Raw genomic sequence first — 43,159 nt, forward strand, 5'->3', positions numbered from 1 at the left:
GAGCCGCTCGGCGAGCCCACCGGCCGGGAGCAGGCCGAGGCCGCCCAGGCCCCGCTGAGCGCCAAGCTGCGCCGCTGGACGGCCGCCGGCGGCAACATCGGCTCGGTGACCGCCTACGTCCTCGTCCCCGAGCGCGGGCAGGGCGGCCAGGAGGTCACGGAGGCGACCGGGCAGCGGCCGGCCCCCGGCACCTACGTCTACATCGAGCGCGACCACGCCCTGGCTCTCATCGGGCCCGCCCCCTCGGCGGCGGACGCCGGGCCGGACGCAGGGACTGATGCCGCGACGGACGCCGGGGCGGAGCCCCTGCCCGACGGCGTCGGCGCCCGCATCGTCCTGACCGGCAACGTGGACAAGGTTGCCCGCAAGTACTTCTCCTTCGCCCTGCGCATCGCGGTCCAGGACTGCGGCTGCTCCTTCGAGGTCATCCGCCTCGTCGCCGACGCCCTGGGGGTGCCGCTGCGCGCCCGGGCCCGCTGGGACGAGCAGCGCATCGCCCGGGCACTGGGCACTGACCCGGCCCGGGAGCCGGCCTGTATCGTCGTCGACCTGGGAGGCCGCCGTGCGCACTGACTTCGAGACGCTGCGCGAGCTCGTCGCCGGATTCTCCGCCGGATCAGGCACTCGCCCCGCCGAGCCGACCTCCGACGGTCTGGCTGCGCGTCGCCCGCGCCCGCCGCTGGACTGCCAGGTCCCGGACGCGCTCGTCCCCGGCCCCCAGGCGCCCTACCCCTACAGCCTGCGCCAGACCTTCGAGCGCCGCTCGTCGTCGACCACCTACGGCACCGAGCCGCTCGAGGCCGAGCCCCTCCTGGCGATGGTCCGCGACGCCCTGGCCGACGACGCGCGCACCTGGGGCCAGGACGCAGCGGCCTGCCCCCTGGAGCCCTTCGTGCTCCTCCTGCGCCCGCGCGGCGCCGAGCCGGGCATCTACCGGGTGCGGCTCGACGGCGTCGACCTCGTCCGCCCCCTGCCGCCGGCCGAGGAGATCGAGGGCATGACGGTGCAGAAGGAGTTCGCCCGCGCCGGCGCCATCGTCTCGGTCGCCGCCAACCTCGATGAGGCCGACGCCTGGGGCGGGGCGGCCGGTTACCGCTTCACCATGAGCCGCAGCGCCGCCCTCATCTACTCGCTGCACCTGCGCGCCGCCGCCCGGGGGCTGGTGGGGACGGTCTTCGCCGGCTTCGCCACCTCGGCAGTGCGCCACCTGCTGGACTCCGACGGCGTCAGCCGCCACCAGATGTTCGCCGTCACTATCGCCAGTCCACAGACAGAACCGCCCGATGAGGCGGCCGGCTAGCCCCGGCCCACCACCCGCGAGCGCTGGCGGCCCATCCGTTGGTCCACCGCCCGCCAGACGGACCCAGAACTGCATACCGCGCCACAGAGTTTCACAGACCACCCCGTCCGCGGGGTTGGGGTCCGGTCCCGGCAGACCGGACCCCCGGGGCTCGAAGGGGTCCCGCTCCTGCCCACAAGACATCTGAGAGAAGGAGGTGAACAGCATATGACGAACAGCGCCATCGATCTCACCCTCGCCGACAGTGACTTCGGCGTCGAGGAGCTGCCCGAGGGCAACGCCCTGGGTTGTGCCTTCAGCAGCGCCAGCGCGTCCTGTCCGGCCAGCGCCGCCTCGGCCTCGTGCCCGGCCAGCGCGGCCTCGGCCTCGTGCCCGGCCTGCGCGGCCAGCGCGTCGACGACGTCCTGCTGACGACCCCATGGTGGCGGGTAGGGGACTCCAGTCCCCTACCCGCCACTGGTGGTACCCCGGAGCCCCGTGAACCGACCTGAGGGAGCCAAGAGCCCATGATGAGCACGGTGATGAGTACGGCGAGGACAACGCCGACGATCCCTGGTGGCCGCCCGACGAGCCCGATCCCGCGCCTGCGCCGCGGGGTGAGCCTCATCGTCGGGATGGACAACCAGCCGATGCTGTTCGACTCCGACTCGGGCAAGTACCACCGGCTCGGCGCGGCCGCTGCCTTCATTGTCAACCAGTTCGACGGGGTGCGCCCCCTGCCGACCATCATCGAGGAGCTGCCCCAGGATATTGACGAGGCGGGTGCCAAGCGCATCACGGGCCTGGTCGACAACCTGCGTGACAAGGGTCTCCTGGCGGGCGGCGAGCCCGACTCCGCCGACCCCGCCGCACCCGACGCTTCGGCGGCTCCGGTGCGCACCAGGCGCAGCCGCGGACGCCACACCGCCCAGCCCCGCCGGGCCCGCCACCTCAAGGTTGAGCGGCCCCGCCGCAGTGGGGGCTGGTGGCTGCCCCGCATCATCATCGCCCGCAAGTACCACCGGGTCGTCGCCCCGATCGTCACCCTGCTTCAGCGCCTTCCGGCCCCCGCGCTCAGCTGGGTCTTCCTGGCGCTGGCCGCCTGCGGGTACGTGGCCGGGGCCATGGCGCTCAGATCCCTGGCCGGGGGGCCCCGCCCGGGGGTCCTGGTCTTCGTCACGGCGGTGGCGATCCAGCTGGTGAGCATCCTGCTGCACGAGTCCTGGCACGCCATCGTGGCCGGCTACCTGGGCACCCCCATCCGTGGACTGGGGGTGGCGCTCATGTTCTGGGCGATCCCCATCGCCTACGTCGATCGCACCGACTCCTACCGGGTGCGCTCCCGGCGCGGACTGACCATGCTGGCCCTGGCCGGTATCTTCTCCGACGGCGTCGTCTGCGGACTGGAGGCGGCCGTCGCCTGGGCCTCGACGGGAATGGTGCGCCAGGTGGCCCTGACCCTGTGCGCCTTCCAGCTCACGATGCTCGTCACCAACCTCAACCCCCTCACCCAGTCCGACGGCGTCGCCGCCATCGAGGCGGCCTCCGGATCGGTCAACTTGCGCGGGCGCTCCATGTTCGTGCTGCGCTGTGTCCTGAGGCGCCAGCCGCTGCCGCCGGCCCTGGCCGTCATGCGGCCCGCGGTGCGCTGGGGCTACTTCATCTACGGGCTGGCGTGCTCTCTTCTCGGGCTGCTGGCCTTCGTGATGAGCATTGTATGGATAGGCTACTGGCTGTACGCCCTCTTGAAAGGTTTCCTCCTATGACGCAGCCGGTTCTCTCTCGTGCCGGTGCCTCCCCCTCCCAACAGCCACAGCCGCAGCCCGTATCCGCCGTGACCCCCGGGGAGCCCATCTCATCCGCTCCGTCCTCCGCCGTACCAGCGCCGGTACCGGCACCGGAGCCGGTGCCCCCGGCCCTGGCTCAGCCCGCCGTGGCCCTGCCGACCCTCGTGCGCCTGGGCGGGCTGCCGGTGCGGGCCGTCCCCGAGACCAGCGCCGCCGTCATCGGCACCCTGGACTACCTGCGTCGGCTCGACGAGGTGCTCGACGGCGCCGCCGTCCAGCTGCTCGACCCGCTCTACGAGATCGTCCCCACCCTGGACAAGGCCGAGCGCCGCCCGGTCCTGCGCGCTAAGCGCTGCGTCTTCCAGGGGCGCGCCACCGACCTGTCCGAGGAGGTCCTGGCGGCCCTGCCCGCCGAGCTGCGCGCGCTGCTGGAGCGGTGGGACGCCCTGGTGGCCCGCAAGGAGGAGACCCGAGCCCGCCTGGCCGTCCTGGTCGACGTCGACCTGGATCGCAGCCGCGAGCTGCTGGCGGCCGGCCTCGACGAGCCCGGCTACCAGGAGGCCCTGGCCATCGCCGCCCCGGCCCTGGTCTCCACCCTGGCCGTCCGCGGCCGCCGGCTCGAGGACCCCCGCGTCCTGCGCACCCTCTACACGCTGGCCACCCGGGCCGCCCTCAAGACCAGCCCCTTCTCGGGACTGACCACCGTCAACGAGGCGGGACAGCCCTCCAGCGGGCGCAGCCACCGCATGGTGGCCACCCACCTGGCCTACCGCATCCTGAGCGCCACCGCCCAGGACCTGGCCGCCGACGGCGCCCTCTACCTCGAGCCCGCCCCAGTGCGCCGGGCCTACCGCGCCGCTCCCGGCCCGGACGCGGCCGGCGCCTACGGCCAGTACCCCTCCCGGGAGGTCGAGGCGGAGGCGCTGACCGTCGTCGGCGAGCACGAGTACGGCAACGGGATGGTCTTCCGCCAGGAGACCATCCAGCCCGCCCGCTGGCTCCAGGAGACCCACGACGCCCTCACCGGCGGCGGCATGCACGCCGTGCTCAGCGTGCGCGACGCCTGCGAGCGCGTGGGCGGCGCCGATCCGCGCCTGCGCCTGGAGCGGCTGCTGGCCTCCGGCGCCATCGTGCCGCACGTGCCCTGGTATCGCGGGGAGAACCCCTTCCCGCTGCTGGCCGCCTCGCTCTCACCGGAGCAGCAGCGCCAGTGGGGCAAGGACCTGGCCTGGCTGGCCCGGCTCGATGACGCCGTCGGCACCGCCGACGCACCCGGCCGCGCCGAGCTTCTCAACCGCACGGTGCGCCTGGCTGAGCGCGTCTTCCCCGACGGTGAGCTCGGTGAGCGGCCCAGCGGCTTCCTTTACGAGGACCGCGAGTCGACCCGCAGCTGGGTCGACCCTCTCGAGGACGCCCCCTTCGAGCAGGACGTTAAGACCCTGGGTGAGCTCGCCGACCCCTGGGTGGCCCGCTCCCACATCTACGACCTCATGGTGGCCCGCTTCGTCTCCCTGTTCGGAAGCGGAGGGGTGTGCAAGGACCCGCTGGCCTTCTTCATGACCATCGCCCACGCCCCTGATGGCGACCAGGAGATGCTGCGCACCGCCGGGCTCGACTACGCCGCCGGCCCCGATGAGGAGCGCGCCGCCCTGTCCGGCGGGCTCTCCGGCTCGCCCAGGCACCTGGGCGCCTTCCTCCAGCCGGTGGCCCCCAGCGCCCGGACCTACGCCGCCGGCGGGGGCCTGACTGTCGTCAACGCCTTTACCAACGCCAACGGCTCCCTCCAGGCCCGCTTCCACCGGCTCCTGGGCTCCGGCTTCCGGGAGCGCCTGGCTACGCGGATCCGCACCTCCTGGGGCACCGAGCGGGTCCTGGAGATCCAGGCCAGCACCGAGTGCAACACCGGTCAGGCCGTCTCCTGCGGGCTCCTGCCGCCGCTGGGGCTGCCCGGTGAGCCGGGGGCGCCGGACGCGGTCCCCCTCAGCTCCCTGCGGCTCGTCCACGACCCGGCCACGAGCACCCTGTTCCTGGCCGACGACGCCGGGCCCGTGGGACTGGCCTACCTGGGCCTGACCCCCCAGTACCTCCTGGGCGGCTACCTGTCCTGGCTGGTGCTGCTGAGCGACCCCTGGTCCCGGCTGCCCCCGTTCGCGGACCACTGGACCAGCCGCCGTCGGGACCTGAATGGGCCCCTGCCCGACGAGGTGATGTACTCCGAGCGGGCCGTGGCCGGCCGTCTGGTGACGCGCCGCGAGTCCTGGACCTTCCCGGCCCAGCAGATCGCCCCGCTCATGGACCGCGACCTGACCACGACCCTGCTGCACATGGACGACCTGCGCAAGCAGTGGGGCATACCCACGGAGGTCTTCGTCCACCAGCACATGCCCTCCCAGGGCGCCACCTTCGACCAGCACAAGCCCCGCTACGTGGACCTCACCTCGCCGGTGTCGCTGCTGGCGCTGCGCGGCTGGATCGACCCCGGTGCCGCGCACATCAGCTTCGTCGAGGCGCTGCCGGCCCGCGGCCAGGCCCTGGGGCTCACCCAGGACGGCGAGTCGACGGTGGTCGAGTACCTGGTGGGACTCCAGTGGCCCAAGAACCTGGGAGGCATGGCGTGAGCACGCACGACGACGTCCAGTCCAACCGGCGTGAGCAGCGCAACCAGCCCAGTCGGCTCATCCGCTCCCGCAGGCTGCGCTGGCTCGGCGGGCGCTCGCGGGCCGGCGAGCAGGCGGAGCGCACCGGGCAGGCCGGGCAGGCGAGCCAGGTGGGCCAGATGGGCCAGGTGGACCAGCCCAGTCAGGCCGGCCAGGCCGGGACGGTCGGCCTGGGGGGCGCGAAGCCGCAGGCGGGCGGCTCGATCCCGGGGATCCAGCCCCTGGAGATGGCGGCCGCCGACTTCGGCAACCTGCGCGCCCAGCACAGCGCAATGCGTCAGCGGGGCGCGGCGATGGCCGGTCAGCGTGAGGGCGTTGGCTGGCTGTATGCGCGGATCTACTGCGCCGGCGGGGATGACACCGACGCCCTGCTGCCCGAGGTCGCCCAGTGGCTGGATCGGGCCCGCGGCCAGTGGGACATCCGCTCGGCGCACTTCCTGCGCTTCGTCGACCTGCGCGGCCACCACATCCGGCTGCGGCTCAAGGCCGTCGAGGGCGTCCTGGACGAGGCCTACGCGAGCATGCGCGAGCTGGGTGCCGTGGCCCAGCGCACCGAGGCGCGCACGGTCGAGCGCCTCGTCTCCGACCCGATGACCGGGGGGATCGGTGCGAGCCGGCCCGGCATCACCTTCGGCGTCTACGGCCCCGAGTACGACAAGTACGGGGGAGTGGCCGGCGTGGAGGAGGCTGAGCGCCACTTTTATGTCTCCAGCCGATGGTGCCTGGACCACCAGGTTTGGCAGATTCCGCGGCCGGTGCCGCGGGCGGCCCTGGCGGCGCGGTTCCTGGCGCTGGCGGCCCGCAGTGCGCCGCTGCCTGAGGCCGAGCTGCTCTCCGCCCACCTGCGGATGTGGGGCTCGCGGCTCCCCGCGCACCTGCGTGACGGCAGTGCCCTGGGGCCGATTGTTCAGCAGCTGCTGGAGGTCATCGAGTTCCAGTTCGATGAGATCCCGTCCTGGAGTCAGGCAGCGGCGGCCGTGGGTGAGCTGGCCGACGACGCCGGGCGCGCCATCGGCGTCATGGGGGCCGGCACCGGCGGGCGCCGGGCCCTGGACCTGCTGCACATCGACGTCAACCGGCTCGGCCTCAACCCGGCCGAGGAGTGCATCGCCGGGCTGTGCGCCCGACAGCTCCTGACCGGGGGCGCCGTGCCCCCGGCCCAGCCCTCAGCCGCCGTCGGGTAGCCGGGCGCCGCCTGGCCCCGGAGCCCCGAGGCGCGCCGAAGTGTCCATGAGAAGGGCCCTGATTGTCGATGAAGGACTGGGAGTGTCCACGGTGCTGACATCAACAACGCGCTGACCTCCCAGCCTGAGAAGAAACCGCAAGATTCCAACGATCTATTTCAGGCGCTTCGAGGGCTGGCGCGCTGATGTCAGCGCTGTGGACACGTGGCTGTGCGGGGAGTGGGTCCGTCAGGTTCTTGGCGGCGCATCCAGGTTCTCTCACCTTGGGGCAACCCCACCGGTCCCTGCCTGGCCCCTTCGGGTGCTCGCGTAGGGGACCCAGAAGTCATGGTTCGACGATGATCTGAGCCGGGTCTTCTTCAGAGCGGTCCACTGCACGAGGGTGGGGGTGTACTGGTTGGGGGTTGTGCGTACTGCACGAACCCCCGGACCCTGTGGAGTACACCCAACCCTCTGCCAGTGGATCCCGACCCTCGTGCAGTTCGGGTGGTGTCAGGTCTGATAGTCGGGCTGAGGCTCTGATCGAGCCTGCCCCTCGCCCCGGTGAGGGTTGGGAGCCGGGCGTGGGCCGGTCGGCGCTTACCGGTCGGCGGTTTCTGATCTGATCGTCCTGCGCGCCCTCAGTCGTCCAGGTGGGAGACGAGCTCGGCGGCCAGACCCGTGTAGGTGGCGGGCGTCAGGGCCAGCAGCCGCGCCTCGACGTCGTCGGGCATGCCGAGCCCGGAGATGAACTCGCGCATGCCCTCGGGCGTGACCTTCTTGCCGCGGGTGAGCTCCTTGAGGCGCTCGTAGGGGTCGGCCATGCCGGTTGCCCCGGCGACGGCGGCCGCCCGCATCGCCTGCTGGACGGGCTCGCCGAGCACCTCCCAGGTCGCCTCGAGGTCCTCCTCCAGGCGGGTGCGGTCGACGTCGAGCCCGGCCAGGCCCCGCCGGATGTTGTCCACGGCCAGCAGCGAGTGCCCCAGGGCCACGCCCACGTTGCGCTGCGTGGTGGAGTCGGTGAGGTCCCGCTGGAGGCGGGAGGTGACGAGAGTGGCGGCCAGCGTGTCCAGCAGCGAGCAGGAGATCTCCAGGTTGGCCTCGCCGTTCTCGAAGCGGATCGGGTTGACCTTGTGCGGCATGGTCGACGAGCCGGTGGAGCCCTGCGCGCTCAGCCGCTGGTGGAAGTAGCCCAGCGAGATGTAGGTCCACACGTCGGTGGCCAGGTTGTGGGCGATCCGGTTGAAGCGGGCGACGTCGGAGTAGAGCTCGGCCTGCCAGTCGTGGGACTCGATCTGCGTGGTCAGCGGGTTCCAGGTCAGGCCCAGGTGCTCGACGAATCCGCGCCCCACGGCCTGCCAGTCGGCGCCGGGCACGGAGACGACGTGCGCGCCGAAGGTGCCGGTGGCGCCGTTGATCTTGCCCAGGTACTCGGTGGCCTCGACGCGGCGCACCTGGCGGCGCAGCCGGTGGGCCAGGACCGCCATCTCCTTGCCGAGCGTCGTGGGGGTGGCCGGCTGGCCGTGCGTGCGCGCCAGCATGGCGGCGTCGGCGTGCTCGTGGGCCATGGCGGCCAGATCCTCGACCAGCCCGCGGGCGGCCGGCAGCCACACCTGCTCGACGGCGCCCCGGATCGTCAGGGCGTAGGAGAGGTTGTTGATGTCCTCGCTGGTGCAGAAGATGTGGACGATCTCGCCGACCGTGGGCAGCACGGTGGGGCCGCCGTCGGCGCCGACGACGCCGGGGGCCTGGGCGGCCGCGGCCAGGCGCCGCTTGAGGAGATACTCGACGGCCTTGACGTCGTGGCGGGTCTCGGCCTCGATGGCGCCGAGCTCGGCGATCTCCTCGGCCCCGAAGTCCTTGACGACGCCGCGCAGGTAGCTCTTCTCCGTCTCGCTCAGGCGGGGGGCGCCGGGCAGGACGCCGCCGTCGGTGAGGTGGATGAGCCACTCGACCTCGACCTGCAGGCGGGCCCGGTTGAGCGCGGCCTCGGAGAGGTGGTTGACCAGCGGGGCGGCGACGGCGCGGTAGCGGCCGTCCAGGGGGCCCAGGGCGATGGCGGGGGAGACTGCGGAGAGATCGACCATGCCGCTCATTGTGGCAGGTTGGCACCGATCTCTGCGAGTGGGGCCTCCTGGGTCGAGATGAGGGCGGGCTGGGCCTCGGGGCGGCGTCGGCGGTAGGCGGTCACGACGACGAACAGCAGGATGCCGGCCGACGGCAGGTTGATGGCGGCGGCGGGCTCATGGCTGTAGAGGCCGTGGCCGAGCAGGGCGGCCGCCAGCCCTAGGCCGATGACGGCCAGCGCGAGGATCGAGGGGCCCGGGATCCGCTGGGACGGCTCGGCGCGCTGAACGTGCTGGGCCTGGAAGAGGATGAGACTGACCGTCAGCAGGCTCAGAGGCGTCAGGAGGGAGGTTTCCCAGCCGAACAGGCCGCCGCCGACCGTCAGGGCTAGGACGGTCGTGGCAAGCGTGAAGACGACTGGTGGGAGGAGTCGCATGGTAGATGACCTTCTAGGGCGGACAAGGTGGGGAATGGTATGACCGGGCAAAATCCTGCCGGATTCTTGTGGCATTTTCAACAAGTGGTCCGTCGTCGTTGACGGGGAGCACTCCCCGGTCGCCTCCAGCCTATACGGCCCGCCGGTCCCGGATCTGTGAAGTAGGTTCCGACCAGGGAGAATGTGATGCCTCTGTGATGCCTTGGGTGCTGTGCGGGTCAGTGGATAATGCGGTTATGACGACGGACCGGGTCCAGCACGGAGCGGCAGTCAGAGTTCTGGTGGAGCAGGACCTGGTCAGTGAGCAGATGCTGGCTCTTATGCGCGAGGCCGCGGGACTGCCCGACGCCGAGCTGCGCAGGATCATTGCTGAGGAGCTAGTGCTCATGGAGGTCGTGGGTACGGGCCCGCGGGGCGTGCCCACGTCGGTAGCTGCCTACGTGTCTCGACCCGATGGCGTCGTGTTGGAGTACATTGCCGTGGCTCCGGGGCTACGTGGCGACGGAATCGGGCGGGCGCTCGTTGATGCCCTTGCCAGTGTGTCGGGGCAGGTTGTCGCCGAGACCGACGACGATGCCGTCGGCTTCTACCGGGCGCTCGACTTCGACATCGACCCTGCGCCGTCGGACCCGCGCTGGCCGGGGCGCCGCCGCTACCGATGCGTGCGGCGGTCCTGATTCCGAACGGCACATGTCGAGGACTGCCTTTCGCGCCGAGGACGTACTTCTCCTCCAAATGTCGTGTCTCCGCCCCCAGTCATCTGGGGGACAGCGCAGTCCTCGGCGCGAAAGTACGTTCTCGATCGACGTCGTCGACGGTCCCGGGCGGCTGGTTGTGCCATATGCTGACCTCATGGGTCGCTTCCGCACTGATGACGCACCGGCACTTATTCGTGCTGCGCGTCTGGATGCAGGGCTCTCACGGGTTCAGTTGGCCCAGCGTGCTGGCTTGAACGAGTCGGTCTTGACGCAGGTGGAGTCTGGGGCGCGTGCGGTGTCCGATGAGCTGCTCGAGGTGGTGCTGCGTGCAGCCGGTTACCGACCGTCACTCCCGCTTGCCATGCAGGCCGACAAGATTCTCGCCTGCGCCGAATCTCATGGCCTCAGCAACCTCCGCGTTTTCGGGTCGTCAGTCCGCGGGGAGGATGACTTCGACTCTGACATCGACCTTCTGGTCACGCCGTCGACCAGTACCGACCTGTTCGACCTGGCCCTGTTCGTCGATGACGTTGAGAGACTCACTGGGTTCCCGACCGACGTCGTTTCCGACTCCCCCCTACCTGTTCAGCTGACTGATGCCGCACGAGAGGCGGTGCCGCTGTGAACGAGGAGCGTCAACGGGCTCGCTTTACTCCGCGTACCAGGCAGGATGGGGCAAGGCGCCATGATCGTGAGAATCTGGACGCCGAGCTTGCGCTGATTCGTGACCGGATCGACGTCGTCATCGCGCACGGACGAGAAGAGTTTTACGACGGTGCTCAAGCCTATGACGTTGCCTGCATGGTGATCATCCGACTTGCCGCTCTGCTGGAGCGACCTGAGTTCATGCCTTACCTGGTGGCGATCTCCGAGGACGAACGCCGGGCCATTCGAACCACACGCAACATTGCGGCACACGCAGGCTATCGCTCGATGGATGACAGTCTTTTCTGGATGGCAATCACTCGGCGTGTTCCCGAGATCTTGGACCGAATCCATGCCGGTGGGTGACGGGCCCTATCGGGCCGAGGTCGTGTGCGTGGTGACCTCGCGGGTCCGCCGGTCCCTCAGACTGCGCGCCAGGACGTAGCCCAGTAGGCCCAGCGCGGGCAGGGCGAGGAGCACGTCGACGTCGGACCGGTACAGGCCGCGCGCGACCATGAGCCCGGAGAGGATGACTCCGACGGCCCCCAGCAGCCGAACGCCCGACGGCGGCAGGCTGCGCTCGCCCGGACCCGAGTTCTGGGCCTGCAGCAGGATGAGGCCGAGCAGGAGCATGCACAGCGATGAGGTGAGGCTGTTGAGCTGCCACCCGAGCAGCAGGCTCCCGATCGAGTTGACCAGGACGGTCAGGGCAAGGACAACAATGGCGGGCTTGATGAGTCGCATGTCGAGCACCTCGGCGAACGGGTTGCGGTCGCGAACGTCCCCAGTCTAAGCCGGTGCCCTGGTCGGAGCCTGACCGGTGGTGAGGGGGGAGTCGACGCCGGCCGGGCTCAGACCTCAGTCCTCGGGGTGGTGCCCATGGCGCGGCCGCGGATCCAGTAGGCCTGGTGCTGGATGCTGCGCCGGCTGATACCGGAGGCGATCAGGTGGCGCCGCACCGCCTTAGTAGCGCTGCTCTCCAAGGCGATGAAGACCCAGTCCAGAGCCAGGTCCCCGGTGTCCGCCCACAGGGTGCGGTCGACGGCGGCCAGCAGCTTCTCCTCGGAGACCTCGGGATTGACGCGGATGAGCCGATGGTCGCGCGCGGCCAGGGGCAGGAAGCCGGTCTCGGGCGCCAGCATGACGACGGTGGCCAGGCTGCTCGGCGGGGCGGCGGCGACGGCGTCGGCGAGTGCTGGCGCGGAGGCCTGGTCGCCTACCAGCAGCATCTTGTCGCCGGGGGAGGGCAGACGGTAGCTGGTGCCGCCCATGACCTGGACGGACACGGTGGCTCCCGGCTTGACCCGCTTCGACCAGCGCGACGCCGGACCGCTGGGCTCATGGTGCAGGACCAGGATGATGGCGGTGGCCTGCTCGCGGTTGACGCGGGTGATGGTGTAGGCGCGCTGGTGCTGGCGGCCGCCCTGCGGGATCCACATCCGCACCCAGGCGGTGGGCGGCAGCATGGCGGCGCCGGTGCCCAGCAGGCTCGGACAGTGAACAGTCAGCTCCGTGTAGGGCGCCAGCTCCCGCACCCCGGTCACCGTGAGCTTGTGCTCCGGCGCCCGTAGAGCCTTGAGCACTGTGCCTTGGAATCCCCTCCCACCACGTGCCATCTGCGTGTCCGCCTCCCGGTCGTCTGATCTCGCGCTAAGGCGAACCATAACCGGAATGGTTGAAGGCTTGCTTAGGACCTCCTGCTGAGAACACTGGAGAAAATGCCGAAAGAATTCCGGCGGTGGGCGGGTCCGCCGGGTTGGACGTATTGGGAATCCTCGGATGTGTCGATGGAGGTGGCGCTCGGGATCGCCCTCAGAATTGCGCGAGGACTTGCCGTGCGATGGCGGCGCCCAAGGGGATGGGGACGGCGTTGCCGATCTGCCGGGCGATGGATGTGCGGGAGCCGATGAAGCGGTGCGTGTCGGGGAATCCCTGCAGGAGCGCCGCCTCGTAGTGGGTGATGGCGCGGTTCTCCACGGGGTGGAGGTAGCGGCCCTTCTCCGGCTTGAAGAACTCGGTCCGGATCGTCACGGAGGGGCGGTCCCAGTGCAGGCGTCCCATGACGTCCATGGAACCGGAGGTGTGCCGGAGCCAGCAGGGCGCCTTCAAGTCGTCCGGAAGATCCGCCCGATTCCCGCCCTCGGGGATCGCGGCAAAGCGCTCGCGTGATTTGGGGCTGTAGCCCCGGGAGACGTGCAGCTCCCGGGGGGAGAAGGCGCCGGGCACCCGCCGTGAGCCGACTCGGGTGCGGAGCTGGTCGAAGCGCTCGTCCATGTCGGGCTGCGCGGGCACGCCCAGAAGCGTCTGCCGCACCGTCCGGTACGGGGGCAGGTCGCCGCCCCCGTCCGGGGAGTGCGTGGGCTCCGGGAACCCGGGGACGGCCATGTCGTAGCGGTGCCCGATGAGGACGGCGCGCCTGCGCGCCTGCGGGGCGCCGTAGTCGGCGGCGTTGATGACGCGGAAGTCGAAGGAGTAGTCCTCGAGGAACTCCCCGGGCCCGGTGGCGGCCAGGAAATCGCGGTACTGGGGCGACTTCCCGAAGGCCGGCACGTTCTCCACGACGAAGTACTTGGGCCTGGCCCTCTGAATGACCTGGGCGTACTGCTCCCAGAGCCGATTGCGGGCGTCCTCCGCGTCCCGCTTGCCGAGCGTGCTGAACCCCTGACACGGCGGGCCTCCGACGACGACGTCGACTCCGGCGGGGATCGTCCCCTCGGCGAGCCAGTCCTGGATGGCGCCCGCGTAGACATCCGTCTTGGGGAAGGTCGCCCGGTAGGAGGCGGCGGCCTCCGGGTCCATCTCGACTGCGGCGATACTGCGGAAGCGGGGCGACGCCGTGTGGAAGCCCGCAGTGAGACCTCCCGCCCCGGCGAAGAGGTCGAGGACGCGGATGGTGCGGGCAGTCATGGAATCAGGGTAGCCGGCCGGTACGACACCGAACCGAGGCTCACCGCCGGTTCAAGGGTGTGATTCGTGTCGGAGAGCGGTCGTAGGATGTTCCCGTTCACACCCGCGGAGAATTCCCCGTTCTCCGTCGACAGGAAGGACTCCCGTGCCCAGGAAGCTCATTGAGGTGGCGCTGCCTCTCGACGCCATCAACCAGCAGTCCGCTCGGGAGAAATCCATCCGCAAGGGGCATCCCTCCACGCTGCACCTGTGGTGGTCCCGCAAGCCCACGGCCACCTCGCGCGCCGTGCTCTTCTCCCAGCTGGTCGACGACCCCTCCGAGCGCTACGAGGAGTTCCTGGAGGCGGCCCGGGCCGCGGGTGAGGCCGACCCGGAGTCCGCTGCGGAGCGGGCGGTGGAGGCGGAGCGTCGCCGCCTGTTCACCCTCATCACCCGCATGGTGAACTGGGACAACATCGGTGATGAGCACCTCATGCGTGAGGTCAGGGAGGAGATCCGCCGCTCCACGGGGGATGAGCCCCCTGCCGTCCTCGACCCCTTCGCCGGAGGCGGCTCCATCCCCCTGGAGGCCCAGCGGCTCGGCCTGGAGTCGCACGCCTCCGACCTCAACCCCGTGGCCGTCCTCATCAACAAGGCCCTCATCGAGATCCCGCCGCTCTTCTCCGGCCGTGCTCCGGTCTTCCCCGGCTCCGACGATGGCACGCGCAGCTGGCCCGGTGCGCACGGCCTGGCCGAGGACGTGCGCCGCTACGGGGAGTGGATGCGTGAGGAGGCCTGGAGGCGCATCGGCCACCTCTACCCTCGGGCCCAGCTGCCCGACGGCTCGGAGGCGACCGTCATCGCCTGGATCTGGGCGCGGACCGTCACCTGCCCCAACCCGGCCTGCGGCATCGAGACGCCCCTCGTCTCGAAGTGGTGGCTGGGGAAGAAGAAGGGCAAGGAGGCCTACATCGTCCCGACGGTCGTCGGTGACCACGTCGAGTACTCCATCGGCCACGATCCCAAGCGGGCACCGACGAAGCAGGATGATGGAACCATTGATCGGAACGGCGCCCGTTGCTTGGCCTGTGAAGCGCATATCGGTTTCGACTATCTTCGGTCGGAGGCCCAGAATGGCCGCATGAGGGCGGAACTGACGGCGATCGCCGTGGAGGGGCGCGGTTCTCGTACGTATTTGCCGCCGGACAGAGCTCATGCTGCGACGGCGCTTCGTGCTGTTCCTTCGAGCGTCCCCGTGGGAGATCTTCCAGAGGCCGCTTTGGGTTTCCGTGTGCAGGCTTACGGCATGCTGAAGTACTCCGACCTGTTCAGTCCGCGGCAGTTGACGGCGCTGACCACCTTCTCGGATCTGGTGGGCGAGGCGCGTGAGCGCGTGTTGCGGGACGCCCTCGCCGGTGGAATGAGTGAGGGGGAGTGTCTCGGAGCGAGAGGTGTAGGTGCATCCGCCTATGCTGATACTGTTGCAACGTATCTTGGGGTGGCGGTTTCTAATACTGCAGATGATCATTCAAGTCTTGTGGCTTGGCGACCTTCTCATGGTACTGGTGCGACGCGTTCGACTTTCGCTAGACAGGCGCTTCCCATGGTGTGGGATTATGCGGAAGCAAATCCGTTCTCGGGTACTGCGGGCGATTTTTCTAATACTATTCCTGGTATAGCTGCGGTGTTGGAGCGACTGCCTTGTCGTGGTGAGATTGCCGGGAAAGCAACTCAGGCGTCCGCGAGTTCGGTTGATTCTAGGATGTGTGTAATCTCCACGGATCCGCCGTATTACGACAATATCGGCTACTCGGACCTGTCCGATTTCTTCTACGTCTGGCTGCGCCGCTCCCTCAAGGACGTCCACCCCTCCCTCTTCTCCACCATGCTCGTGCCCAAGGCCGAGGAGCTGGTCGCGAACCAGTACCGTCATGGTGGCAAGGACGGGGCGAGGGACTTCTTCGAGGACGGCTTCCGTACCGTCTTCGCCAATGCTCGCCGGAGTGTCAACCCGGACTACCCGATGACGGTCTACTACGCCTTCAAGCAGACCGAGACCAATGCTGAAGGGCGGACCTCCACCGGCTGGTCCACGATCCTCGAGGGCATGATCCGCTCCGGCTGGACCATCACCGCCACCTGGCCCATGCGCTCCGAGCTGGGGAACCGCATGGTGGCCTCCGGAACCAACGCTCTGGCCTCCTCCATCGTCCTCGTGCTGCGACCCCGTCCCGAGGACGCCCCCATGACCGACCGCCGCAGCCTCATGCGCGAGCTGCGCCGCACCCTCCCCGAGGCCGTCGAGACCCTGCGCAGCGGCGGCATCGCCCCCGTCGACCTCGCCCAGGCGGCCATCGGCCCCGGCATGAGCGTCTTCTCCCGCTACTCCCGCGTCATCAGCCCCGACGGCACCGACATGAGCGTTTCCGAGGCCCTCACCCAGATCAACGCCGTGCTCGACGAGGTCCTCGGTGAGCAGGAGGGCGACCTCGACCCCGACACCCGCTGGTGCCTCACCTGGTTCGACGCCCACGGCTTCACCGAGGGCCCTTACGGGGAGGCCGAGACCCTCGCCTCGGCCCGCAACGCCTCCATCGACGCCCTCAAGCGCTCCGGCGTCCTCACCTCCGGCGGCGGCCGCGTCGGCCTCATCGCCCCCGCCGACCTCCCCGACGACTACGACCCCCGCACCGACGACCGCATCTCCCACTGGGAGGTGGTTCTCCACCTCGCGCGGGCCCTCGACCGGCGCGGCATTGACGAGGCCGGGAGGCTCCTCTCCGCCGCCGCCGAACGCGGCCTGGGCGCCGACATCCTCCAGTCCCTCGCCTACCGCCTCTACTCCCTCGCCGAGAAGCACGGCTGGACCGAGGCCGGCCTCCTCTTCAACGCCCTGGGCGGCTCCTGGCCGGAGATCGCCGCCGCGGCCCGGACCGCGGCGAGCACCGGCTCGGACATCCAGACCGCACTCGACCTCGACACCCTGGAGAACCACTGACATGTCCGCCACCTCCAACCGGGACCGCATCGGCCGGGCCATCGAGATCCTCTCCGGGGCCCTGGAGCCTTGGATCGCCGTCACCGTCGCCCCGAAGCTGCCCGCCGCCAGCACCTGGACCGACCTCCTCGCCTGGAAGGACGGCCGGCCGGACCGGACCTACGAACCCTCCGACCCCCAGTGCCAGCTGCGCATCATCACCGAACGCATCGGGAACCTCGGATTCCTCTTCAGCGGGATCCTCTCCCGCGGCGAGCAGAACCTCGCCGGCGAGCTGCGCGAGGTCCGCAACAAATGGGCGCACAACAGCCCCTTCAGCATGGACGACACCTACCGCGCCCTCGACACCGCCGAGCGCCTCCTGCGGGCCATCAACGCCCCCGCCGAGGCCGACCAGGTCCGTGCCATGAAACGGGACGCGCTGCACTCCACCTTCGACGCCGCCACCAGGCGCGACACCCGGGCGAGCGCCGTCGCCATGCCCGGCCTCGGGGAGAACGGCCTCGCACCCTGGAAGGACGTCGTCCGCCCCCACCCCGACATCGTCTCCGGCAGCTACGGCCAGGCCGAGTACGCCGCCGACCTGCACCAGGTCGCCCACGGGGAGAGCAGCGAGGAATACGGCGACCCCGCCGGCTTCTTCAAGCGCACCTACCTCACCGAGGGGCTCAAGACCCTCCTGACCATGACCGCCCGGCGGCTGTCCGGGGATCCCAACGCCCAGGCCGTCATCAACCTTCAGACCACCTTCGGCGGCGGCAAGACTCACTCCATGCTCGCCGCCTGGCACCTGGCCGGCCCGACCCCGCTCAAGGACCTCACCCAGGACGTCCAGGACCTGCTCGCCGACACCTCGATCCCCGACGGCGTCAGGCGCGTCGCCATCGTCGGCAACGAGATCTCCCCCGGGCAGCCCACCACCAAGCCGGACGGAACGGTCGTTCACACCCTGTGGGGCGAGCTCGCCTGGCAGCTCGGCGGCGCCGAGGCCCACGAACTCATCGCGCAGGCCGACCGCACCGGCACCAACCCCGGTGCCGCCCTGCGCACCCTCATCAGCCGCCACACCCCCGCCCTCATCCTCATCGACGAGTGGGTCGCCTACGCCCGCGGTCTGTACCGGCGCGATGGTCTGACCGGCGGCAGCTTCGACACCCAGTTCACCTTCGCCCAGGAGCTCACCGCCGCCGTCCAGGGCACCCCCGGTGCCCTCCTCCTCGTCTCCATCCCCGCCTCCGACATCCGCCAGGACGGCACCGTCACCCGTGCTTCCGAGCTCGAGATCGGCGGTGACGGCGGCCGCGAGGCACTCCAGCGGCTCCAGCACGTCGTCGGGCGCGTGGCCCACAACTGGAGTCCCGCCACCTCCGGGGAGAGCTTCGAGATCGTGCGCCGGCGCCTGTTCACCGACCTCGACGCCGAGGCCCTCCGCAAGCGCGACGCCACCATCAAACGATTCGTCGACTACTACCGGGGGCAGCGCGGCGAGCTGCCCTCCGAGACCTTCCAGCCGGACTACGAGCGGCGGCTGCGCGAGGCCTACCCCATCCACCCCGAGCTGTTCGACCGGCTCTACGGCGACTGGTCCTCCCTGGAGCGGTTCCAGCGGACCCGCGGCGTCCTGCGCCTCATGAGCGCCGTGGTCCACTCCCTGGTCCAGGCCGACGACGACGCCCCCCTCATCATGCCGGGCTCCATCCCCTTCGACGACGACGCCGTCCGCGACGAGATCGCCGGCTACCTCGACGACGCCTGGCGCACCATCATCGAGACCGACATCGACGGCGAGAACGCCACCCCTCTGCGCATCGACCGGGAACGGGAGCTGTTCGGACGACGGGCACTGACCCGGCGCATCGCCCGCACCCTGTTCCTCGGCTCCGCCGCCACCCTCGACACCGCCCACAAGGGCATCGACCGTCAGCGCCTCTTCCTCGGCGTGGCCATGCCCGGGGACACCCTGGGCAACTTCGGCTCCTCCCTGCAGATGCTCACTGACCGAGCCACCTACGTCTACAACCAGGGGACCCGGAGCTGGTACGACCGGCAGCCGTCGATCAACCGGATGGTCGTCGACCGGGCCGCCTCCCTCGACACCGCCGACGTCGCCCGGAAGGCGGTCGACATGCTCAAGGGAATGGCGGCGAGCGCCCGCGAGTTCGCCCATGTCATCGTCGCCCCGGCATCCACCGGGGACGTCCCCGACAGGCAGGAGACGGCACTGGTCATCCTCGGCCCGGACCGCACGGTCGCCGCCAGGAACGGGCGGAGTTCGCAGGTGACCGGGCCCGGCAGGGAGTTCACTGAGGAGCTCCTGCACCATCGCGGCTCCGCGCCCCGTAACCATGTCAACACCCTCATCGCCGTCGCCCCCGACGAGGGGCGGTGGGCCGAGGCCGAGCAGGCGCTGCGCATCCACATGGCGTGGTCGGAGATGGCGAAGGAGGAGTCGATCCGGGACCACGACCTCACGGCCAGCCAGGCCGAGCAGGCACGCCAGAAGAGGCGGGACACCCAGAGCGTCGCCGAGCGCTCCGTGGCGGGCGCGTGGATCTGGGCGCTCCACCCCGTCCAGGACAACGGCGGCCGCCCCTTCAAGATCGAGCCGGTCAAGATCGAGGGGGACGAGCAGCGGATCGCCGTGCGCGCCGGCCTCAGGCTCGGCAAGCAGGACATCGTCCTGACCGACATCACCCCGACGGCCGTGGCCCTTGAGCTCGGGGGCATGAACCTTCGTGCCCGATGGCACGGGGGCAGGATCACCGTCGGCGAGCTGTGGTCCTACTTCACCCGTTACCCCTACATGCCGCGCCTCCGGGACCGGAGGGTGCTGGAGAAGGCCGTCGCCTCCGTCATGGATGACATCGGCTGGGAGAGCGTCGGCTTCGCCCTCGCCGCCGACTACGACGCCGAGCGGGGCGACTTCCTCGACCTGCGCCTCCCGCTGGAGGACGAGGCGCCGAGGATCACCGACACGACCCTCCTCGTCGCCCCCGCGCTCGCCCGTGCGCAGCGCCGCCGTGAGGAGGAGGAACGGAGGGCTGCTGCGTCTGCGGAGTCGCGCGAGTCCGGACCCGCTGACGACACGGGCGCCGCACCCGACGCCACCGCGACCCGATCCGACTCCACCCGCGACGGGCGCGCCGTCCCCCCGGCACCTGAGCCGCAGCCCGTCGCCAACTCGAGATTCGAGGGAGTGGCCGAGCTGGACCCCGGGAAGGACATCGCCGCCCAGCTCGCGCTGCTGGCCGATGAGGTCATCGCCCACCTGAAAGCCGGCGGCGCGGACAGCCTCAACATCGAGGTCTCTATCGACGCGACCCGCTACAACGGATTCGATGCCGACACCGTGCGCACGGTCGCGGAGAACGCCCGCACACTCGGTCTCAAGCCGGGCCGATTCACCGAGGGGTGACCATGGAGGACATCGCCGCGGTCTCCTCCCGGACCGTTCCGCCCGACCCGTCCATCGCGGACGCCCTGGGAGCCCATCACGAGCTCTCCACGGCGCTCGCCGACCTTGTCGACAACTCCATCGACGCAGGCGCCTCGCAGGTTCGCATCCGCATCCTCACCGATGACGACTACGTCACCGGCATGCTCGTCATCGACGACGGTCACGGCATGGACAAGGCCGGCATTGACGCAGCCATGGCCCTCTCCCGCCGTCGTGACTACGGCGAGACGGACCTGGGCCACTACGGGCTCGGACTGAAGGCCGCCTCCCTGAGCCAGGCCGACACCCTCGACGTCTACTCCCGGGCCATCGGGGGCGTTCCCGTCGGCCGGCGCATCACGAGGGAGGAGCCCACCCTCGTGCAGAGCCTCGACGACGGTCAGGTGGGCGAGGTCCTCGAGGGGTCCCTGGTGCGCATGACCGATGCCGCGCCGCTGAGCGGGACCGTCGTCCGCTGGCGGGGGTTCCGTACCGCGGTGGTCGCGCCGGACCGGGACGAGCGGCGCTCCTGGCTCAGCCGACTCGTCGAGAGCATCCGCGGTCACCTCGGACTCGTCTTCCACAGGATCATCGCCCGAGGGGACGTCGAGATCGCCGTCGACGAGTACGACCTCGGCCTGGGACGGGCGGGGTCCGTGAGACGAGTGCGGGCCCTCGATCCGCTCGCCCTGGATGCCTCTGCCGCGCATCCGTACCGACTCGCCGGTGAGGTCGGGGATGTCCCCTTCGACCTGACCGCCGTCATCCTCAAGGGCGCCGTGCTCGATGCCCCGGGGGTCGAGGCCTCACGGAGGCTCTCCCCGGCCGAGGGAGGCCAGGGACTCTACGTCTACCGCAATGACCGCCTGCTGCAGCTGGGCGGCTGGAACTCCGTCATCGACGGCGGTAGGGACTACGCGAACCTGCGCATCTCCCTCGATGTTGGAGACGCGCTGCTCGATGTCGTCCGGATCAACCCGGAGAAGAGCGGCGTCGTCCTGGAACCGGAGATGGGACGGGCCGTCCACGCCTCCGTGGGGCAGGACATCGTAACCTTCTCAGCGCTCCTCGCCTCCGCCCGCAGTGCGGCCACCGAGGGGCGTCGGAGGGAGCCGCGCCCGATCCGACTGGTCGAGCCGCGCGGAGGCCTCGGCCGGGACGTCTACGACGCCATCCAGGACTCCGTCGAGTTCGCCGACGCCGAACCCATCAAGATCCGGTGGGAGCGCATGCCGGAGAACGGCCTGGTCGAAGTGGACCACGAGCAGCGCCTTCTCAAGATCAACGAGCGCCACCGGCGAGTGTTCTCCACCAGCAGCGACCCTCAGGACGCCCCCCTGCTCAAGACCCTCGTGTTCCTGCTCTACTCGCGTTTCTTCGAGGGGGCCTACCTGGGTGGGCGGGAGAAGCGTGAGATCGAGGCCTTCGAGAGAATCATCGAGACCGCCCTCGCCGACGAGCTCCGGCGTCGCGGCGCCCAGAAGGAGTAGAGGATGAACGAGCATCCCGATGATCGTGACGCGTTGACCCCGGAGACCCTGGCCGCCTACTTCGACGCCGGGCACCCCGCTGAGCAGCGGCTCGCCGAGGAGCCCCTCTGCGTCCTGGGCATCGACCCGCCTCGCGGGGAGCTGACGCTGTGCACACCGGCGACGGGCTCGGACATCGACGTCTCCGCCTACCGGATGATCCGCACCGACATCGTCGAGGAGCCGGGGGACGAGACCGTTTGGTTCCGCGTCACCGTCGAGGCCAAGGGCATCGAGTACGAGGCCTACTCCCTCCTCCAAGCAGTCACCGACCAGCTCCAGCAGGGCGACGACCTGGAGCGCGCGCTCCACGTGGCGCTCGACGCCTTCCGAGGACTACTCGCACGCGCACCGAGGCTGAGTGAGGACCAGGAGATCGGGCTGTTCGGTGAACTGGTGGCGCTCGATCGGCTCATCGACGGAGTCGGGGAGGCGAAGGCTCTGGCCGCCTGGCTCGGGCCGCGGGCAGAGGAGCACGACTTCGTCCTCGGCGAGGCCGACGTCGAGGTCAAGACCACCCGCAGTGAGCGACGCATCCACGTCATCCATGGCCTCGGCCAGCTGACCCCCACACCGGGGCGGCTGCTGCATCTCATGTCGGTGCAGGTAACGGGAGCCGGTGCGGCCGGCAACGGGGAGACCCTCCCCGAGCTCATCGAGCGCATTCGCCGGCGGCTGCGGTCCGGGCGCACGGACTTCGACGACAGACTCACCGACTGCGGATGGGAGGACGCCCAGGCCGACCGGCTCTACACGACGCGCCTCCTGGTCCGCAGTGAACCTCGTTTCTACACCGTCGATGAGGCCTTCCCGGCGATCACCTCCGCAGGACTCTCCCGGATCGTGACCCGCCCCGAACTGGTCCGCAGCATCGACTACCGGATCGACGTCACCGACCTCAAACCCGAGGGGACCGCACCCGCCGAGTTCGCCGCCGCACCCACGCATGAGGACTGAGACATGAGTATTGACAAGTACGACCAGGCCCTCAAGCAGGCGCTCGACGGCATGAACGTGCCGATGGATCTGCACGGCATCGTCTCGGCGTACCTTCAAGCAGTAGGCGAGGTCATCGCCCGAGAGGAGATCCCCGACCTCATCCTGAGCGCGGAGCGCAACGCCCCGGGAAGAACGAAGTTCCACCTCCGGCTCAGCGAGTGGGATGCGGAGAAGGATGCCGCCTGGACTGACGGGACCGCCGCCCGCACCCCTGAACGGCGGGCGGTCGTCATGAAGCGGCTCGGCGTGAGCGATGACGTGGCGTCGCGCATCAACGAGACCTTCCCGGTCTTCGTCGATCGGACCAAGGCCATCCTCGCCCCCGACTGGACACCCTGGTACGACGAGGAGCGGCGGCGGGCGCACCACTTCTACTGGGACGGCTACCGGTCACTGCTGGAGAAGAGACTGCCGCCTGAAGCAGTGGCGAGCATCGACTCGGCCACCACCGACATCGTCGGACGACTCGCCGACCCTTCCGGGGCTGAGCCCTACCAGTCGAAGGGGCTGGTCGTCGGTCACGTTCAGAGCGGCAAGACCGCCAACTTCACCGGTGTCATCGCCAAGGCCATCGACGCGGGTTACCGGCTCATCATCGTGCTCACCGGAACCGTGGAGATCCTGCGCTCCCAGACCCAGCGCCGACTCGACATGGAGCTCATCGGAAGGGAGAACATCCTCTGGGGAATCAGTGAGGAGGACGAGGACCTTCTGAAGGACGTCGACTACGTGAGCACCGATGACGTCGACTGGAAGGCGGGGCGATTCGTCTCCTACGGTCCCGGATTCACCGAAACGGGTGTTCCGGCCATCCATCGCCTGACCAGCGCCAAGTGGGACTACGGAAAGCGCAAGGACGGGCCGGGTATCCTCGATCCTCGGATCGGGCGTGAGCTCAGCAATCCAGGTAGGCCGATGTGGCACCCGGACAACATCCATCGGACCGACGTACGCATCGCCGTCGTCAAGAAGAACAAGACCGTGCTCGATAATCTGGTCAAGGACCTGCGACGAATCAGGGCCCTGCCGGCCGAGATTCCCACCCTCATCATCGACGACGAGGCCGATCAGGCCTCGGTCAACACGGTCAAACCGGACAGTGCCGGAACGCGGAAGGAGCGCACCGCGATCAACCGGCTCATCGCTGAGCTCATGGGCAGGCTGAGCCGGGCCCAGTACGTCGGTTACACCGCGACACCCTTCGCCAATGTCTTCATCTCGCCGGAGGACGCCGAGGACATCTTCCCCCGAGACTTCATCGTGAGCCTGAGCGCCCCGGAGGCGTACCGGGGCGGTCGGGCCTATCACGACTTCGAGGAGCTCACCGATGAGGAGAAGGACGATCCGGCCGTCTCGAACGAGAAGGCCTTCGTCCGCAGTCTGCGCGGTGACGACAACACCGATCCGCAGGGTGTGGAGGAGGAGCTGCGCGAGGCCCTGAACGCCTTCGTGCTCACCGGGGCGATCAAGCTGTGGAGAGCGACGAGAAGACCCTCGCTGGAGGGTGCCTTCCGCCACCACACGATGCTGGTGCACGAGTCCGTCAAGCAGACGGAGCACGCCGAGCTCGGGGATCGGATCCGTCGCCTGTGGCAGCAGGCGGGATACGGTTCCCCCGCCTCGAATGATGCGCTGCGCAAGCTCTTCGATGAGGACTTCGCCGTCGTCTCCGCCGCCCGGCAGTGGGAGGACGACCTACCCCTTCCGGAATCCTTCGAGGACGTGGCTCCATTCATCGGTGAGGTGCTCGACCTCGTTATGGCCGGTGGCACTGACCCGGTCGTCATCGTCAATGGTGACAAGGACCAGCAGTACAACCAGGTCGACTTCCAAAGGGATCGGGTCTGGCGAATCCTCGTCGGTGGGACGAAGCTCAGTCGGGGGTTCACCCTCGAGGGGCTGACCATCACTTATTTCAAGCGCAGGTCGACTCAGGGGGACGCCCTCATGCAGATGGGGCGGTGGTTCGGCTACAGGCGTGGATACCCTGATCTGGTGAGGCTGTACATGGCCAGAAGTGTCAAGGGGGCCGGTAAGACGACGTATGACCTCTACGAGGCATTCGGGGCGATCATGCGGGATGAGGAGCAGTTCCGTGAGCAGCTCGAGACCTTCGCCGGGCTCGGCGAGGACGGGCGTCCGCTCCTCCGTCCCATCGAGGTTCCGCCGCTCGTCTTCCAGCAGCTGCCGTGGTTGCTCCCCACGAGCCGGAACAAGATGTACAACGCCAAGCTCGATTTCAAGGGGATCGGTGGCGAGCTTCACGACTTCCCACGGCAGCCCGAGCGGGGACGCGGAGAGACGAATGCGAAGCACTTCGCACTCGTCCGACCGTGGTTCGAGCACGACCTGTTCGGACCAATCGAGTCCTTCGAGTACTGGGACCGGAAGACCGAGCGCATAGGGGAGTTCGACGGGCGGGTCGCCGTCGTCACCGCCGAGGAGATGCTCATGGTTCTGGAGGGCTTCTCATGGATGGAGCAATTCGACTTCGAACCCACCCTGGAGATGATCCGCCGTGCCATGGCCGGTGGGAAGCTGAAGGACTGGGCTGTTCTCCTCCCCATGCTCAAGGGGACGCCGGAGAAGACGGTCGACGGGCTTCGGATCCCGATGCTCAAGCGGACCCGCCGCAGTGGCACCCGCGGAGGATTCTCCGGAAGCTCCTTCCGACAGCGTGACGCCATCGAGACCATCGCTGGAAAGCCCCGCTCGAAGGACAGGATCGCGGGAGAGCACGACGCCGCCATCACCTATCGGACGAGTACCCGTGGCGCCATGCTCCTCACCTTCGCCGCCGACCCGAAGAACGGTGCCGAGAGGACCCCGAGCCGTATGCCCGAGACGATGACCGTGGAGGACACCGCCACGCTCTTCTCCCTGGCGCTTCCCTATGCGGCCGCCCCCAGCGGGAGTATCGCCTTCAGTGTCAGACGCAGGGATCGGAGCAATGACCCCGTCGTCGACGCCGACTGAGCCGGAGAGGTCGCAGCCTCGGCGGCCGGGACGGGTCGATGCCCCGTCCTGGGCGTCGACGCCGGGCGTGGCCAGGTCCATGCGTGCCAACATGCACCGGGACACCAAGCCCGAGCTCGCGATCCGGCGACTGCTGCACACCCGGGGCCTGCGCTACCGCGTGGACATGGCGCCCTGGAGCAACAAGCGCCGGCGGGCGGACATCGTGTTCACCCGCCGGCGCCTGGCCGTATTCATCGACGGCTGCTTCTGGCACGGGTGCCCCGAGCACGCGACGGTGCCGGTGACGAACGCCGACTACTGGCGCCCGAAGCTCGCGAGGAACATCGAACGGGACCGGGAGACCACCGCGATGGCAGAGGCGGAGGGGTGGACGGTGCTGCGGATCTGGGAGCACGTCCCGCCCGAGGAGGCCGTGCGGCTCATCGTCCGGGCCCTCGACGAGGGCGAAGAGCCCAACGGGCGCCTGTGAGCCTCAGCAGCCTCAGGCCATCGGGTCCCAGCTGGGCAGCATGACGGGCTCGGTCTCCAGGGCGGCGCGGACTTCCTCGGGCAGGCGGCTCGCGCGCACCACGACCTCGAAGACGTACTCGTCGAACCAGGAGTCGCTCATCGTGTGGAAGCCCTTGTCCCCGAACTTGTCGCCCCAGGAGTTCTCCACCCGCCAGCGCCGCGGGACGCCGTCGACCAGGTCGACGCCGGTCAGGCACATGGCGTGCGTGAGCGCCGACTCGCGCGCCACCAGCCGCTCGGCCTTCGTCATCGACAGGTCCACCCCGTACAGGCCCTCGTAGTCATGCAGGGCGGCGTCCCAGATCCCGGCCTTCTTGTCCCGCTGCTTGGCGACGTCGCAGGCGAACCACACCGGCTCGCCGTCCTGGATCGCGGCGATCGCGGCGGCCTTGAGCACCTCCAGCTCGGCGGTGACGTGATCCTGGACCGGTTCGCCCACCATGACGTCGCTGCGGCCCATGCCGTAGCGCGTGTTGACCGCGATCTCGGGGCGCGGGTCGTGGGCCACGACCACGAACTCCTCCACCCCGGTGACATAGCGCTGCGCGAACTGTCGCGGCGTGAGCGTCCCGACCCGGTGAAACTCCTTGTTCTTATCGCGGTACTGCCACACGAACTCCTCGGGCGGGGTCCCCAGATGGATGCACAGCATCCGGTGAACCTGCTCCAGGGCCGTGAGCCGCAGCGGCTCAGGGTCGACGCCGTCGGCCACCGCGGCCCGCAGTCGCAGGGCCGTGCGCCGCAGCAGCGTGGCCAGGTGCTCGTTCATCGCCTCGGAGTTACCGGCCGAGACCGTGTCCGGCATGGCGTAGGCCGGGACGATCCCGTACTTGGCCACCAGACGCGCGAACTCCGGCCACCAGCCGCCGTCGGGAATGGGGGAGTACAGGGAGTCGACGACCTCGCGGTCATCCAGGGGGCGGTCCGCCTCGGCGATGACGCGGGTGAGGAAGGCGTTGGCCTTCTCCAGCTTGTCGTAGAAGAAGGGGAAGGCCTGGCTCAGCTCCAGGGAGTCGAGCTCGAGCTCCTTGAGCATGGAGGCGCGCAGCACGTTGAGGCCGGCGAAGGCCCAGCAGCGCCCCGACTGCTTCTGGTCGGTGATCGAGGCGTCCGGGACAAGGTCGGACACGGAGGTGTCGATGGAGGTCACCGCGGTCCGGTCCAGGGAGACCTGCTCCACGTCCGTGGTGGCGACGGCGTTGCCGGCCAGGCGGGCGGCGGGGTCGGCGAGGAAGGCGGCATTGCGCTGGGCGACCCAGGAGGTGTCGATTGTCATGGGCAGAGGATAGATCGGTCGCGCGCTCGCGTCCCCACCGGGCCGCCGGGCGCCGTCGCCGAACCGCCTGCCGGGTGACCCGGCGTCGGTAGGATCCAGTCATGACGCAGCCCCGCCAGCAGCACTCCGATCCGCAGTCCGACGCCGCTCACTCCGCCTCCCGCTGGGAGGAACGCTACGCCTCGGTCGAGCAGCTCTGGTCGGGTCGCCCCAACGACTGGCTGCCGGAGCTCGCCACCGACTGGAGCCCCGGGACCGCCCTGGAGATCGGCTGCGGCGAGGGCGCCGACGTCCTGTGGCTGGCCGAGCGCGGCTGGCAGGTGATCGGGCTGGACCTGTCCGCCACCGCCATCGGGCGTCTGACCGGGCAGGCCGAGCGGCTCGGGGTCGCCTCGCGCGTGACCGGCCGCGTGCACGACGCCGGAGACGGCCTGCCGGCCGGCCCCTTCGACCTGGTGACGAGCTTCTACGTCCACGGCGGCCACGAGCCGGGCTCCCTGGACCTCATGGCCCTCCTGTCCGACGCCGCCGCCCGCGTCGCCCCCGGCGGGCACCTGCTCACCGCGGTGCACGCCGTCAACCCGGCCTGGCACACCCACCACGCCCGCACCTACACGGCCGCCGAGCTCCTCGAGGGCCTGGCCGAGGCGACGGCCGGCTGGGAGGTCGTCGTCGGCGAGGAGCGGGACCGGCAGGCCACGGGGCCCGACGGTCAGGAGGGGTACCGGGCCGACGCCGTCGTGTGCCTGCGCAGGCCGCCGGCCTCGGTATGATGGACAAGCCGTGGGAAAGGCCCTGAAGAAGTGCCGGAATATTCTGGGTAATCGCCGGAATGTGGTGCACACTACGTAGAAATGGCGGAATGGCGCCTATTTCTCAGCGTGTTCATAGGGGAATTCGGGGGGTCCGCTCAGGATCGGTGGGTTACATAGTTACTGCCGCCGGACGGAACCGGTCACGAGGGTTGGGGAGCCCGATGACTGGCAGGTCTCCGAGTCTGGAACGGGTCTTAGGGAGCCCGGACCGGACGTTCTGGTGAAGGAGGTCCTGCCTCCCCGGCCTTATGGGAAGCCGGGTAGCAGGAGGACCTCGCGAGGCTTGGGCCCGCGGTCCGGGAAACCGGACCGCGGGCCGAGTCCTTTATTGAGGAGGTGGGCCCGAGGCCCGGCCACCGTCAGCTCGTCGAGCCTTTCTTCCGGTGCGTGGCGCGAGGACGTGCGGTTCACCGGGGGCCACAGGCGCCGGAGTGCAGGGCTGATCCACAGGGCTGCAAGCCGGCGCTGCGGCCGCCTCTGGGCCGCCCTACCGTCGAGTCATGTCTTTCTCACTGTCACGCTCCAGGGCGGACTACGACGCCGCTGTCACTCAGTTCCCCACCTCGGTCCCCGCCAGCTGGGTGGGGGCGGACTCCACCGCCTGCCAGACGGCGCTCACGAATGCCTCCGGGCTCCTGACCGCGTTGGCGACGCGCTACGACACGGCCGCCTCCAAGGTCGGTGTCATCGAGTCACGCAACTCACCGGATGGAACGAGCTGATTATGAGTCCAGTTGCCATGGACGGAGACAGTCCTTACCCCGCCTGGAAACAGGACCCCCACGCGACGGATCCGCCTTATGCCAACCAGCCGCCCCCGAAACCCAAGACTCCTCCCGCCTCGGCCGCCCCGGAGGATAGCGGCCACAGCTGGACCATATGGAGTGGGGGCCCTGCGGTGGTGGTGTCGGGCGGAACCGTCTCCGTGAACACGAGTGATCTCGACTCCCTGGCCAGCAGCCTCAACTCGGCGGCAGGCTCCTTGGATGACGCGCGAACCCTCATTGCCAATGTGGTCACTGAAGTGAATGAGGCGCCGCCTCCACCGGTATCCCCACCCAGCATCCCTTACCCGATCCTGGCGGGCCTCGATCTGGAGAAGTCCAACGCTCTTCAGGCCCTGGATGCGTTGACCACCGGGCCGGGGTCGCTTGAGGCTGTCGCCGGTACGCTGCGCGGCATTGCCTCCGACGTCACCGCCTGCTCCCAGGCCCACACCCTGGCCGACGGGAAGGCAGCTCCCGTCAATGGTCTTGTGGGACCCGTGGACGTGCGGGCCTTCGACGCCGGTCTCCTCCAGCTGGCGCTGGGATCCTCCGCCGTTGCTCAGTTCCCCACGATCTCAGCGCTGCTGGCGTCGTCAACGATGGGGGGCTGGGTGCTCTACAAGCTGGTGGAGGACAGCGAAGACGGGCAGGCCGCCGTCGAGGTCCTCCAGCTCCTGCTCAGTGACCCGACCACTGAGCAATGGGTCAAGGAGGACCTCGTCAGGATCGTCCTGCTGACGCGCTGGCTGAAGAACGCCAAGACCGGGCGGGAGGCCGCCACGGTCCAGGCATACCTCCAGCAGGTCTCCCAGCGTCTCGACCCCTGGGCGAAGCAGCGCCTGCCCGGGCAGGTCGCCGTCGGGACGCAGACCGTCGACACCAAGAGCCTCACGCCCATGCAACGCGTCGCCATGGTCCTGGGCGCGAACGCTGCCGCGATAGGGGCGGGGGTCTACGGCACCCAGAGCGGCGTCACGGTCACCCCCGTCGGCGGCAACGGATCCACCGTGCTGCCGCCCGCCGCCAAGGACCCCTTCGGGCTCGCCAGCGCCGTGAATCCCGGTATGACCGGCAAGGGCAAGGAGACCAAGTCCCCGCAGAGCATCTCCGAGACCATCACCCACTGTCAGGAGGTGCAGTCCTCGAAGAACTCCCTGGGGCAGGGCTACGAGGAGGCCGGGGTCATCTCCATCCAGCGGGTCGAGCACGCCGACGGCCGAGTCTCCTGGGTCGTCTACGTCCCCGGCACCACGGACTGGACCTCCGGCGACGGCGAGCCGCAGGACCTGCTCACCAACCTTGAGGCCGTGGGTGGCACGCCCACGGCCATGGAGAGCGGCGTCGTCACCGCCATGCGCCAGGCCGGCATCCAACCAGGGGAGGAGGTCGCCCTCTACGGCCACTCCCAGGGCGGGATCACGGTCTCCAACATCGCCGCCGACCCCGCGATCCAGGGGCGTTACAACATCACCACGGTCCTCACCGCCGGCTCGCCCACCGCGGGAGCCGACATCCCCGACAACGTCCACGCCCTGCACCTGGAGAACACCGGCGACGCCGTCCCCGGGCTCGACGCCGCGCCCACACCCACCGGCCCCCACCGGCAGGTCGCCATGCTCGATACCCACCAGACGAGTACGAACGGCTACCCGCACGCCTCCTCCGCCTACGCCCAGGCCGCTGAGGGGTTGGAGGACAAGGCGCCCGAGCTGGCCGACTGGAACAAGTCCTTCTCGCGGGCCTCGGGCGCCGGCGAGCAGGGGACGAGCACGACCGAGTACACCTTCGCGGTCCAGCGCAACACCGACCCCAACGGGATCTACAAGGGCGGCGCCACCTACCGGGGCAAGGTGCCGTCGGCGCAACCCTCCTACCCGCGGCCCACCCCGAGCCCGCAGCCGACGGGCGAGCACTAGGTGTGAGGTCATGACACTGGTGACATGTGCTGGCACGCGGGTGCCGGCCTGCTCAGGGAGGCACCGGGTGACGCCCGGAGGCGCCGGCCGGCACCAGCTGAGCCGTCCGGCGCACCTCCGGCGTCGTCGGTCTCAGTCCTCGTGGCGCACGAGCATCGCGGCGATGATCGAGGAGATCACCGAGATGATGATCGAGCCGGCCACCGCCGAACCGAAGGAGGCCACCTCCAGCCCCAGCGGGACCGACCCGCCGGCGCCCAGGGCCGCGATGTGGTCGGTGAGCCAGCCCGTCAGCGAGAGCATCGCGCCGTTGACCACCAGGGCGAACAGCCCGAAGGTGACGATGTAGAGCGGAAAGGCCAGGAACTTCGCCACCGGCTTGATGAGCGAGTTCACCAGCGCCAGCACCAGGCCCAGGACCAGCAGGTTCAGCCACATGTGGGAGGTACCCACCCCCTCGGGCACACTCAGTCCGGACAGCAGGCGCGTGGCCAGCCACAGGCCGGCCGCGTTTCCGATAGTTCGTGCCACGATTTCCATGGCTCCATTGTGCCTGGGCAACCTGTGCCGGTGCCAAGATGGGGGCATGACTCCTGCAGCGACCCCAGTTCCCGGCGGACCCAGGCCGGCGGCCCCCGCCGCTGGCTCGCAGGCCGCCCCCTCGACGACGGTGCGCATCCGCCCCGACGTCGCCGCCCTGCCCGCCTACGTGCCCGGAGCCCGGCCCGACGCCGCGGCTGCGGCGCAGATCGCCAAGCTCTCCTCCAACGAGCTGCCCTACCCGCCCCAGGACGCGGTCATCGAGGCCATCACCCGCGCCGCCAGGGGGGTCAACCGCTACCCGGAGATGACCGGGGAGGGCCTCACGCAGGCCCTCGCCCGCCGGTGGGGCGTAGAGGCCGAGCAGGTCGTCGTCGGCAACGGCTCGGTCGCCCTCATCCAGCACCTGCTCGACGCCGTCTGCGAGCCCGGCGACGAGGTCGTCATCCCCTGGCGATCCTTCGAGGCCTACCCGATCTGCGTGGCCGTCGCCGGGGCCCGGGCCGTGCGCGTCCCGCTGACCCCCGACGCCCGCCACGACGTGCCCGCCATGCTGGCGGCCATCACCCCCCGCACCCGCGTGGTCATGGCCTGCACCCCCAACAACCCCACCGGCACGATCCTCACCGCCGAGGAGCTGGCCGAGCTCGTGGCCGGGGTGCCGCGCGACGTCGTCGTCCTCATCGACGAGGCCTACCTCGACTTCGTCACCGACCCGCGGGCCGGCGACGCCCTCACCCTCCTGGCCGGGGCCCCCAACCTCGTGGTCTCACGGACCTTCTCCAAGGCCCACGCCCTGGCCGGGATGCGCGTGGGCTACCTCGTGTGCGCCCCGGGCCTGGCCGCCGCCATCCGCTCCGTGGCCACGCCCTTCGGGGTCAACCTGCCCGCGCAGGCCGCCGCCACCGCCGCCCTGGGGGAGGCCGAGCTGGCCCGCACCGCCGAGCGCTCGGCCGCCGTTGCCGCCGAGCGCGATCGGGTCGTGGAGGCACTGCGCACCCAGGGCTGGCAGGTCCCTGAGGCCCAGGGCAACTTCTTCTGGCTCGGCGTGGGCGAGCAGACGACGGCGCTGGCCGAGCACTTCCGCGCCGCAGGCATCCTCGTGCGGCCCTTCGCCGGCGAGGGCGTGCGGGTCTCGGTGGGGACGACGTCGGACAACGAGAGGGTCCTGGCCGCCGCGGCCGCCTGGCGCGGCGCGCACTGAGCCCCGCTGGAGCGGGTGCCGCCGACAGGGCGCGGCGGGCTACGGCGTCGCCGCAGGCCTGGTCACACCGAGATGGTCACCAGGAAGGCCACGCACATGAAGACCTCGACGATGCCCATCGTCCCCGGGCGCAGCGGGCGGTGGCGCGCGCGCACCAGCTGCCACTGCCACAGCGGCATGACCAGCGACCGCACGGTCAGCACCACCCACAGGACGGCGTGCCCCCACGGCAGCATCCCCGACGACGCCAGCCACCACGTCACTACCGCCACCACCGCGTGCGCCGCCACCGTGCCGGCCAGCAGCGTGTAGTTGAAGCGCTCGCGGATCATCGACTTGATGTAGGGGACCGTCCCACCGAAGTAGGCGGCCGTCAGCGCCGTGACCAGCCACATCCAGGACCAGCCCGTCAGGGCGCCGCTGGGGGAGGCCCCCGGCAGGGGGGAGCTCGGTGTCCCCAGGCCCAGGAAGCCGCCGTCGCCGCGCACCGCCAGGCTGTAGGTGACGGCCGCCATGAGGGAGGCGGCCGTCGTCGTTGACAGCCCCGAGAGCAGTGAGCGCTCGTGACCGCGCCAGACCTGGTGCAACGCGATGGCGAACAGTGGCGCCAGAGGCACCGCCCACTGGATGAGGTAGGGCGCCACCAGCAGAGTGATGAGGGCCAGGGAGGCCGTCCAGCCGGTGTAGACCAGGAGCGGCAGCATGATGAGGGCGCGTTTGCGGGCCGAGCGGGTGCGCAGCCACTGCGACCAGGACCAGTAGGTGAGGTAGCCGCCCCACCAGGCGGGAAGGAACAGGAGGTTCACCCAGCTGAAGCCGCCCACCACCCAGCCGACGATCGGCGGCAGCACCAGCATCGACCAGGCCCCGTGCTGGTTGGGGACCCAGGCCTTGCGGCCGGGCTGACGGCGGATCTGCTCCTGGGTGGGGGGCTTGGGGCGCTCGGTCTGCCGGGGCCTGCCGGTGGCCAGCATGATGTCGTCCTGCGGGCCGGGGCGGGACTGCTGAGAGGGGGCTCGGCGCAGCGCCGTGGTGCCGGAGGACGCCGTGGAGGCTCCCGGCGGAGTCAGGGCCTGGTCGGCCGACGCGGCCTCTGGGCTCGTCGGGGAGCCGGCGGGCGCGGAGGATGTGGAAGGCGCGGGGGAGTCCGCCGATCCGGCGGCCGGCGTCGGGCGCGGGGGATCGGTGTGCGCGGAGGAGTGCTCGACGTGGTGCTTGGACGGCCTCGACGGGCGTGACTGGCTCACGCCCTCACCTTAATCGCTCGCCCCCGGCGCTGGCCGGGACATCCTGCGCGTGCGGGAATGTCTTGCGCGTGCGGGGACGCTTTCTTCCGGCCGGGGCGATTCAGGTCGTCTCGGCCCTGGTTCAGACCCGGACCGCTACGGACCGTCAACGAGGTGACAGGCGAAGGGGGGTGACCTGTCCGGACGAGGGCACCGCGGCTTAGGAGGCGGGGGCGATTTGGGTGGTGAAGTCCTCTTTGCCCTGGTTGTCGGTGATGACGGCGGTGATGACGACCTGTTCGTTGGTGGGGACTGTGGTGGTGGCCTGGGTGCCGGTGAGGATCTCCTCGGTGTTGTCGGCGCGCTGGATGTACCAGTCGATGTTCGTGATCGTGCCGTCGGAGTCGGTGGAGGCTGAGGCGTCCAGGGCCAGCTGGTCGCCGTTGCGGGTGAGGGTGAAGGAGCCGGCGGGGCGGGTGTTGTCCACCTGTGCCTGCGCGGCGGCGGGCTGCTCCTTCAGGACCTCCATGATGGAGGCGGCGATGGCTTTGTGGCCGTTGGTGTTGGGGTGGAAGCGTCCGTCGTTGATGAGGCCGTCGAACCAGGAGGACTGCTGGCCGCACAGCTCGTGTCCGGCGAAGGAGGCGGAGGGGTCGGCGAACCGGTGGCCGTGGCGTTGGGCGGCGGCGCTGGCGGCGGCGTTGATCTCGTTGGTCTTGGCGTTGATCCAGCGCTGGTCCACCTTGGTGACGCCTTCGCAGCGTCCCGGGACCGGGAGGATCTGTCCGGCTCCCCGTGGGGTGAACATGCGTGGGTAGCCGACGGCGACGACGGTTGCGCTCGGGGCGCGGGCGGTGATGTCGGTCATGATGGTGTCGTAGCTGGTGATGCCTGCGCGTGTGGTCTTGCCGGCCAGGGCGTCGATGGCGCCGTCGACCTCCTCGGAGACCTCCTTGTCGCTGGAGCAGTTGGTGAAGGGGGCGGCGGTGACGCACTTGGAGAAGAGTGTGGAGAAGCCGGCGTCGTTGCCGCCGATGGAGAAGGTGACCAGGGCTGTGGAGGAGTTCAGGTGGTCGAGCTGGGCTGCTTCCTTCCCGGGCTGGTAGAAGTCGGGGGTGCGGGCTCCTGCGCAGGCGTCGAAGTCGAGGGTCTTGCCGGTCTGGTCGGCCACCTGGTGGGCGTAGGCGCCTGCACCCCGTTTGCACCCGTTGCCGCCCTGGACGTCAGTTCCGCTGGCGTAGGGCGGCGCCCCGACGCCGGAGGCGTAGGAGTCGCCCAGGGCCACATAGGCGCCGGCGGGAGGTGAAGGCTCCAGAGGCCTGGCACTGCTCGAGGGACTGACGGCGGAGGTCCACACGAGGGCTGCGGCGCAGGCCAGCGCACCCAGGTGCGTGTGGCGTCTCCGGGATCGCGCGTCTCGTGGCGTGGCACTCGATGAGGCCGACGATGGCGCCGGCGACATGTGAGAATGATTGAGCATGCTTCTCTCCAAGAAACTCTCTTTATAAGAAGGCACGGTTCTATCAGTTGTGCCACACGGGATGGTTGTGCGATGTCAGGCTTCGTGCCTGATCGCGTCGGTGTGTGCAACGGCGGATTGTCAAGGCCATACTATAACTAATTCGTGTTGAATTAACCGTAGTGAAAGTTTGGGGTACTCTCCTTGGCTCATCGGGCAGTGATGAGCCATCTGTTGGGCAGCTGAGGGTTGGCTCGTGCTCTCCTCTTCGTGGCTCGGAGGAGGCAGACAGACGCCGAGCCGGGCATTTCTCGCGTAGTCCTACAGAAATTCTGTCGGGGTACGCGAGAAATGCCCGGCTCGATGGGGTGGCCGTCAGTCGCCCAGGGCCGCGGCGACCACCTTCTTGGCCTCCTGCTGCACCTGGGCCAGGTGGTCGGCGCCCTTGAAGGACTCGGCGTAGATCTTGTAGACGTCCTCCGTGCCCGAGGGGCGCGCGGCGAACCAAGCGTCCTGGGTGGTGACCTTGAGCCCGCCGATGGCGGCCCCGTTGCCGGGCGCGTCAACCAGCCGGGCAGTGATCTCCTCGCCGGCCAGCTCGGTGGCGGTCACGTCCTCGGGGGTCAGGGCGGCCAGCTTGGCCTTCTCCTCCTTGGAGGCGGCGGCGTCAATGCGAGCGTAGGCGCTGGCGCCGAAACGCTCCACCTGTTCCTCGTGCAGCTGGGAGGGGGACTTGCCAGTGACGGCGATGATCTCGCTGGCCAGCAGGGCCATGATGATGCCGTCCTTGTCCGTGGTCCACACGGTGCCGTCCTTGCGCAGGAAGGATGCTCCCGCGCTCTCCTCGCCGCCGAAGCCGATGGAGCCGTCAAGCAGCCCGGGCACGAAGTGCTTGAAGCCCACCGGCACCTCGATGAGGGTGCGTCCGATCGCGGCTGCCACCCGGTCGATGAGGCTGGAGGAGACCAGCGTCTTGCCGACGGCGGCGTCAGCGGGCCAGCCGGGCCGGTGCGTGAAGAGGTACTCGATGGCCACGGCCAGGAAGTGGTTGGGGTTCATCAGCCCGCCGTCGGGGGTGACGATGCCGTGGCGGTCGGAGTCGGCGTCATTCCCGGTGGCGACGTCGTAGGGGGTCTTGCCCTCGGCGTCGGGCGTCATTGTCGAGCGCAGCGAGGCCATGGCGTTGGGGGAGGAGCAGTCCATGCGGATCTTGCCGTCCCAGTCCAGGGTCATGAAGTGCCAGGCCGGGTCCACCTCGGGGTTGACCACCGTGAGCTCCAGGCCGTAGCGCTCACCGATCGCGCCCCAGTAGTCCACCGAGGCGCCGCCCAGCGGGTCGGCCCCGATGCGCACGCCGGCCTTGCGGATCGCCTCGAGGTCGATGACGCTCTCCAGGTCGGCGACGTAGGTCTCCAGGTAGTCGTGCTTGATGACGTGGGGGCCGTCGAGCGCCTCGGCGACCGGGACGCGCGGGACGTCCCGCCACCCGGAGGCGAGCAACTCGTTGGCGCGGTTGGCGATCCACGTGGTGGCCTCCGAGCCGGCCGGGCCGCCGGTGGGCGGGTTGTACTTGAAGCCGCCGTCGCGCGGCGGGTTGTGGGAGGGGGTCACCACGATGCCGTCGGCCAGGCCGGGCCCGCTCGTGCGCACCCCCGCCTCGGTCCCGGCGCCGTTGGCCAGGAGGATGGAGTGCGAGACGGCCGGGGTGGGCGTGTAGGCGCCACGGGCGTCGACGGCGGTGGTCACTCCGGCCCCGGCGAGCACCTCGACGGCGGTGCGCCAGGCCGGCTCGGACAGGGCGTGCGTGTCCCGGCCCAGGTAGAGGGTGCCGTCGGTGCCCTGGGAGCGGCGGTACTCGACGATGGCGGCGGTCGTGGCCACGATATGGGCCTCGTTGAAGGCGGTGTCCAGAGAGGAGCCGCGGTGCCCGGAGGTACCGAAGACGACCTTCTGAGCCGGGATAGCGGGGTCGGGGACGAGGTCGTAGTAGGCGGAGACGACCTCGTCGACGTCGATGAGGTCTTCGGGCTGTGCTGGCTGTCCTGCGCGTGCGTGCATGGGCACAGTGTGTCACGTGCCACTGGTCGGATCAGCCCGTTTCGCTGTGCGAAACAACGGGCGCTCCGAGGCCGGGACACGCCGGTCGGCGAGGCTGGGATGCCGCCCGACGACGACGCTGTGGGAGGACTCGCCGCGAAGGCCCGTACGGAAGTGCCGTAGGTCCCGGGTGGCGGGATGAGACCTGCGGTGGCGGGTGCTGCGGGGCGCTTCTCCTCGGCGTCAGGGGAAGATCAGGAACAGTTCGAGCAGATTTGTGAGCGTTTCTGCGAAAGACATGAAAGAGTCGATGTCGGCGTTCTCGCGGTCCGTCAGCCACAGCTCGGCCCGCCTCGCCCGGTTGCCCACGATGAGCAGCGAGCCACGCACTGGGTGGGGCACGTCGTGGAAGAGCGCGTAGGTGTCCGCGCCGGTGTCCACCGCGACGCGATCCTGACCCAGCAGGTGCAGGCGCTTCACCGGGCGGGTCGGGTCGGCGGTCAGGGCCTGCCAGGCCTCGGCCGGTAGTCCCTGCGGCAGGAGGCCGGCCATGTCGGCGTCGTACTCACTGGGGGTCTGACCCACTGACGCGATGACGATATCGAGGTGACAGTCCTCCCCTCGCGCGGCCAACCGACGGCCCTGATCGGTGTCCACGCACAGGCGCGTCCACCCCATGGCGCCCAGGGCCTGCTCCTGCTCCGAGACGCTGATCCAGTGTAGCGAGCCGGTGGCCGAGCCCACGTCAAGTACTCTGCGGACACTGCGCTTGAAGAACCGTGACGAGGCGTTTCGCATGATGGTGGGAATGCGACGGCCGTGCACGTGGATGAGCTCGGCGACATCGAGCTTGGGCGCGCCGGTGGTGCCGGCGGTCTCGGGGGTGAAGCCGTGGTTCTTGAGCCGCTTGCGCTCGCGGCCCCCCATACGAAGGCCGGTGCGCATGGGGGAGGTGCCCATCAAGTAGCTCCCGGCACTGCGCGTGTGAGGGTGGGCGGCGAAGGCGGTGGCGAGGGTCCGGGCGAAGGGGGTGCCCGTGATCCGCGGCCCGGCGTCGACGTCGACCTGGGCTCCGTCATCCTGTGCCAGCCGGGACAGGCCGGACAGGCCCGGAAGCTGGTCGACGCCGAGACGCTGGGAGGTCTGGGCGGCCGTGCGGGCGGCTGCCCGGCCCGTGTCGGCCGCTGCCCGGGACACCGTGTCGGCGGCCTTGGCGGCACCGGAGGCGGCCTGACTGGCGAGGCCGCGGGCCTGGGAGGCCAGGTCATCGCGCGAGGGGATGCTGGGCAGCTTCATGGCGGTCCTTCATACGTGGGAGCAGCAGGGAGGCGTCGGCTTGAGAATGGCCGGCTGCCTCCGAGGTTAAGAAGCAGGTGGTGCGCAGGACATGGGTAGTCTGGCCCGGGCGCCGGCGCTACTGCGCTGCCACCCGGGCCGCCGCCCCGCTCACCGGGGACGCGGCCGACCCCCCAGCGTCCAGCAGGAACGAGGAACCATGACCGCCAGCCGTATCGCCACGACCAACGCCCCAGCCGCCGTCGGCCCCTACTCCCAGGGCGTCTCCACCGGTCAGGAGGCCGGCTCGCTCGTCTTCGTCTCCGGGCAGGTGCCGCTCGACCCGGCCACCGGTGCGCTCGTCGAGGGCGACATCCAGGCCCAGGCCGAGCAGGTCCTCAAGAACGTGGGCGCCATCCTGGCCGAGGCCGGCCTCAGTTACGACGACGTCGTCAAGACCACGGTCCTGCTCGCCGACATCGCCGACTTCGCCGCCGTCAACGAGGTCTACGCCCGCTACTTCACCGGCGAGGCCCTCCCGGCCCGGGCCGCCTTCGGGGTGGCCGCCCTGCCGCTGGGGGCCGGTGTCGAGATCGAGGCCATCGCCGCCCGGTCCTGAGCCGGTCCCGACCCTCGTGCAGTACAGGCCAGGCCCACCCGGATGACTGCGGGAGGCCAGGTCGGCTGCCCCCCGTGTTGCTCTCCCCATGGCAAGCGGTGTGACCGCGGGTAAGGATGAGGCACGGCTGGTGGCCACTGAGCCACCATCCGACCAGGACTCCGCGTCGAGGTTTTGAGAGGAAGAAGATGCCGCCCATGCGCCTTCCTCTCGTCGTCCGCCTCGGAGGGATCCGCTCGCTGCTGTTCTTCTGCACCATCATGACTGCGGGCCTGGCGGCCGCGCTCTCACCGGTGGCTGCGGCGGCCTGGGCGCCTGGCCTCCTACCCGTCTTGATGCTCCTGGCCATTGTCGGCGCCGGCGGGATCACCTACTACCTGTGGCGCGGTTTCTCCGCACGGCACATGTTCGAGCAGGCGCTGCGGCACTACGCGCGGGTCACCTACGACTACGAGGCCACCGAGCTCCATGCCCGTCTCATCCCTGAAGGCGAGACCCGCGGCGCCCGCGTCATGGCCCACTACCGCTGGTTCCGCGACGAGTACGAGAGCCTGACCCGCTCCTGGCAGGACCTCGGCAGCCCCCGGGGCGCCCAGTGGTTCGAACCGGGAGTGTTCCAGCGGGTCTGTGAGATCAAGCGGCGCTCGGCCGTACTGGACTCGACCGACGACATCATCGCCAGCAACGCCGCGTTCCTGAGCCTGTCCTCCAACTGGGAGAGGCTCTGGCACGAGGAGCAGCAACCGGTTCTTCATGAGCTCAACCTGCTCCTGGGCCAGTGCCAGTGGATCGACTCCTGCGCGTTCACCTCCTGCGGCACGGTGGAGGCGCGCGAGCTGGTTCGGGCCCACCACCAGCGCCTCAGCGACATGACCGCGGAGCTGTCAGCCGGCTTGCTGCAGCCCTCGGCGGCGCTCGACGAGCTCGCCTGGATAGCGGCCGATGCCCGCCGGGCGGGGAGCGGCCTGGCAACCCACGTGACCGGTGCGGTGCCGCGCCTCAACTCTCTCGACGCCGAAGCCTCCCTCCGCCCGAGTACCCGCAGCCTGCGGGGCGTCGTCGGCCCCGGGAGGAACGCCGGCTACTGGAACCCGGTCAGCTCTGGCGCTGTGGTGGGAACCGTCGCGCCTGTCGGATACGCCGGCCCGCGTCGGTCCCTGAATGCCGGTGTGGGATATCTTGGGGACGGGACCTTCCCAGGGTATTGACGTCGGCACGCCTCGAACGCCGGGCCCACGCAAGGAAAAGGAAGTGCTGATGAGGCACATGAAACAGTCCGGCGTCGTCGGGCTCGGTGGAATCCGGTCGGTGACGGTCTTCGTCGCCAACGTGGTGGTGAGCCTGGTCCTCATCGCCGTGCTGCCGATCATGGTCATCTGGCCCTTCGGGGAGAGCCATCACCCCAGCGTGGAGGTTCACGACGAGGCCGGGGTGCTCCAGAGCGAGCCACTGGCCAAGGAGATCCAGGCGATGCGCTTCCGTCGGGACGTCCACGTCGCCGTGCTCACGGTCCCGGGCTGGGACGTCGACAACCTCAACGACTCGGTGCTGGAGTACGCCCGCTCGCACGCCAGCGACACTGAGGTCCCGTGGATCTCGACGTCGAACCCCAACTACTGGAGCGACGGCCTGGTGATCCTGGCGGTCGCCCCGGAGGCGCGCAAGGTCGGCTGCTACTTCGGTGAGGACGTCGCGGTCCCCCTGGAGCAGCAGGCCGCCATCCAGGACGCCGCCAAGAACCAGTACCGCCAGGCCGACTGGTACGGGGGCACCGTCTCCATGGCGGCCAAGGCCGCCGACATCATCGGCCGGCCCGGAGGCGGTGACGTGGGCACGACCTACATCCTGCCCGGAATCTCGGCACTCGTGGGCCTCGCCTGGCTCGTGTACTACCTGTGGCGCGGCTTCACGGCGCGACGCCGAGCGCGCGAGGCGTTGCGCCACTACTCCCAGGTCACCCACGACTACGAGACCACCGAGCTCCTGGCCGGCACGATCCCCGAGGATGAGCCGCACGGGGCCCAGGTCATGGCCCGCTACCGGTGGTTCCTCGACGAGTACGAGGAGGTCACCCGCTCCTGGCAGGACTTCGGCAACCCCCATGGCGCCCAGTGGTTCGGCATGTTGGTGCTGAGACGGGCCACGGAGCTGAAGAAGCGCTCCGAAGGCCTGGACTCCCTCGATGACGTCATCGCCAACACCGCCACCTTCCTGAGCCGGTCCCACGGCTGGGACCGCGTCTGGAGCAACGAGCAGGGGCCGGTCCTGGAGGACCTGCAGTCGCTGCGGCGGCTGTGCCACCAGATCGACAGCTCCGTCGTCGCCAACAGGGGCGCGATCCCGGAGCGCTCCAAGGAGGAGCGGGAGTGGGTTCACTCCTGCAAGCAGCGCCTGGACGTGATGACCTCCGATCTGGAGAACGGTTCGCTCCAGCCCTCGGCCGCTCTCAACGAGCTCGACGAGATCGCCGACGAGACGAAGACGAGGGCCGCCCGGCTCGCGCGCGAGGCCATTGACGCCGACACCTCCAGGTACGCCGACGAGCGCCGTCGACGCTACGACTCGCGCTCCTCCAAGGACGCCTTCTACGCCGGCTACTGGTACCTGGGCGGGGGACACGGCAGCTACAACCCGCACTCGACGATCCGCCTCAACCCCTCCTCCCCGGCCATCTCCGCCATCGGCTCATCCGGCTCGGGTGCCGGCGCCGGAGGGTCCTTCAGCTCCTTCACCCCGGTCTCCGACCTGGTGATGGGATACAGCTCGGCCTCCTCCTACACGCCGTCGAGCAGCTCCGGCTCCAGCTTCTCGGGAAGCAGCTTCTCCGGCGGCTACAGCGGTGGTGGCGGCTTCTCCGGGTCGGGCTCCTCCTCGAGCTTCTGAGGTGGAGGGGAGTGCCTCGGCGCTCGGCCCCACCGGCGGCGGGCCTCGACGGGAGGTGCGAGCAGCCGCGGGCCGTCGTGAGGCGCGTCATGGGGTGGCGACGGGCCGCCGTCGACCTGGGTGGGGCGCCACGCGGCCGGTAGGCTGGCGGGCATGTCGAAGAAGAAGCGCCACGGGCGCCGTCCGGCCGCCGCGTCGGCCAAGCCCCGCAAACAGAGCATCGAGTTCGTCGCCCGCCCCTTCGCCGGTCTGCCGGCCGAGGAGGACCTCGTGGCGATGGCACAGATCATCCCGGCCGCCACGGCCACCGTGCGCCTGACCGGGGAGTACGGGGGCAAGCAGATCCAGCTCGTCACGCTCCTGCCCGAGTTCGTCCAGGGGCTCAAGCGCTCCGACGGTGAGGTCCTCGTGGCCATGCAGACCTCCATGCACTCCGGGGACGCCTCCCGCGACGTCGCCGCCGCCGCCCTGACCACCCTCGAGCTGCCCGAGGGCCAGGCCCTGCGCACCGACGGTCTGCCCGAGCCCGGCCCGCGCCTCCAGGACATCCTCGACACCAGTGAGGCGCCGGTGGTCTCCGTGCGCGAGACCTTCGACTTCTGGATCGACCCGCAGGCCGGGGCCGGTGACGCGCAGGCCCGCCAGGTCATTGAGGAGGCCATCGAGCGCGCCAAGGAGGAGATCGCCCCGACCCGGCCCGTGCCCGGCGTCGAGCACGCCTACTGGTGCCGACTGGGCGCCAAGGAGTTCGTGCGCTGGGTGCGCGGGGAGGATGAGGACGAGTTCTTCAACGCCTTCGCCCGCATTCACGCCGCGCGCGAGTCCGACCTGGAGGAGGGGGCGCGTTTCGTCGGCGCCTTCCGGGCCAACGGCCTGGCCATCCCGGTGTGGGAGCTCGTCCCCGGCACGGAGGCCGACGAGCTCACCAATCCGTTGCAGGCCATGGGTAAGCGACTGGAGGCCGCACTGGCCGACGCCAGCCCCCTGAGCCCCGAGGTCCGCCGCGCCAAGGCCGGCATCATCTCCCGCCAGGTCAACCTCTGACCCTTTCTCGTCGAGCCGGGCATTTTTCG

At 69.8% G+C, this 43,159-nt stretch carries 33 protein-coding genes and 1 pseudogene; 23 read left to right on the forward strand and 11 right to left on the reverse strand.

Annotated elements, in window-relative coordinates:
• From BKH20_RS04700 to BKH20_RS04730, 6 genes and pseudogenes are all read left to right on the forward strand, one after another.
• Window positions 1-573 (forward strand): annotated as a pseudogene (locus BKH20_RS04700) (bacteriocin biosynthesis protein); the annotation flags it as partial.
• On the forward strand, window positions 563-1,300 hold the full coding sequence (locus tag BKH20_RS04705; RefSeq protein ID WP_075390137.1) for a hypothetical protein: 738 nt from the start codon (window positions 563-565) through the stop codon (window positions 1,298-1,300). The pseudogene BKH20_RS04700 and the gene BKH20_RS04705, both read left to right, overlap by 11 nt.
• 207 nt (window positions 1,301-1,507) lie before the next feature.
• Window positions 1,508-1,711, forward strand: a complete 204-nt coding sequence (locus BKH20_RS04710) for a thiocillin family RiPP (protein ID WP_070662518.1) — start codon at window positions 1,508-1,510, stop codon at window positions 1,709-1,711.
• 98 nt (window positions 1,712-1,809) lie between these two features.
• Window positions 1,810-3,045 carry a PqqD family protein gene (locus BKH20_RS04720; RefSeq protein ID WP_075390165.1) on the forward strand — a complete coding sequence of 412 codons (1,236 nt, stop codon included), beginning with the start codon at window positions 1,810-1,812 and terminating at the stop codon, window positions 3,043-3,045.
• Entirely contained in the window at window positions 3,042-5,684 is a 2,643-nt protein-coding gene (locus BKH20_RS04725) for a lantibiotic dehydratase (RefSeq protein ID WP_081381592.1), read from the forward strand. The genes BKH20_RS04720 and BKH20_RS04725 overlap by 4 nt, the downstream gene beginning before the upstream one ends.
• Complete coding sequence (locus BKH20_RS04730) at window positions 5,681-6,907, forward strand: thiopeptide-type bacteriocin biosynthesis protein (protein WP_075390140.1); 1,227 nt, start codon at window positions 5,681-5,683, stop codon at window positions 6,905-6,907. Before BKH20_RS04725 ends, BKH20_RS04730 begins: the two co-directional genes overlap by 4 nt.
• Before the next feature lie 620 nt (window positions 6,908-7,527).
• Here the strand turns inward: BKH20_RS04730 and purB are convergent.
• Window positions 7,528-8,973: an adenylosuccinate lyase gene (purB, locus tag BKH20_RS04735; RefSeq protein WP_075390141.1), complete on the reverse strand. Its 1,446-nt coding sequence runs from the start codon at window positions 8,971-8,973 to the stop codon at window positions 7,528-7,530.
• A 5-nt stretch (window positions 8,974-8,978) separates the two neighbouring features.
• Entirely contained in the window at window positions 8,979-9,389 is a 411-nt protein-coding gene (locus BKH20_RS04740) for a hypothetical protein (RefSeq protein WP_075390142.1), read from the reverse strand.
• A 236-nt stretch (window positions 9,390-9,625) separates the two neighbouring features.
• Here BKH20_RS04740 and BKH20_RS04745 point away from each other — a divergent pair, with 236 nt between their 5' ends.
• The 3 genes from BKH20_RS04745 to BKH20_RS14595 all read left to right on the forward strand — a co-directional run bounded on the left by BKH20_RS04745 (window position 9,626) and on the right by BKH20_RS14595 (window position 11,098).
• Window positions 9,626-10,066 carry a GNAT family N-acetyltransferase gene (locus tag BKH20_RS04745; protein ID WP_075390143.1) on the forward strand — a complete coding sequence of 147 codons (441 nt, stop codon included), beginning with the start codon at window positions 9,626-9,628 and terminating at the stop codon, window positions 10,064-10,066.
• 175 nt (window positions 10,067-10,241) lie between these two features.
• On the forward strand, window positions 10,242-10,712 hold the full coding sequence (locus BKH20_RS04750; RefSeq protein ID WP_070510900.1) for an XRE family transcriptional regulator: 471 nt from the start codon (window positions 10,242-10,244) through the stop codon (window positions 10,710-10,712).
• The gene (locus BKH20_RS14595; protein ID WP_060956994.1) at window positions 10,709-11,098 is read left to right on the forward strand and encodes a hypothetical protein; all 390 of its coding nucleotides are present in this window, start codon (window positions 10,709-10,711) and stop codon (window positions 11,096-11,098) included. Before BKH20_RS04750 ends, BKH20_RS14595 begins: the two co-directional genes overlap by 4 nt.
• Before the next feature lie 6 nt (window positions 11,099-11,104).
• Here BKH20_RS14595 and BKH20_RS04760 read toward each other — a convergent pair whose 3' ends face one another.
• The 3 genes from BKH20_RS04760 to BKH20_RS04770 all read right to left on the reverse strand — a co-directional run bounded on the left by BKH20_RS04760 (window position 11,105) and on the right by BKH20_RS04770 (window position 13,639).
• On the reverse strand, window positions 11,105-11,476 hold the full coding sequence (locus BKH20_RS04760) for a hypothetical protein (RefSeq protein ID WP_075390144.1): 372 nt from the start codon (window positions 11,474-11,476) through the stop codon (window positions 11,105-11,107).
• 107 nt (window positions 11,477-11,583) lie between these two features.
• Window positions 11,584-12,348: a siderophore-interacting protein gene (locus BKH20_RS04765; protein WP_075390145.1), complete on the reverse strand. Its 765-nt coding sequence runs from the start codon at window positions 12,346-12,348 to the stop codon at window positions 11,584-11,586.
• Window positions 12,349-12,544: 196 nt separating this feature from the next.
• Window positions 12,545-13,639 carry a DNA cytosine methyltransferase gene (locus BKH20_RS04770; protein ID WP_075390146.1) on the reverse strand — a complete coding sequence of 365 codons (1,095 nt, stop codon included), beginning with the start codon at window positions 13,637-13,639 and terminating at the stop codon, window positions 12,545-12,547.
• A 145-nt stretch (window positions 13,640-13,784) separates the two neighbouring features.
• On the opposite strand from BKH20_RS04770, the gene BKH20_RS04775 reads away from it, so the two are divergent.
• The 6 genes from BKH20_RS04775 to BKH20_RS04800 all read left to right on the forward strand — a co-directional run bounded on the left by BKH20_RS04775 (window position 13,785) and on the right by BKH20_RS04800 (window position 26,028).
• Window positions 13,785-16,616: a DUF1156 domain-containing protein gene (locus BKH20_RS04775; RefSeq protein ID WP_070662489.1), complete on the forward strand. Its 2,832-nt coding sequence runs from the start codon at window positions 13,785-13,787 to the stop codon at window positions 16,614-16,616.
• 1 nt (window position 16,617) lies between these two features.
• A complete protein-coding gene (locus BKH20_RS04780) occupies window positions 16,618-20,031 on the forward strand; it encodes a DUF499 domain-containing protein (RefSeq protein ID WP_070662487.1) in 3,414 nt (1,137 codons plus the stop codon).
• Window positions 20,032-20,033: 2 nt separating this feature from the next.
• Window positions 20,034-21,542, forward strand: coding sequence for an ATP-binding protein (locus BKH20_RS04785; protein ID WP_075390147.1), 1,509 nt, complete (start codon window positions 20,034-20,036; stop codon window positions 21,540-21,542).
• Between the two features lie 3 nt (window positions 21,543-21,545).
• Complete coding sequence (locus BKH20_RS04790; protein ID WP_070662481.1) at window positions 21,546-22,538, forward strand: PD-(D/E)XK motif protein; 993 nt, start codon at window positions 21,546-21,548, stop codon at window positions 22,536-22,538.
• A 3-nt stretch (window positions 22,539-22,541) separates the two neighbouring features.
• Complete coding sequence (locus BKH20_RS04795) at window positions 22,542-25,556, forward strand: Z1 domain-containing protein (protein WP_075390148.1); 3,015 nt, start codon at window positions 22,542-22,544, stop codon at window positions 25,554-25,556.
• A 79-nt stretch (window positions 25,557-25,635) separates the two neighbouring features.
• The gene (locus tag BKH20_RS04800; protein WP_075390149.1) at window positions 25,636-26,028 is read left to right on the forward strand and encodes a very short patch repair endonuclease; all 393 of its coding nucleotides are present in this window, start codon (window positions 25,636-25,638) and stop codon (window positions 26,026-26,028) included.
• 12 nt (window positions 26,029-26,040) lie between these two features.
• On the opposite strand, the gene BKH20_RS04805 is transcribed toward BKH20_RS04800, so the two are convergent.
• Window positions 26,041-27,345, reverse strand: coding sequence for an aminopeptidase C (locus tag BKH20_RS04805; RefSeq protein WP_075390150.1), 1,305 nt, complete (start codon window positions 27,343-27,345; stop codon window positions 26,041-26,043).
• 101 nt (window positions 27,346-27,446) lie between these two features.
• On the opposite strand from BKH20_RS04805, the gene BKH20_RS04810 reads away from it, so the two are divergent.
• From BKH20_RS04810 to BKH20_RS04820, 3 genes are all read left to right on the forward strand, one after another.
• A complete protein-coding gene (locus tag BKH20_RS04810; protein ID WP_075390151.1) occupies window positions 27,447-28,118 on the forward strand; it encodes a class I SAM-dependent methyltransferase in 672 nt (223 codons plus the stop codon).
• A 542-nt stretch (window positions 28,119-28,660) separates the two neighbouring features.
• Window positions 28,661-28,882: a hypothetical protein gene (locus BKH20_RS04815; RefSeq protein WP_075254490.1), complete on the forward strand. Its 222-nt coding sequence runs from the start codon at window positions 28,661-28,663 to the stop codon at window positions 28,880-28,882.
• A 176-nt stretch (window positions 28,883-29,058) separates the two neighbouring features.
• Complete coding sequence (locus tag BKH20_RS04820) at window positions 29,059-30,843, forward strand: hypothetical protein (RefSeq protein ID WP_081381594.1); 1,785 nt, start codon at window positions 29,059-29,061, stop codon at window positions 30,841-30,843.
• Window positions 30,844-30,975: 132 nt separating this feature from the next.
• Here the strand turns inward: BKH20_RS04820 and BKH20_RS04825 are convergent, their stop codons facing one another.
• Entirely contained in the window at window positions 30,976-31,383 is a 408-nt protein-coding gene (locus BKH20_RS04825) for a phage holin family protein (protein ID WP_075390152.1), read from the reverse strand.
• Window positions 31,384-31,429: 46 nt separating this feature from the next.
• On the opposite strand from BKH20_RS04825, the gene hisC reads away from it, so the two are divergent.
• Entirely contained in the window at window positions 31,430-32,587 is a 1,158-nt protein-coding gene (gene hisC, locus BKH20_RS04830) for a histidinol-phosphate transaminase (protein ID WP_075390153.1), read from the forward strand.
• A 62-nt stretch (window positions 32,588-32,649) separates the two neighbouring features.
• Here the strand turns inward: hisC and BKH20_RS04835 are convergent, their stop codons facing one another.
• The 4 genes from BKH20_RS04835 to BKH20_RS04850 all read right to left on the reverse strand — a co-directional run bounded on the left by BKH20_RS04835 (window position 32,650) and on the right by BKH20_RS04850 (window position 38,605).
• Window positions 32,650-33,834, reverse strand: coding sequence for a YwiC-like family protein (locus BKH20_RS04835; RefSeq protein ID WP_178388546.1), 1,185 nt, complete (start codon window positions 33,832-33,834; stop codon window positions 32,650-32,652).
• A gap of 199 nt (window positions 33,835-34,033) precedes the next feature.
• Window positions 34,034-35,293, reverse strand: coding sequence for an SGNH/GDSL hydrolase family protein (locus BKH20_RS04840; protein WP_075390154.1), 1,260 nt, complete (start codon window positions 35,291-35,293; stop codon window positions 34,034-34,036).
• Between the two features lie 354 nt (window positions 35,294-35,647).
• The gene (pgm, locus tag BKH20_RS04845) at window positions 35,648-37,330 is read right to left on the reverse strand and encodes a phosphoglucomutase (alpha-D-glucose-1,6-bisphosphate-dependent) (RefSeq protein ID WP_075390155.1); all 1,683 of its coding nucleotides are present in this window, start codon (window positions 37,328-37,330) and stop codon (window positions 35,648-35,650) included.
• Window positions 37,331-37,552: 222 nt separating this feature from the next.
• Complete coding sequence (locus BKH20_RS04850; protein ID WP_075390156.1) at window positions 37,553-38,605, reverse strand: hypothetical protein; 1,053 nt, start codon at window positions 38,603-38,605, stop codon at window positions 37,553-37,555.
• A 199-nt stretch (window positions 38,606-38,804) separates the two neighbouring features.
• Here BKH20_RS04850 and BKH20_RS04855 point away from each other — a divergent pair, with 199 nt between their 5' ends.
• The 4 genes from BKH20_RS04855 (at window position 38,805) to BKH20_RS04870 (ending at window position 43,130) form a co-directional block, all read left to right on the forward strand.
• Window positions 38,805-39,203 carry a RidA family protein gene (locus BKH20_RS04855; RefSeq protein ID WP_070662445.1) on the forward strand — a complete coding sequence of 133 codons (399 nt, stop codon included), beginning with the start codon at window positions 38,805-38,807 and terminating at the stop codon, window positions 39,201-39,203.
• Between the two features lie 188 nt (window positions 39,204-39,391).
• Entirely contained in the window at window positions 39,392-40,411 is a 1,020-nt protein-coding gene (locus tag BKH20_RS04860) for a DUF5129 domain-containing protein (protein ID WP_075390157.1), read from the forward strand.
• Window positions 40,412-40,460: 49 nt separating this feature from the next.
• Window positions 40,461-42,086 carry a DUF5129 domain-containing protein gene (locus BKH20_RS04865; RefSeq protein WP_075390168.1) on the forward strand — a complete coding sequence of 542 codons (1,626 nt, stop codon included), beginning with the start codon at window positions 40,461-40,463 and terminating at the stop codon, window positions 42,084-42,086.
• Window positions 42,087-42,239: 153 nt separating this feature from the next.
• Complete coding sequence (locus BKH20_RS04870) at window positions 42,240-43,130, forward strand: DUF5926 family protein (RefSeq protein ID WP_075390158.1); 891 nt, start codon at window positions 42,240-42,242, stop codon at window positions 43,128-43,130.
• Window positions 43,131-43,159 lie beyond the last annotated feature (29 nt).

Origin of the sequence: Actinomyces oris, from assembly GCF_001937445.1 — a bacterium.
Taxonomy (GTDB): domain Bacteria; phylum Actinomycetota; class Actinomycetes; order Actinomycetales; family Actinomycetaceae; genus Actinomyces; species Actinomyces acetigenes.

Coding starts and splice junctions, on each gene's coding strand:
- BKH20_RS04805 (WP_075390150.1), bottom strand. CDS start 27,345: ATGACAATCGACACCTCCTGGGTCGCCCAGCGCAATGCCGCCTTCCTC.
- BKH20_RS04855 (WP_070662445.1), top strand. CDS start 38,805: ATGACCGCCAGCCGTATCGCCACGACCAACGCCCCAGCCGCCGTCGGC.
- BKH20_RS04740 (WP_075390142.1), bottom strand. CDS start 9,389: ATGCGACTCCTCCCACCAGTCGTCTTCACGCTTGCCACGACCGTCCTA.
- BKH20_RS04790 (WP_070662481.1), top strand. CDS start 21,546: ATGAACGAGCATCCCGATGATCGTGACGCGTTGACCCCGGAGACCCTG.
- hisC (WP_075390153.1), top strand. CDS start 31,430: ATGACTCCTGCAGCGACCCCAGTTCCCGGCGGACCCAGGCCGGCGGCC.
- pgm (WP_075390155.1), bottom strand. CDS start 37,330: ATGCACGCACGCGCAGGACAGCCAGCACAGCCCGAAGACCTCATCGAC.
- BKH20_RS04865 (WP_075390168.1), top strand. CDS start 40,461: ATGAGGCACATGAAACAGTCCGGCGTCGTCGGGCTCGGTGGAATCCGG.
- BKH20_RS04780 (WP_070662487.1), top strand. CDS start 16,618: ATGTCCGCCACCTCCAACCGGGACCGCATCGGCCGGGCCATCGAGATC.
- BKH20_RS04725 (WP_081381592.1), top strand. CDS start 3,042: ATGACGCAGCCGGTTCTCTCTCGTGCCGGTGCCTCCCCCTCCCAACAG.
- BKH20_RS04860 (WP_075390157.1), top strand. CDS start 39,392: ATGCCGCCCATGCGCCTTCCTCTCGTCGTCCGCCTCGGAGGGATCCGC.
- BKH20_RS04825 (WP_075390152.1), bottom strand. CDS start 31,383: ATGGAAATCGTGGCACGAACTATCGGAAACGCGGCCGGCCTGTGGCTG.
- BKH20_RS04840 (WP_075390154.1), bottom strand. CDS start 35,293: ATGCTCAATCATTCTCACATGTCGCCGGCGCCATCGTCGGCCTCATCG.
- BKH20_RS04870 (WP_075390158.1), top strand. CDS start 42,240: ATGTCGAAGAAGAAGCGCCACGGGCGCCGTCCGGCCGCCGCGTCGGCC.
- BKH20_RS04745 (WP_075390143.1), top strand. CDS start 9,626: ATGACGACGGACCGGGTCCAGCACGGAGCGGCAGTCAGAGTTCTGGTG.
- BKH20_RS04810 (WP_075390151.1), top strand. CDS start 27,447: ATGACGCAGCCCCGCCAGCAGCACTCCGATCCGCAGTCCGACGCCGCT.
- BKH20_RS04795 (WP_075390148.1), top strand. CDS start 22,542: ATGAGTATTGACAAGTACGACCAGGCCCTCAAGCAGGCGCTCGACGGC.
- BKH20_RS04750 (WP_070510900.1), top strand. CDS start 10,242: ATGGGTCGCTTCCGCACTGATGACGCACCGGCACTTATTCGTGCTGCG.
- BKH20_RS04765 (WP_075390145.1), bottom strand. CDS start 12,348: ATGGCACGTGGTGGGAGGGGATTCCAAGGCACAGTGCTCAAGGCTCTA.
- BKH20_RS04720 (WP_075390165.1), top strand. CDS start 1,810: ATGAGCACGGTGATGAGTACGGCGAGGACAACGCCGACGATCCCTGGT.
- BKH20_RS04815 (WP_075254490.1), top strand. CDS start 28,661: ATGTCTTTCTCACTGTCACGCTCCAGGGCGGACTACGACGCCGCTGTC.
- BKH20_RS04710 (WP_070662518.1), top strand. CDS start 1,508: ATGACGAACAGCGCCATCGATCTCACCCTCGCCGACAGTGACTTCGGC.
- BKH20_RS04785 (WP_075390147.1), top strand. CDS start 20,034: ATGGAGGACATCGCCGCGGTCTCCTCCCGGACCGTTCCGCCCGACCCG.
- BKH20_RS04850 (WP_075390156.1), bottom strand. CDS start 38,605: ATGAAGCTGCCCAGCATCCCCTCGCGCGATGACCTGGCCTCCCAGGCC.
- BKH20_RS04770 (WP_075390146.1), bottom strand. CDS start 13,639: ATGACTGCCCGCACCATCCGCGTCCTCGACCTCTTCGCCGGGGCGGGA.
- BKH20_RS04800 (WP_075390149.1), top strand. CDS start 25,636: ATGCGTGCCAACATGCACCGGGACACCAAGCCCGAGCTCGCGATCCGG.
- BKH20_RS04760 (WP_075390144.1), bottom strand. CDS start 11,476: ATGCGACTCATCAAGCCCGCCATTGTTGTCCTTGCCCTGACCGTCCTG.
- purB (WP_075390141.1), bottom strand. CDS start 8,973: ATGGTCGATCTCTCCGCAGTCTCCCCCGCCATCGCCCTGGGCCCCCTG.